Annotated in this window: 42 protein-coding genes; 15 read left to right on the forward strand and 27 right to left on the reverse strand. The window is 39.0% G+C overall.

Going from position 1 to position 47,176, the window contains the following annotated elements; genetic code table 11:
* The first annotated feature begins 554 nt into the window (after positions 1 to 554).
* On the forward strand, positions 555 to 1,931 hold the full coding sequence (locus tag ACM0OW_RS22290; protein ID WP_414552462.1) for a hypothetical protein: 1,377 nt from the start codon (positions 555 to 557) through the stop codon (positions 1,929 to 1,931).
* Between the two features lie 18 nt (positions 1,932 to 1,949).
* Here ACM0OW_RS22290 and ACM0OW_RS22295 read toward each other — a convergent pair whose 3' ends face one another.
* From ACM0OW_RS22295 to ACM0OW_RS22315, 5 genes are all read right to left on the reverse strand, one after another.
* Entirely contained in the window at positions 1,950 to 2,189 is a 240-nt protein-coding gene (locus ACM0OW_RS22295; protein WP_414552464.1) for a type I restriction enzyme endonuclease domain-containing protein, read from the reverse strand.
* Positions 2,179 to 2,601: a type I restriction endonuclease gene (locus tag ACM0OW_RS22300; protein ID WP_414552466.1), complete on the reverse strand. Its 423-nt coding sequence runs from the start codon at positions 2,599 to 2,601 to the stop codon at positions 2,179 to 2,181. The genes ACM0OW_RS22295 and ACM0OW_RS22300 overlap by 11 nt, the downstream gene beginning before the upstream one ends.
* Positions 2,598 to 3,020, reverse strand: coding sequence for a type II toxin-antitoxin system VapC family toxin (locus ACM0OW_RS22305; protein ID WP_414552468.1), 423 nt, complete (start codon positions 3,018 to 3,020; stop codon positions 2,598 to 2,600). The genes ACM0OW_RS22300 and ACM0OW_RS22305 overlap by 4 nt, the downstream gene beginning before the upstream one ends.
* Positions 3,017 to 3,274, reverse strand: a complete 258-nt coding sequence (locus ACM0OW_RS22310; protein ID WP_414552470.1) for a FitA-like ribbon-helix-helix domain-containing protein — start codon at positions 3,272 to 3,274, stop codon at positions 3,017 to 3,019. Before ACM0OW_RS22310 ends, ACM0OW_RS22305 begins: the two co-directional genes overlap by 4 nt.
* 73 nt (positions 3,275 to 3,347) lie before the next feature.
* On the reverse strand, positions 3,348 to 3,818 hold the full coding sequence (locus ACM0OW_RS22315) for a hypothetical protein (protein WP_414552471.1): 471 nt from the start codon (positions 3,816 to 3,818) through the stop codon (positions 3,348 to 3,350).
* Between the two features lie 317 nt (positions 3,819 to 4,135).
* Here ACM0OW_RS22315 and ACM0OW_RS22320 point away from each other — a divergent pair, with 317 nt between their 5' ends.
* The 4 genes from ACM0OW_RS22320 to ACM0OW_RS22335 are packed head-to-tail and all read left to right on the forward strand — an operon-like array spanning position 4,136 to position 10,070.
* Positions 4,136 to 5,245 (forward strand): tyrosine-type recombinase/integrase, encoded by a 1,110-nt coding sequence (locus ACM0OW_RS22320; RefSeq protein WP_414552473.1) that lies wholly within the window; start codon positions 4,136 to 4,138, stop codon positions 5,243 to 5,245.
* Complete coding sequence (locus ACM0OW_RS22325; protein ID WP_414552474.1) at positions 5,245 to 6,711, forward strand: tyrosine-type recombinase/integrase; 1,467 nt, start codon at positions 5,245 to 5,247, stop codon at positions 6,709 to 6,711. Before ACM0OW_RS22320 ends, ACM0OW_RS22325 begins: the two co-directional genes overlap by 1 nt.
* The gene (locus tag ACM0OW_RS22330; RefSeq protein ID WP_414552475.1) at positions 6,704 to 9,154 is read left to right on the forward strand and encodes a tyrosine-type recombinase/integrase; all 2,451 of its coding nucleotides are present in this window, start codon (positions 6,704 to 6,706) and stop codon (positions 9,152 to 9,154) included. The genes ACM0OW_RS22325 and ACM0OW_RS22330 overlap by 8 nt, the downstream gene beginning before the upstream one ends.
* A complete protein-coding gene (locus ACM0OW_RS22335; RefSeq protein ID WP_414552477.1) occupies positions 9,132 to 10,070 on the forward strand; it encodes a DUF6262 family protein in 939 nt (312 codons plus the stop codon). Before ACM0OW_RS22330 ends, ACM0OW_RS22335 begins: the two co-directional genes overlap by 23 nt.
* Here the strand turns inward: ACM0OW_RS22335 and ACM0OW_RS22340 are convergent.
* Both ACM0OW_RS22340 and ACM0OW_RS22345 read right to left on the reverse strand, forming a co-directional pair.
* On the reverse strand, positions 10,059 to 10,328 hold the full coding sequence (locus ACM0OW_RS22340; RefSeq protein WP_271941683.1) for a WGR domain-containing protein: 270 nt from the start codon (positions 10,326 to 10,328) through the stop codon (positions 10,059 to 10,061). The two genes, ACM0OW_RS22335 and ACM0OW_RS22340, sit on opposite strands and share 12 nt — an antisense overlap.
* A gap of 178 nt (positions 10,329 to 10,506) precedes the next feature.
* On the reverse strand, positions 10,507 to 10,749 hold the full coding sequence (locus tag ACM0OW_RS22345; protein WP_414552479.1) for an HNH endonuclease: 243 nt from the start codon (positions 10,747 to 10,749) through the stop codon (positions 10,507 to 10,509).
* A 525-nt stretch (positions 10,750 to 11,274) separates the two neighbouring features.
* Here ACM0OW_RS22345 and ACM0OW_RS22350 point away from each other — a divergent pair.
* Together ACM0OW_RS22350 and ACM0OW_RS22355 are read left to right on the forward strand one after the other, a co-directional pair.
* Positions 11,275 to 11,658, forward strand: a complete 384-nt coding sequence (locus tag ACM0OW_RS22350) for a four helix bundle protein (protein ID WP_414552481.1) — start codon at positions 11,275 to 11,277, stop codon at positions 11,656 to 11,658.
* A 71-nt stretch (positions 11,659 to 11,729) separates the two neighbouring features.
* A complete protein-coding gene (locus tag ACM0OW_RS22355) occupies positions 11,730 to 12,299 on the forward strand; it encodes a tyrosine-type recombinase/integrase (RefSeq protein ID WP_414552483.1) in 570 nt (189 codons plus the stop codon).
* A gap of 294 nt (positions 12,300 to 12,593) precedes the next feature.
* Here the strand turns inward: ACM0OW_RS22355 and ACM0OW_RS22360 are convergent, their stop codons facing one another.
* The 14 genes from ACM0OW_RS22360 to ACM0OW_RS22425 form a co-directional block, all read right to left on the reverse strand.
* A complete protein-coding gene (locus tag ACM0OW_RS22360; protein ID WP_414552485.1) occupies positions 12,594 to 12,971 on the reverse strand; it encodes a hypothetical protein in 378 nt (125 codons plus the stop codon).
* Positions 12,972 to 13,009: 38 nt separating this feature from the next.
* Positions 13,010 to 14,449: a PP2C family serine/threonine-protein phosphatase gene (locus tag ACM0OW_RS22365; protein WP_414552487.1), complete on the reverse strand. Its 1,440-nt coding sequence runs from the start codon at positions 14,447 to 14,449 to the stop codon at positions 13,010 to 13,012.
* Between the two features lie 2 nt (positions 14,450 to 14,451).
* Positions 14,452 to 15,120 carry a vWA domain-containing protein gene (locus tag ACM0OW_RS22370; protein WP_414552489.1) on the reverse strand — a complete coding sequence of 223 codons (669 nt, stop codon included), beginning with the start codon at positions 15,118 to 15,120 and terminating at the stop codon, positions 14,452 to 14,454.
* Positions 15,121 to 15,151: 31 nt separating this feature from the next.
* On the reverse strand, positions 15,152 to 16,126 hold the full coding sequence (locus ACM0OW_RS22375) for a protein kinase domain-containing protein (protein ID WP_414552490.1): 975 nt from the start codon (positions 16,124 to 16,126) through the stop codon (positions 15,152 to 15,154).
* Positions 16,127 to 16,256: 130 nt separating this feature from the next.
* Complete coding sequence (locus tag ACM0OW_RS22380) at positions 16,257 to 16,553, reverse strand: hypothetical protein (RefSeq protein ID WP_414552492.1); 297 nt, start codon at positions 16,551 to 16,553, stop codon at positions 16,257 to 16,259.
* A gap of 140 nt (positions 16,554 to 16,693) precedes the next feature.
* Positions 16,694 to 17,302 (reverse strand): AHH domain-containing protein, encoded by a 609-nt coding sequence (locus ACM0OW_RS22385; RefSeq protein WP_414552493.1) that lies wholly within the window; start codon positions 17,300 to 17,302, stop codon positions 16,694 to 16,696.
* A 4-nt stretch (positions 17,303 to 17,306) separates the two neighbouring features.
* Positions 17,307 to 17,963, reverse strand: a complete 657-nt coding sequence (locus tag ACM0OW_RS22390; RefSeq protein ID WP_414552494.1) for a hypothetical protein — start codon at positions 17,961 to 17,963, stop codon at positions 17,307 to 17,309.
* Between the two features lie 97 nt (positions 17,964 to 18,060).
* Complete coding sequence (locus tag ACM0OW_RS22395) at positions 18,061 to 21,360, reverse strand: SNF2-related protein (protein WP_414552496.1); 3,300 nt, start codon at positions 21,358 to 21,360, stop codon at positions 18,061 to 18,063.
* 31 nt (positions 21,361 to 21,391) lie between these two features.
* Positions 21,392 to 23,299, reverse strand: a complete 1,908-nt coding sequence (locus ACM0OW_RS22400; protein ID WP_414552497.1) for a sigma-70 family RNA polymerase sigma factor — start codon at positions 23,297 to 23,299, stop codon at positions 21,392 to 21,394.
* Between the two features lie 13 nt (positions 23,300 to 23,312).
* The gene (locus ACM0OW_RS22405) at positions 23,313 to 23,678 is read right to left on the reverse strand and encodes a DUF2513 domain-containing protein (protein WP_414552499.1); all 366 of its coding nucleotides are present in this window, start codon (positions 23,676 to 23,678) and stop codon (positions 23,313 to 23,315) included.
* Between the two features lie 2 nt (positions 23,679 to 23,680).
* Positions 23,681 to 24,514, reverse strand: a complete 834-nt coding sequence (locus tag ACM0OW_RS22410; RefSeq protein WP_414552500.1) for a KilA-N domain-containing protein — start codon at positions 24,512 to 24,514, stop codon at positions 23,681 to 23,683.
* A gap of 69 nt (positions 24,515 to 24,583) precedes the next feature.
* The gene (locus tag ACM0OW_RS22415) at positions 24,584 to 25,582 is read right to left on the reverse strand and encodes a DUF3644 domain-containing protein (RefSeq protein ID WP_414552502.1); all 999 of its coding nucleotides are present in this window, start codon (positions 25,580 to 25,582) and stop codon (positions 24,584 to 24,586) included.
* A 1-nt stretch (position 25,583) separates the two neighbouring features.
* Positions 25,584 to 28,343 carry an Eco57I restriction-modification methylase domain-containing protein gene (locus ACM0OW_RS22420; RefSeq protein WP_414552503.1) on the reverse strand — a complete coding sequence of 920 codons (2,760 nt, stop codon included), beginning with the start codon at positions 28,341 to 28,343 and terminating at the stop codon, positions 25,584 to 25,586.
* A gap of 27 nt (positions 28,344 to 28,370) precedes the next feature.
* Complete coding sequence (locus ACM0OW_RS22425) at positions 28,371 to 28,604, reverse strand: helix-turn-helix domain-containing protein (RefSeq protein ID WP_414552504.1); 234 nt, start codon at positions 28,602 to 28,604, stop codon at positions 28,371 to 28,373.
* A gap of 312 nt (positions 28,605 to 28,916) precedes the next feature.
* On the opposite strand from ACM0OW_RS22425, the gene ACM0OW_RS22430 reads away from it, so the two are divergent.
* Both ACM0OW_RS22430 and ACM0OW_RS22435 read left to right on the forward strand, forming a co-directional pair.
* Entirely contained in the window at positions 28,917 to 29,072 is a 156-nt protein-coding gene (locus ACM0OW_RS22430; RefSeq protein WP_414552505.1) for a hypothetical protein, read from the forward strand.
* Positions 29,073 to 29,429: 357 nt separating this feature from the next.
* Complete coding sequence (locus ACM0OW_RS22435) at positions 29,430 to 29,750, forward strand: hypothetical protein (protein ID WP_414552507.1); 321 nt, start codon at positions 29,430 to 29,432, stop codon at positions 29,748 to 29,750.
* Between the two features lie 324 nt (positions 29,751 to 30,074).
* Here ACM0OW_RS22435 and ACM0OW_RS22440 read toward each other — a convergent pair whose 3' ends face one another.
* Positions 30,075 to 30,458, reverse strand: coding sequence for a hypothetical protein (locus ACM0OW_RS22440; RefSeq protein WP_414552508.1), 384 nt, complete (start codon positions 30,456 to 30,458; stop codon positions 30,075 to 30,077).
* Positions 30,459 to 30,707: 249 nt separating this feature from the next.
* On the opposite strand from ACM0OW_RS22440, the gene ACM0OW_RS22445 reads away from it, so the two are divergent.
* Positions 30,708 to 32,306 carry an SDR family NAD(P)-dependent oxidoreductase gene (locus tag ACM0OW_RS22445; protein ID WP_414552509.1) on the forward strand — a complete coding sequence of 533 codons (1,599 nt, stop codon included), beginning with the start codon at positions 30,708 to 30,710 and terminating at the stop codon, positions 32,304 to 32,306.
* 698 nt (positions 32,307 to 33,004) lie between these two features.
* The gene (locus ACM0OW_RS22450) at positions 33,005 to 35,047 is read left to right on the forward strand and encodes a DEAD/DEAH box helicase (RefSeq protein ID WP_414552510.1); all 2,043 of its coding nucleotides are present in this window, start codon (positions 33,005 to 33,007) and stop codon (positions 35,045 to 35,047) included.
* 1,367 nt (positions 35,048 to 36,414) lie between these two features.
* Here the strand turns inward: ACM0OW_RS22450 and ACM0OW_RS22455 are convergent.
* Positions 36,415 to 36,801: a helix-turn-helix domain-containing protein gene (locus ACM0OW_RS22455; RefSeq protein WP_414552511.1), complete on the reverse strand. Its 387-nt coding sequence runs from the start codon at positions 36,799 to 36,801 to the stop codon at positions 36,415 to 36,417.
* 244 nt (positions 36,802 to 37,045) lie between these two features.
* Between ACM0OW_RS22455 and ACM0OW_RS22460 the strand changes: the two genes are divergently transcribed.
* From ACM0OW_RS22460 to ACM0OW_RS22470, 3 genes are all read left to right on the forward strand, one after another.
* Entirely contained in the window at positions 37,046 to 37,876 is an 831-nt protein-coding gene (locus tag ACM0OW_RS22460) for a MarR family transcriptional regulator (RefSeq protein WP_414552512.1), read from the forward strand.
* On the forward strand, positions 37,873 to 38,355 hold the full coding sequence (locus ACM0OW_RS22465; protein ID WP_414552514.1) for a hypothetical protein: 483 nt from the start codon (positions 37,873 to 37,875) through the stop codon (positions 38,353 to 38,355). Before ACM0OW_RS22460 ends, ACM0OW_RS22465 begins: the two co-directional genes overlap by 4 nt.
* A 428-nt stretch (positions 38,356 to 38,783) precedes the next feature.
* A complete protein-coding gene (locus ACM0OW_RS22470) occupies positions 38,784 to 39,368 on the forward strand; it encodes a YdeI/OmpD-associated family protein (protein WP_414552516.1) in 585 nt (194 codons plus the stop codon).
* A 157-nt stretch (positions 39,369 to 39,525) separates the two neighbouring features.
* Here the strand turns inward: ACM0OW_RS22470 and ACM0OW_RS22475 are convergent, their stop codons facing one another.
* From ACM0OW_RS22475 to ACM0OW_RS22485, 3 genes are all read right to left on the reverse strand, one after another.
* On the reverse strand, positions 39,526 to 39,693 hold the full coding sequence (locus tag ACM0OW_RS22475) for a hypothetical protein (RefSeq protein WP_414552518.1): 168 nt from the start codon (positions 39,691 to 39,693) through the stop codon (positions 39,526 to 39,528).
* Between the two features lie 463 nt (positions 39,694 to 40,156).
* Entirely contained in the window at positions 40,157 to 44,545 is a 4,389-nt protein-coding gene (gene mobF, locus ACM0OW_RS22480; protein ID WP_414552520.1) for a MobF family relaxase, read from the reverse strand.
* Positions 44,546 to 45,313: 768 nt separating this feature from the next.
* Entirely contained in the window at positions 45,314 to 45,448 is a 135-nt protein-coding gene (locus ACM0OW_RS22485) for a hypothetical protein (RefSeq protein ID WP_414552522.1), read from the reverse strand.
* 174 nt (positions 45,449 to 45,622) lie between these two features.
* On the opposite strand from ACM0OW_RS22485, the gene ACM0OW_RS22490 reads away from it, so the two are divergent.
* Positions 45,623 to 46,138: a helix-turn-helix domain-containing protein gene (locus tag ACM0OW_RS22490; RefSeq protein ID WP_414552523.1), complete on the forward strand. Its 516-nt coding sequence runs from the start codon at positions 45,623 to 45,625 to the stop codon at positions 46,136 to 46,138.
* A gap of 186 nt (positions 46,139 to 46,324) precedes the next feature.
* On the opposite strand, the gene ACM0OW_RS22495 is transcribed toward ACM0OW_RS22490, so the two are convergent.
* Positions 46,325 to 46,924, reverse strand: a complete 600-nt coding sequence (locus ACM0OW_RS22495) for a transglutaminase-like domain-containing protein (protein ID WP_414552525.1) — start codon at positions 46,922 to 46,924, stop codon at positions 46,325 to 46,327.
* Between the last annotated feature and the right edge of the window lie 252 nt (positions 46,925 to 47,176).

Genomic DNA, 47,176 nt, shown 5'->3' on the forward strand with positions numbered 1-47,176 from the left:
TCTTGGCGAGTTTTACACTGTCGCTATTTGGCGATATTTAAAACAGCTGATTAATCGCCTGTGTATAACATTGGAACAGGAATTTACGTTAAGTTCAAGATGCCTGCTGTCACTGAGTTTTAGTCTTCGCTCTAAAATTTGTCTATTCCTGTGATAAAGATTGTTATCACAAGAAAAATACGCTCAAAGCCTTAATTCACGGTGAGAATGAGGCATTGAAGAAGGTATAAATTTTATCGTTATCACAAGAATTAGCCGTTAGCGTACATTTTGGATCTAATGCTACTCGCACGCGAAAGCCTAAAATAAATTTATGGCTCTTCCGTACCTGTTATGCTAAATACGTATGCAAATAAGCTTGAACCCCTTGTTGGGCAATAATAACAGGCTTTATTATTAACGTTTGAGTCTTGGCGCTAAAATGGAGGATGTAACCGCCTTTAAGCCTTGATTTTTAAGAAAAATTCTAGGGTTTAATGAAAACTTCAGCATAACACCTACCGAAGAACTAAATTATACAATAAAATAATACAAGCATAAAAATTTTTAATCAAATGAATGTAAATAATGAAAATCTTGCCCAAAAGCTAAGTCGGGGGGCTAAAAATTCAAGCCTTTTTCCTAATCTCGAAATTTTAGGAAGTTACTGTGACTTTTCACAAGCTGTAGTCATAGATTACATGGATGAGACAAAATTTGATCAACTGATAAGACTCATAGAAAATTATCATACAAAAACTCAAACTAAAGATTTTTATTATATAGATAACGAATATACATTAGTTGATCAATTTTTCTCGACTTGTATTCACGAATTAACCCACTGGCTAGACCATACATCCACCTTATGGGGTCAAAAACATTTAATTCTGACCTACAATGCTATCAATGCCTGGACAAATCATAAAGAAGATGATTTTTGGAGAATTGTTAAGCACAATTCAGCAAGACGTAGAGCAAGATTATCTACTTACTATACTGAGAACTATAAAGGTATAAAAATTTTTTCAAGTAAAGACCCTTGGCAATACGAGTATAGTTGTGGTGTTGAGTTTGGTGCAGATGGAAAACCTCAAGAAGAGAGACCTATTATTTTTACTAGATTTTCTAGTTCGTCTAATGAACCTCTGATTCGCATTCCTTTTAGTGTTGCTTCTCTAACAGAAACTAATGCGAAAAATGCTGAATTTATAGTTAATGCTCAATCTTTGGCGTTACTAAGTGAAGAATGTCGAGTAATTGAATCTTCATTGTATTCAAACAGGATTAAAGAAAGTTTATATAATCCCCAACTTGCCATTTATTCAGTTGCCTCTCACCATTTAGCTAATAAATTACAAATCTTTGATATACATATAGCCTATAAATTTGCTTCTGCTTTATCTATTCTTTGCTTAAATCTTCCTAGTAAATTATTTGATTCTCTCAAAATTCCCGAAGATTTTAGTTCTTTTTTTGAGCGAACACAAGCATTTAAAAAACTCAGTGACCCTGGATTTGCCTATTTTACTATTACTTGGAACGCACCAAAGTATCAAGAAGGTTTGTCAGTAGAATCCTGGCTTGAAGAAGCAGTAAAATTATCTGGACTTCCTAGTTTAGATGAAATTAATAAATTTGTATTATTAGAAATGAAAGAATTAGAAGAAACAATATTAAATGGTAAATATGTAGATAAGCTTAAAAGCTTACTAGCAATAGGAAGAAGTAATTATACCAAAAGAGGAATTTATGGCAAGGAAGTTTTATCATTTCAAAATTTATTTACAACAGATATAGAACTACCTTTAATTTTACTAGGAGATGAAAACATAATTCCAATTTCTAGAAAAAATGATCCAAGTCAAGCACAGGAAATGAAAACATGGATAAATGAAGCACTTGATTTTGAGAATGCTATTAATACTTTTTTAGAAGCTTGTCGTTATTAGAAACTTTGTAAATTTTGATTAATACGCTGTTGTTTGTGTTGAGACTTCAAATTCAGTAAAAACTTTGGCTTGCTCTAAGACAAGTTCCATAGCTAGTGCCTCCATATCGGGGGGATAACCATATTGTCGGAGCAGCCTTTTGACTGCAACTTTCATTCGGGAACGGACACTTTCTTTGAGATTCCAGTCAATAGAAGCATTTTTACGAATGCGGTCTACTAGCACGATCGCTAATTCTCGCAGTTTATCAACACCCATTACATCCTGTGAGCGTAAATTGATTGACGGCGAGAAATTCGTTATTTTCGGGGTGTTCCCAGTCAATCAGCCAAACTGGTTCGCCTCTGGTTTCGCCGTTTTTTTGATATTCAACGGTGATGCCTTCTGTGAGGTATTTATGGAATATTTCGTTGTTGTTGAATAGGTCACTACTGGCGATATTAAATATTTCCCGTTGTGCCTGATATAGGGCATCATGGGGATTTTTCGGGTTAAGTCGTGATATTGCCTGTGGGAGTCTATCTTTTAAAACCACTTCACCGAAGCTTTCTCGCTCTTGGTTTCTACCTTCTGGTTGGATATCGTAGCCGTTGCAGTAGCTATAACCGAGGGTTTGCAGGAGTTGAAGTTGATATTGTTCGATTTCGTCTTCGGTGAGGGTAGATTTCATACATCCCAAGGGTTGATGATCTTAATTTGGCAGTCTGCGAAGTCCCCAACATTTCGAGTGGCGATTTCTGCGTGATTCGCTAGACAAATAGCAGCAATTTGGGCATCAGCTTGAGAAATAGGCTTGCCAATTTTCTTTCTATGAGCGGCGATTTCCGCAAAACATACAGCCGCTTTTCCCTCAAATACGAGAATCTGTCCAACAAATTCTTCATTAAACATAGCTTGGGCTGCTGCTCTTAAGGCTTGGCTACGTTTACCATCGGGTAAAATGGCGATGCCATAGAGAATTTCGGCTTGGGTTATGCTGGTTATAAATAAGTTTTCTCTTGGCTGTGTGGCAACCCAATTTTTAACCTTTCTTGAACCTTGGGGCTTCATGAGTTCAGATAATACGTTGGTATCGAGAACAATTTTCATGTTTCGGTTGCTTCAAAACTAGGGGCTGTTCTCATGGGTTCTCTGGTGATTTCGGGTAGTTCAAAATCACCAAGGTTTGCAAAGCGTTGTTCTATGGCTGCGGCCAGGTTAATTTTAGGTGATAGTTCTGAGGCTAATACACTTTGAAGTATGGCTTTGATTTCGGCTTCGATGGTGTGTCCGTGTTGAGCGGCGCGTTCTTCCAAAAGTTTGGTTATATCTGGTTCTAGCTGGTGAATGGTGATATTAGACATAGCAATTTGGTAAATGAGTTAATTAATTATAATTTCATTTTTGTATGGTGTCTTCAGTGAAAGTTTTTATAGGTTATTCCTTGACGCGGAGTTGACCACTCATTAGTTTAGGTAATACAGAATCACGGGGTTTAGTTAGGGTTTGAATTTGATAAGTATTATTTTCAGTTTTTGAATTTAATATTTCAACAAGCCGTGCATATTTACATAGTATTTTTGACTCTGGAATCAAAATAGAAATGTTGCCAAGAGCCTGTATAGTTAGAGCCTTTTGAGTGCTTACAATAGTATTTTGTTTGATTTTAGTTTGGTTTGAATCTGATTTAAGCCAGTAGTAGATAACAACACCACTAAACCCATTCTTGAAATTCTTTCCCCATGTGAGATTTCCATCTTTAAAATAGAACTCATCATTTTTTCTAACAAGATAAGGGATACCGATTGTCCCAACAGAAGTAAGTAAGATTTCTCCAACTTTTGGGACTTCAAATTTGGTTTTTATTTCATGAAACCTTTCCTCAGAAATATATAATTCAGTGGTCACATTTTGTCCAGCATGAAGTTCTATAATTTCTTTCGATTTGTGTGTTGATATTCTTGTCTAGGTTATTTACGGACTTGAATCGTGATTCACTCTCAACGAATTACACTGACTCTCAAAATTTTTGACATCAAACCCGGAAATATCAAACAGCGATAATTGCCCGACTGAAATATTCCCCTTACCACCCTGATGGTAGCTTAAATGACAAGGAGATTATATAGACAACAACAACCTATTCTACAACGTAGAAATAACAACAACAACAGCCCTAATTTTTGCGTTAGGGTAGAAACAACTTAATTTCCACAACGTAGAAAATGATCAAGGTAGAATGGGCGACATCCCCTCACACAGAGTCACGATTTAGCTGTGTCTTCGACCCTGAAACTTGCCTACCCATAGAGCCAATCCAAAGGTTTTTGAACTATTGTAGAAAGCGACAATTAGCAACTAACACAGTCAGTACATACGCTTATCGACTGGTAGACTTTTGGCGCTGGCTAGAATCCAAATCTCTCAACTGGTATGACGTTGGGTTAAATGAATTGGCAGACTTTGTGAATTGGTACTTGCTAGGTGGTGAAGTTGAAGAATCTGGTGAAAATGTGAGAGAAATTGTTGCCAAAAGGAGTCCTCGCACTGTCAATCAAGCAGTCACCGCCATCATTGAATTCTATACCTATCACACAATTGAAGGCAGGATTGAGGAAAAACATTTCATTAAACTAACGCATGGTTGCGGAAAGCGAGGAGGCTTTCTTAGAGGAATCGCTAAAAACAATCCACAAAAGAGCAAACGCATCAAAATAAAAGAACCGAAACTCTTCAGTGGTTGTCTACTAGATGAAGAAGTCGCAACCTTAGCCAACGCCTGTACAACTTATCGAGACAGGTTAATTATCATGCTGCTGCGCTCAACAGGAGTGCGGAGGGGAGAACTGTTAGGATTACACCTGGAAGATGTGAAAGACTTAGATGTCAGTGGACGCATTAGGATTGTACGCAGAGAAGACAATCCTAATGGTGCAATGGCTAAAGGAAGAGAACGAGAAATCCCCATTCTTCACCAACGGCCAGCTATTCAAGAGACCTTTCATGCCTACTTATTAGAAGAATATCCGCCTCAAGCCGAAACTTTGGGACGTGAGATGTTATTCGTCAATTTGTCAGGGAAGTGGGTAGGACAAGCGATGTCTTTAGTTCGCTTAAATAAACTATTTGACCAACTCCATAAACGAACAGGAATTAAAGCACATCCGCACTTATTTCGGCATACCTTTGCTACTAGAATGCTGCAAGAGAATTATCTTGACCAATATGTACAACAGCTTTTAGGACATCGTTCAATTGCCACAACCAAGGACATTTACAGTCATGTTCTTGATGAAATGACCTTAGAGCAATACTTAAGACAAGAAGAAAATTAATGGCAGAAGCATTTGCCTCAGAGAGATTACAGGAGCGAATTGCACACTCTGAGTTAGGGAAACAATGGATTAATGACCCTTTAATGAATCAAGATGTTTGGTCACTGTTAGAGCTAGGTTATAGCCAAGAAGAATGCCGAATTAATGGACATTATCATCTCTACTTTCACAAGTTTTCACTGCCTTGGTTAAAACGGCTGACTCAACTAACCATTAAAGCCAGCGTTCGAGAGCGATATTCACTCGGTCGTATTATTCATCGAGTTGGCTGTTTAAACCATTTAGACCGTTTTTTATGTAATTATGGATATACACAACCCCAATTTTTGACAGAAGCACTCCTCCATCAATTTATTAGCGAAATTAATAGCGGTAATCGTCAGAATGCGATTGCTTATGCCCTCAATCTCTGGAAAGAAGAAGGGTGGCTAGAAATTTCCTTTACCCCCATCAAACTTAAACAAAATCCTCCTAAAATCGAGACAATTCCGGAGGAAGTCCTTTACCAAATCTACGAAAAATTTGACTTATTCCCCCCTCCACTTGAAAGACTGTTTCGCTTGCAATTGGTTTTAGGCTGCCGCATTGGAGAAATTCTCACTATGCCACGCCATAGCCTGAAACAGGAAGGCGACAAATGGTTCTTACTACGTTGGGTTGAAAAACGCAAACACTGGCGGTTTGTTCAGATTCATCCTTTAGTAGCTGAATTAGTCCAAGAACAGCAGAGATTCCTCGATGCTCAATTTGGGAAAGATTTTGAATTCGATAAACTATTTTGTACCGTTTATACTCATCATCAAAGTATTCCCTGGGCTGATAGAGAATTAGACACAACACTGTTTTATAAACCCCAAACAATTACCAGATTGAAAATTAGTACCTGGCTAACTAATTTTCGAGAAGTAGCAGACTTAAAAGACAAACATGGCAACAGATTTAAACTAACTAGCCATATGTTTCGCCGCACAAAAGCCAGCATTATGGCTCATTGTGAAGTAGAGGATGAATATATCGCCGCCGTACTAGGTCACGGTTCCTTAGATATGCTACCTCATTATCGTCAGCGTTCGCTTATTAGGTTAGAAAAAGAAGCTAATCTCAAAGGTTATGTGGATATGTATGGTCGAGTTACTTCTTTTAAACCGAGAAAAACTAGGTATGAAAAATTAGCTAATCTCCTCAAAGTTAGTACCCCTTTGGGAGAATGTCATCGTCCAACCATGTTAGGAGATTGTCAACATCGCTATGCCTGTCTAAGTTGTTCTCATCATCGTGTAACATCCGAAGATAAATCACAGTTAGAAGCTGACTTAAACTGCTTACAGCAAGACTTAATTCAGGCTCAAAAAAACGGGCAAGAAAGACGAGTGACTGAGATTACTAACTTATTAGCTTTAATCCAAAATCGTTTGGATGGCTTGTCAGAATTGCAAAATCTTCAAGAACATAAAACTAATGGGTAAACGCAAGCATCCACCGATTTCAATTCACCAGACTCTTAACGGGACTTTACCAGTAAATTGGTCAGAAAAGTATAGTAGTGAGTTCGTTTGTCCTCTTTGTAATCGGGGACAATTGAGCCATTTGGCTTACGACAATAAAACACTTTGTCAAATTCAATTAGGCTGTGAGGTTTGCCACAGATACACTCCCCTCTCCTGCCAACTGAGAAAGTCTGCACCCATCTCAATTCATCAAACGCTTGACGGTACTTTGTCAGTCAATTGGAAGACAGATTATGCTGGCGAGTTTATTTGTCCCAACTGCAACCAGGGAAAAATTAACAATTTTCATCACTCTCAAAAACCAATTTGTAAACTGAGACTAAAATGTGGTTCATGCTATCAGACAACCAACTTAACTTGTGAAGTTCCTCAACACCCAGCTATCTCAATTCACCAGACCCTTGACGGTACTTTGTCAGTCAATTGGAAGACAGATTATGCTGGTGAGTTTATCTGTCCTCAGTGTAATCAGGGACAACTCAACAGATTTTCTTACTCGAAAGGATCTGTTTGCAAACTGAGATTGGGATGTGATTTTTGTCATCAAGTAACATACCTGACTGGTAAATTTAAACATTTACCAATTTCCATTCACCCAACTCTTCAAGGAACTCTATCAGTCAATTGGAAGACAGATTATGCTGGTGAATTTATCTGTCCTCAGTGTAATCAGGGACAAATCAGCAAATTTCATTATGCTAATGGACTTAGTTGTCAACTCAAACTAGGATGTAATTCTTGCTCCCTTAAGACCCCGCTTTGTTGTCAAGTTCCACCTCAGTTTCACGGTTATCGAAAGCATTTAGCTTGCCCTAATCCCCTGTGCCATAAAATTGGACCTGATGGACAGAAAGGGTGGATTTACGAGACCTTTCAGACCAATAGCAGCCAGAGTAATTGTCGCTGTTACTTCTGTCACATAAATTTTTACCCTAACGCCACAAGTTATGGCAGTTGGGTTGGGTGTCAACAACAAGAAACTTTATTGAATTTCTGTTTTGATGATGATGTTTGGGATTTTCGCCATTTTATCAAAAACCCACCCGTGAGAATCCTTAACTTTGAGTCAATTCAACCTGAGTGGTTTCGTGTCCTAGTCAAGCAATATCTATATTCTTTACTCAAATCAGGTAGGTACTCAGCTAGTGCAAAACCGATGAATTCTCTAGTGGCTTTGCGTCAGTTTAGTCAAATTTTGAAGTCAAATAATATCCACCATCTCCCTGAGATTAGCCGGGAAATAATCTTAACCTTTCTCGACCTTAATAAAACTAACTGTAATCGAACGATTCGAGAAAAGCTATATATCCTCAAAGATTTTTTTGATTTTTTAGGATTAGAATCTCAAAGCTTAGTTCGTCATCGAGATATTCCTAAACAGACCAAAAATGATGTGGATTGGTTGGATGAAATCACCCGTCAAAGGATTAAACAACATCTTGATAAAATCCCTGCTCCTGTTACTCGTCACTACTTGGTGCAAGAATATACGGCTGCTCGTCCAGCAGATATCTGTCAGATGGCTTTTGATTGTTTAGTTAAAGAAAATGGTCAATGGTATATCAAGTTTTATCAGCATAAAGTGGAACGATGGCACAGACTACCTGCCCCTCGTGAGATTAGACAAGTCATTGAACAACAACAGCAATGGATTAGGAAAACCTTTGGCTCAGATTACCCCTATCTGTTTTGTCACTTTAGAAGTATTAAACAGAGTTCTTACCCCTCGTTTCCTAGTCTCAAACCATTGCCCAAACCCCCTCAAGTAACAGCAAATGAAAACCCAATGGTTCGCCTCATTCGTCTGTTGATAGAGCGAGAAGACATTCGTAATAGTAATGGTATTAGACCCTACTTTACAGGTAAGATTACCCGCGCTAGTCGCCTGCAAGAAGTGAGGGCTAAACACGGAATGGAAGCAGCTCAACTCTATGCTGACCACCTCAGTAGTCAAACGACATTTCAGCACTATGCGCCTCCCACTAAGGAGCAAGTAGCCGCAGTAGATTTACCTTTTCAGGAGCTGCTACTGAATTCACAAAACCGCTTCCTCCCCTGGCAAACCTTACCTGAAAGCCTTCTCAAAAACCCGAAAGCCTACGAACTCGACCTGGAAATTTCACCTCGTCTGGCGGTTTATGGTCACTGCACCCTTGACCCCACAACAAACTGTATCTACAACCTCTATCCCAAATGTTATGGCTGTGGTAGTTTCCGTCCCAGTACGAGCAAATTACCCCTTTATGAACGGCAATATGCTGGAGAACATCAACGCATGGAGTCAGCTAAACAAGCTGGGGCAGCCCTGGCCTATGAAGAATCCAAGGCTACCCTAGAAGCAATGGATAAATGGTTATCAGATTTGAGGAAAGTTGCTAATGACGAAGCAACCATTACGTGAAAAACAGACTGCTGTCCTTTTGTCAGCCCAACAAAAGCGAAAAGAGCAGAAACGTGAACAAGTGTTTCGTGCTATTGAAGAGATTCAAAAAAGCGGTAAACCCTTGACCTTCCCCAACATTGCTCAAGTCGCTGGCTGTTCCATTTCCTATCTTTATAAATGGACAGAATTAACTGAATACATTCATGATTTACAGTCACAAAAAACACAGCAACTAAACTCATTGGAGGAGAAAGAACCAGGACCTCATAGCCTCAAAACTCTAATCGAAGTATTCAAGCAACGGATTCGAGAACTGGAGGCTGAAAATAGAGAATTAAAGCGACAGAATCAGAACTTGAGGGGTCATGTTGCTGAAATCTTTGAGTTGAAGTCCGAATGTGAAAGGCTGCGAACACAAATTAAGCAGTTGACCACACCTGAATCATCCCCGAAAGTTGTTTCTCTGAACTCGGTTTCTAAGAAGTCTGATAACGCCGAACTCCAGAATCCATCTCCAGAAATTACTCGTTTAATTACCGAAATGGGCATTAAAATCGGCGTTAGATTAAAACAGGAAATAGCCAAACACGAGCCAGAGAAAGTTAAGTTGGCAATATTGGCCTTCCAACAGTACCGAAGCCATAATAGTATCGAGAATCCCGGTGCTTGCTTGCTGGCAATGATTCGTGATGAAGCTGAACCTAATGTTCCTCAAAAGGCGATGACTCCACTTGAGGATGAGTTTGAATGTTGGTATCGTCAGGCTATTGAGAGTGGTTTCTGTCAGGATATTCCGAAAAAATATTTACCCGTACAGCAAGGAGAAATTTTGGTGAGAGTCAGCAATGATGAATTTTTATCAGGTTATGAACTACTCTCCTGGCGAATAGCTAAAGCGAAAATGGAATTGGATAAGGATTCATCAATATCTTGAGTCAGGGTCAACTCTTTTATACCCTCGCTTTTCTCTTCGCTCTTGCAGCTTGTAATAAGTTATTAAAGCAGCTTGATAATCAGGGCAATCTAAATCTTTTGACTTGCCGAATCCTCGATAGATAGCACTGCCCCAAGTTTTGGTGATCATCCACTCTCCAAATAGGTTTTGGCAAAGGGTTAAGGTGTAGAATCGCGTATCTCTTTGCCACTTCGATTGAAGCCATTTGTCAAGTTCGTAGGCAATTTTTACAGTCATCTCAACCACGTTTTTGCTGATCCGGGAGCAAGAATCTATCAACACAATGATTTTAATATTTAGGCTCTGAAGAGTGCGGTACTGAGTCAAAAATATTAGTTACATTTTGTAAATTTTTCTGCTTTGTTAAAAGGGAGTTATCATGGGTTACGTTGTAGAAGAATTTAACAAAAGTCAGTCACATCAAGGTTTCTACGACGTGGATTCTACATAATCCAGCACACAGAGGAACTAAATTTTCAGGCCTGTTGTCTGATGGATCACGATTCCAATGGTGAACTTGTAGATTATATGCGCGTGGTTTAGTAGTCTCAGGTTTCTCACCAGGACGTAGACAAACGCGACCGCATTTATCACAGCACCAATCAGCTTTTTCCTTGATTGATTTAGCTAGTTCTTTCCAGTGCTTTGGATATCCCATGATAACTCTGAAACTGGACACTAATTAATATTTTACTGTTTCCTCTCAAAAAATGCGGTTACAGTTAAATCTGCTCTAGTAATTGACAACATCGTGGTCGCGTAGCTCCAAAGACCCAATATGGCACACCACTTATATATATATAAGTTATATCAACCGTGTCCACACCAACAACCTCAATATGGCACGGAATAATTATGGAATCTTCACCATACCAGACTGGGTGTGGAACATCTCGAAAAGCCAATCAGCTCAAGAGATAATTTTGATATCAGTGCCAAGCCAGAGCCAGAGCGGAGATTATACCTGTACTTGGTCATCGTGCGGAAAGCATAAGCAAGTCTTATCAGCCAACGACAGAATGCGGGTTGTAGCGTGAGTGTTGTCGGGCTGATTCATAAGTCTGGGTTAATCGGGTGTCATCGTTAACGAAATATATACCTTTGAGCCGTTTACATTGTGATTGTGCCATTTGATCATGTAGGATGGGAGATTGGAGATTGCAGATTGCAGATTGGAAGAGTTATGGATAAGGAACAGTTTAAGGAGAGAACCCAATCCTTTGCTCTACGGATAATTAATTTAGTTGAAGCTTTACCAAAAGAGCAAATAACATCACAAGTCATAGGCAAACAATTACTCCGTTCAGGAACGTCAGTAGGAGCCAATTATCGGGCAGCTTGTCGCGCCAAATCAACGGCTGAACTCATCACCAAGCTCAATATTACATTAGAGGAAGCCGATGAATCGCTTTATTGGATGGAACTGATTGTCAAAGCGAAATTAGTGGACTCTAACAAGCTAATGAACTTGATGCAGGAAGCTAATGAAATTGTATCAATGTTGGTGTCCTCTCTCAAAACCTTAAGGTCAAAACCCAAAGATTCTCGAATTTATAACCCCAATTAATCAATCTCTTGCTTCAATATGACTTCTACAATCTCCAAAAACAATCTAAAATCTGCAATCTGCAATCTTCAATGAAAATTAACCGTTTCGGGAAGGCAGAAATCCTCACCCCTGACCAAATAAATCTCCTCTTTAACGAGGGTTTTGTCAAGCCACGCGATCGCGCGCTTTTTGGCGTGTGCCTTTATGCGGCTTGCCGAATCAATGAAGCTTGCACTTTGGCGGTTCTAGATGTGTTTGGCAGCAATGGTGTCAGAGGGGTGTTGGTGTTACGCAGTATTAATACCAAGGGCAAGCGGGATACTAGGGAAATTCAAGTCCATCCCAAGCTTAAGGAGTATTTAGAAGAGTACAACCCCAATCGCCGCAAGGAGTTTTTGTTTCCGGGGCGGCATGGTTTGGGACATATCCACAAGGTGAGTGCTGATAAAATTCTCAGAGATACTTGTCTGCGGCTGGGGATTGAGGGCGTGAGTACCCACAGTTTCAGGAGGACTGCGTTAACCAGGATGAGCGATGCGGGGATACCTTTGCGCCACATACAGGAGATATCTGGACATCGGACTTTGACAGCTTTGGAGCGCTATCTGGGGGTAACTGAGAAGCAGAAGCAGAACGCTATCTCTGCTTTGGATTTTTGAATATTTCTATACTAGATTCTACACGGGAGGAATCATAACCGTGATTTAGCACTCAACGAATCGCACGCTCATTTTACCCCGTAACTGGCTATGACGACTTTTCTACACCACTGTCTACACCCCAGGCTTCTGAATCGGATGACGGTGAAAATCCCTCTCCGCAGGGGTCATCCGCATTGAGCAACTATTAAATGAAGGAATTAATGTGGCCATTGTAATTACAATAATTCGTAGGGGATAACATGAGCGATCGCTTTTGCTACTTTTATGTCAATCTATACGAAATGGGCATTTCTACTTTCCATCTCTCTTTTCTAAACCAATATCACTGTGCGTTAGTTTATACTTTAAGGTTTGTAGTGTTCCATCCGGCTTTGCTCTCTTAATCTCAATCTTTAAATCAGTATTGACTTTAAATTCACCATCTTGAAAGCTGATTGTTCCATCAGCAAGCCAGGCTATTACTTGTGTCAAACCACGTTTCAAACCTAGTTTGTAAGTATTCAAAATTTTTTCATCAATTAAATCTATTGCATTTTGAAAGTCTTCACTTGGATATTTAGTATTGGGTAAGTCTATACCTAAAGACTCTGTTATTGCAGCTTTTGCTTTTCGATAGGTTGCACTTGCAACCTGAACTGATTTATCTTGAAAACCAAACATATAGCTCATAAGTATGCTTAATACAGTTAAAAAATATCAGACTTATTTCATTTTAGAGATGACAAAATCGCAATTCCTTTATCATCACCTGTTGTTCTTAGCCAAACATTTTTATCACTCAAAAATTCATTTAGATTCTTTTGAGTAAAGTCTCCCATTCGCATATTCTGAAAAATTCTGCCCAAAAACCCTGCTATTTGTGAACCATTATTACTAACAAGTTTTTCTCCTGCGCCATCTGTAAATGCAGCTACTCCTGTAACATCTTGAATATCAATAAAACCATAGTGAATATCCTTCTCGTTAAGATACTCTGTCAAGAAAGTAGTTTGGTTAGCAAAATCACCTTTGCCCAAAGGTCCAATTAATTCTAAACTTCCAGCTTTCTCAATGACTATAAAACCATCGCCAACTTTTAGCCAGAATAATTGATTTTTACCAATTATTGCTATTAATAAAGTACACTTAAATAAATCAATCGGCTCTTTTTTTTCCTCTGACAACTCCTTAAGAACTTCAGTGGCAAACTTGATAAAACGATCAGCATATTTTTTTTCAATCTCTATGTCTTCTTGTCTGTCTTGATCCAAATAATCTTGGTTAATATCTTCTATAGATGCTATGAATCGATTTAAGTATCGAACTACGGCACTTGAGCCGAAATGAGACAATCTTGCACTTCCAGCACCGTCTGCGACAAAAATAGCAGGTCTTGGAACCAATACAGCTAATGCTGAATCTTGGCAGGGAATAGGAGGATCAACCCGTAAATGTGAACTTCCAACAACAGCATCAAATATTCTTCTCCATTTCCAAGTTGTCAACTTCTCTTGACTATCTATAAACTCTTCTGAAGTAGGTAATATTTTCGTAATGCTTGCAGATTCAGATGTCTCTAAAGTAGTTTGTTCAGGCTTAATATACTCCAGTGTAATAGTTTTTTCTGTTGGCTCACTGACTCCTTGAGTATTTGAAGGTTCAATGTTTGACTCAAGGGAATTTATAATTTCAACTTGTTCTTGTTCAGGCAAAATAGATACTTCATCCCGTGCTTTAGCTTCTACGGCCTGCTGCGATGAAGATTTGGTTTGAGATGGCGTTTTTTTGGTAGATTTTTGAGATTTTTTTCTATCAGTACCAGAGCTTGTATTACTTTTTATAGATTTAGCATATTTTATGCACTCATCTGATATGGCCTCCTTGCCCTCTTGTTTTTGGATTTTCTTTAAATACTTCATACTTTCTAAAAAGTATGAAGTGTCACCGTTTCCTGTCGTCTCTTTTATTATAAATCGATGAACTCCGGGAAATTTAGTTATAAAGTCATTATGTTCTGATTCTGTAAATAGGATCTTTTCCCCTACCACCATTAACTCATCTCCATTAACTAAATTCTCCTCATCAACATTCTGAATACTCTGAGGAAATAACTTGTTCAACCAACTCTTTAGATTTTGGAAAAATCTGTTTATAAATTCAAATAGCATACTTAAAAGCTTTCCCAGTCATCAGTTGATTGTGTTGCTTGAAAACTCACTCCGGGAGTAGATTTGGTAATTACTTCTCCTACGCTTTGAGAGAGCCATTTAAAAAATTCTTCAAACTTTAGACCTGTAAGTTGTTTGGGTGGGTTATCAGATGGACAAAATTCAGAGAGCTTACTAAGATTGCAACGCTCACCAATACCAACTGCAATTACAAGCATTTTATTTGTCTCAGCTAACTTACGCAGCTTAGTTGCAGCAGCCTGATAATTATCAGTTGGTTCACCATCAGTCATTAGTACTAACCAAGGCTGGTAGTAAGAAACACCAGATTTTTTATATTCTTGTTTGCGTTTTTCTAGAACCTGAATTGCTTTATTTATCGCCTCACCCATAGGCGTATTTCCAGTAGGAGATAGTGTAGGCGCTTCTACTTTCTGAACAGATTGAATTGGGACAATTTCTTGTGCTGTTCCGCCAAAAGTAATGATACCTACATCAACAGCATAAGTTGCGAAGTCATCTTGGAGAACAGTTTCAATAAACTGATTAACTCCTTGGTTTAACTCCTTGATTGGTTCTCCACGCATACTCGCACTAACATCTAGAACTAGCATACATGGACAACGTGAAGTTGGATTGTCAATTAGATCATCATAAAAATTAGTAGGCATTTAAATTTCTCCAGTTTCTATTATCAATAATTCAGGAATTTTGACTCTGTTTTGGATCTTTGGGCTTCATTTCTTTGGTATTGTATCCCTTTTGCATTGCATGAAAGTAGCTTTCCAAAGACTTTTCCCAGTCTGCAATAGATGCACGTTGCAATGGTTGTTTAACACCATCTTTTAGCGTTTGAATAAATAGCCCCTTAACTTCATATGTTAAATGACTCCAAATGTTGTACCAATCTCCTTTTGGAATTGCTCCTTCATATCCTGGTCTTGCACCTCCTTTACCATAAGGAAAACTAGCATTTCTTAAATTTTCCACTGGATTACCACCACCAATATTATCATAAGGATGTCGCCCAATCATGAGACACTGAAACATCAGAATTGCTAGAGAAAAAAGATCGCTTTCAACTGTTCTCGTTATATGTTGAAAATCCTTTTGATGATGTTCTATTGGAGTCATTTCAGGTCTACCAACAGGACAGCGATAAACCTTATTATCCTTTTTTACTTGATAGCTATCAGCATCAATTAAATAAGGCTGAAATGTCTGTGGATTACAAATAATATTTTCTAAATTTATATCACCAATATAAACCTGATTTTTGTGTAAAGCAGCCACAACATCTAATAATCTTAATAGCATTTCTACTATTTTGATTCTGTCTAGATCGGGAAAAAACCTTTCATATAACTTTGCATGGGCGAGTTTTGTCAAAGGTACACCTTGAACCCTCTTCATTGCATATCCAATGGGGTTATGATTTTGATCAAAAACTAAAATTCTAGGCCAGGCAATATGGGGGTGTTCCGCTAGTTCTGTCATACCTTTTTGTAATTCTATTTTTTCTCGAAATTCGCCTCCCCTCTCTTTTAACTTGTCTGGATGAAATATCTTAACAACTTTATTTGGCTCAGATTCAACTAAATAAACATTTCCTTGACCACCTCCGCCAATTTGTTCTCCTAACTGGCGACTATTACCTCTTCCATCATAGACATCCATAACTTGTCTCCTATAGTTCTAATATATACACTAAACTTTCTTGTTTATTGTGCGATCGCTGGTAGATTTCCCTTAAGAATAGCGGAGCGATTATCTCTAACGGGCGCATACTCCACCCACTGTTACATTCCTAAACCTGGAGTAATAGTTTGAACTCTCTGCGAACAGAACCCCAACTTCTAAACCAGTAGGGAATATAGCTAATTAAAAAGCCAAACATTGCACTCAAGGCACAAGCATTTTTAATGATGCTAGGTATATCATGGGATGGTGTTGAATTAGCGATTAGATAACAAATAACTGCTAAACCTAAAGACCATTCTTTTAATATCCAACCTAGTTTTAGTGCGGGGATGAAAGCAAAAAACATCAGTACATAAATTAAGGTCATAAAAAATAATGTTACTGCTTGTTGAATATCCTGCATAATTGTTACCTCTGATTGATGATTGTTGCTGTTAGTAGTTCTGGTTTCCCTCAAGAATTGGGAGGGCGATCGCTTAATTTCCACGGAATGCAAAGCGAATATAAGAACTCTATTATTACAATGCTTTCCAAAAAAAATTATCACGCTCCAAAGTCGTTAAGGCTTCTTCCTGAATCTCTTAAATTAATTACTTCATTTCTTACTTCATCAACAAATGAAGTAAGAATCATTTGAATAGCATCACGATCTCTATCTAAACCTTCCTCTACGACAATATTCCATTCATGAAAAAGCTCTTCACGAATAGTTCGGCAATATTTAGATGTACGATTGTGTGATTCACGATGAAACCAATTTGGTAGTCTTATTATATTTTCTGAACCATCTTTGTTAAAAACACCATATTTCTCTGCTGTTATTACTAATTGACTTTCACTACAAATGTGATGAGGGATGATATGATGATTTTCATACCCTATTCCTGCTCTGGGAACGTCTTTGCTCTGGAATCGTTTTTTTAATCTTTGAATTGTCTCTGAACCTTCTTGATCTGGCATTAATAAGACAAGCTCGATTAAGGAGTTTAGTTCTTTCTGCAACACTATCTCATTTCGCTTTACGTCCCTAAATTCAATTTTTCCATACTCCTGATAATACTTTACTAAGTATTCTCCTGTGGGAATACGATACTTTAGCCTAATAGGTGAGTTTTCACCTATATAAAGTCTTGACCATTGGTTAATGCCCATAAATTTACCTTAATTCAACACCTAGTAATCTCAGAATCAGGAAGAGTAAAACTTCCATTTCATCGTTAGTTAGTGAATCTCTGAGTTTAGACCGTAACCGTGAGCGATCAAATTTTCTCAGCTTGTTAACCACTTGTTTCTCTTGATTGTTTAGACCATTTCGTTGCTCTTCATTTTTAAATAAATCGTCCATTTCATCTAGCAACTCTCCAGGTGTGATGTCAGGAAGTTGTTCTCTAATTTTACCAGGATCTATTTTCCGGCTTCTGGGTCGAGTAGAATTACGCTTTTTAGACTCTGGAACTTTAAATCCTGCTAACGAAAGTGCAATAGTTAGAAGAAATAAGCCCATCACTATCCCCAGTGATATCCAAGTCGCAATTGGATATATCCACCAATACCAACCAGTATATTCAGGAGTGCGCCCACGAATCTTTTCTATGCCTAATCCTATAAATCCAAAAATACATAGTTGTATTGGTGCAGCAATAATATAAGCCCCTATTCCTGATGAATTAATAGTGGGTGTGCTTAAATTCATAAGGAATATTATGATTCCAAGACACAAACCTAAAAAAATCCAGCTTCTTACAATGCTTAGTTTGAATCTAAAACTTTCTCCTAAAGGGAGAGGAGCAATAAAAGACAGTATTTTTTCCATAACGTACCTCCAAAAAAGTAGTGAAAATCTTGCGAGATAACAAAGATTTAGAGTGATGACGTGGTTCTTGCACAGGAGGCGATCGCCAACTCATCCCCTAAGAATCTGGTTTGAACCACTGATAGCAAATTAACTTGATGTCTTTTCGTTCAATGATTTCGATAGGTCTTATGTCTTGTTCATCTGCAATTTCCTCATATTGGTCAGTGTCAACAAAATATTCATCTAACTCAGAAATGAGTAAGCTGATATCTTTATGGGTTTTAAACTTCTCCCAAATTGCTTTAACATCTCGTTCGTAACTCCTAGAATTAACTGTGGTAATAACTTTTAATACTCGTTCCCTGGCTTGCTCATCAACTACTTCACTTTGACTAAAACCGGGAATTTCAGGATTAGTAATAGCATGATGAATACTTTGTAACAGTTTAGTCATCTGCTGTTTAATACCTGTAGCCGTCTGTTGTTTTTGGAACGATGCCAGCAAGTTGTTTACTGCTCTATCTAAAACAGAAAAAATTTGGTTATCAAAAGGAACTGGTAATAGTCCATCAGGATTAGGGAAGTCTGATGCTTGACATTTGAGCCAGTTAAAAATGGTGCGTTTATCGCTAATTAGTCTACTGGGGTCTAAAGAAATAGCTCCTTGGATACGTGGGTAAAAGTGCCAGAAGTGTTTATCATTAACGCGGAAAGCAAAGAATATACCACCGTCGGGAGTATCAGGGTGAGGAACGGGTTTATTCCAGGTGCTATGAATACCAAAGGGTATATCTTCAATAAGTTCTTTACTGGCCTGTTGTAAAAACTCTAGTAAGGGCAATCTCATTTCATCTAGGGATACCAAATCAGATGCTTGTTCTAGTTCTGCTAATATGGCCTCTTTCTCGGCATCTGTATCAGCCATTTTTAGCCTGTACAGTTCCTCTAGAGATTTTTCAGAAATGGTTTCACCCAGTACGCTACCATCTAACCCAACTTCTCGGTCAATAGTGGCAATGCGCTGTTGTAATTTTTTGACTAATCCTAATAAATCTTCTAGTCCCTTTTCAGGGAAGCAGTTATATATAAACAGTTCATCATAGTCTGTTCCCAGTCGGTCAATACGTCCCGCCCTCTGAATCATTCTGACTGGATTCCAATGCAGGTCATAGTTAACTAATACCCCAGCATCTTGCAGGTTTTGACCTTCTGATAGTACATCTGTACAAATAAGAATATCAATTGGATTCTGTTCGAGTAAGGTTAAATCTTCATCCTTTTGGGTATTGGCTTTTGGGGCAAACCGCTTAACTTTCTCTTCTCTTTGTTTACCAGAACTTTCCCCAGTTAATAATTCAATTACAGGCGTTTTACCGTTGACTTGCATTTGTGTCAGCCAAGCCGTATCATTAATTAGTTGTTGGTATAAATAATTAGCTGTATCTTTGAAGTAGCTAAAAACTAAAATCTTTTTATCTATAAATTGAGTTTTGAGCAAATCTTTGAAAGCTACTAACTTGCAATCATAATCTGTATTAGCGGCTGCTGAAGTTTCAATTTGCTCTAACTTGCAAAAAATATTGTTTAAAATTCTGAGGTCAGATTCAATATGTTGTTGTAGTTGGTTTAGGTCATAGTCTCTAGAGTCAATTTCTTCTAGTGATTCAATAATACTACTAGCTGAGTTATTTTCTTCTTCATCTTCACCCGCTAATATCAACTTACGGAAGTTTTTACTGTTAAGCAGTTTTCCTTGTTCAGTCAGAACTGTATAAAAGTAAGTCTGAAAGTTGCGCTGGTTAGTGATGCTACTTTTAAATGCAATCAGTGAACTCTCAAATCGTTTAAAATATAATGCTTTTTGCAAAGCAACTAAGGCATTATTGCGTTTAACTTCGTTTTCATCTTGCTTTTGCTTACGTTTTTTAAATGCCTTGATATTGTAAGCTGGTAAGGTCAATTTGTCAATTTGCTCGGCAATTCCCTTGTACAGTCCTGCAAAGCTATCTTCAAAGTTGTAAGTAAACTGTTCTAACTGACGCTTGGGAAAGTGAATTAATTTACCATTAATGCGAATTTCCTCACCTGCGGCTTGTCGTCTAATCACGTCCTGGCGGCTACGTCTCACCATTGTTTGCAGCAAGAGTTCTGTAATTTCTACGCCACCTTTAGCCAGGGATTTAAAATAAGAATTGAGTTTAGAAATACCCCATTCTCTGTAATAAGTTTCACCGCCACGGGTGATGAGTAAAATTTGGTGGTAAAGGTCAAAGATGCTGTTGTTGATGGGGGTAGCTGTAAGTAACACCACCCGCTTATTGCGTTTACCACTGCTGACTAACTTTAATAAGTTGCGGTAGCGATTGGTGGCACTGTTGCGGAAGTTGTGGGATTCATCCACCACCACAATGTCATAACGGGCGTAATCGTGAACACTAAAGGTTTGACGGCTGATTTCTTCATGAGACAGCACACGCGCCCTAATTCCAAATTCCTCTAGTTTCTTTTCCCAAACTAAATCTCGCAACTGTGCTGGACAAATAACCAGGGCGCGAGGAACCTTACTAGGTCGTCTGTCTTTGATGAGGTAATATTCCAGTAACCGCAAGCCAATAAATGTTTTACCCAAACCCACGGCATCTGCTACGATACAGCCCCTGTGTTTCTCTATCAGTTTGACTGCTCTTTCAAATCCCTCTTGTTGGAAGCTGGCTAGTTCTAAGGTAGTGCGATCGCTATCTCCAATGATGCTGTCATCTTTGAAAAATTCGTATAGTACCTTGAGAAATATCTGATAGGGTGTATATGCCTTACTGCCAAACTTGGAGGCGTTGAGAGCATCAATTAATTTGGCTTTGTAATCAAGATCAACACTAGGGTCATCCCAAAATCCGGCAAACCAGTTATGTCTGAGGTCGTGAGCGATCGCTCTATTTTGATTGACAATGTTTAACTCGGTATTACCTTCTAAGCCGGCTGGGGTGAAGTTGGATGACCCGACGATGCTGTAATTATCGAAGATATAGGCTTTGGCATGAAGAAACTGATTTTTATCTCCATGCGCTCCAAACAGTCTCACCTCAACATCATGCCTTTGCAGATAGGCAATCATGCGCTCTATTTCATTCTGGTATTGAGAATTTAGCGGTTGGTTTTCTAACTCCTCTTGGATGTTTTTCTTGAAGTAACGGATTAAGTCAATGCGATCGCTTTCGGCTGGTCTAATGGTTGGGTCACGTCCCAAAAGTAACCGAAAGCTGGTGAGTTGGTTCATGGCAGCTTCCAGACGTACCCATGCCTCGATGCGGAAGAATCCGGTGGCGATGTCGAGGGTAAGTTGGTTTTCATCCTTGATGATTGTTTTAAGGACGGCTTGTAGAGTGTGGTGGGAGTTGTCTATGTAGTCAGGTAGCATATTGAATAAATGATAATTAGTTACTATAAAATTAATGTTCTTTCATGATTTGATAATACTTTTTTTTGGCTTCTTCAAAGGCTGGAGAATTTTCAGAAACATTCCAAATCGCACAAATTATTTTAGCTTCATCATGAACATAATCTGGTCTAAGGGGTTGATTTTTTTCTTGAGAATCGTTATAATTTAATGAGTTTTTATTTTTTCTTTCCTGCAACAATGATTCTCTATTTATGTGAGTTTCATTAGGAAGAGAATATGATTGAACAGGTTGAATTTCCTCTTGATGAACGCTGTAATTTAATAAATTTTTAATTGGTTTTTCCTGCAACTGTAGTTCTCTATTTATTTGAGTTTCATTAGGAAGAGAATAAGGTTTAGCAGGTTGAACTTCCTCTTGACGTTCATTTTCTTTGAAGAAAGAAATGATTTGTTTTTCACGCTTATGTATTTCTCCACTAAATTGGAATTCATTCTTATAATAATATCTTCTGAGCTTTTGAAGAGCTTTAGATTCAACTTGTCTCACTCGTTCTCGTGATAGATTATATTTATTACCAATTTCTTGTAATGACTTAGCATTTCCATCTTCAATTCCGTGTCGCTGTTTGAGTATATCTGCTTCTTGGGGGTTGAGACAAGCTAATAATTCCTCTACTTTCATTGAGTTCATAAGCTCTGTTTCTGTTGATTCCTGAGATTTAGAAACAATATCTTCTAGCGTCATGTCTTCGGAATCTCCTATCAGAGCATTCCAGGAAGTTGGCTCAACAAAAGTTTGCATGGTAAATAAAATTTCTTTAACAGGTTTTTCTAAATAATTAGCTATATCTTGAGTAGTAGAATTAAATAATCCTTGTTCCAACAATTCGCGTTGTGCTTGCTTGATTTCACGTAGTCTATCCCAAAAATGAACGGGAATCCGAACCAGGCGTGAAGAGTTACATATATCTCTTGTAATTGCTTGTTTAATCCACCAAGTTGCATAAGTTGAAAACCGATTACCTTTTGTTGGGTCAAACTTTTCTGCTGCTCTAATTAAACCTAGGTTGCCTTCTTGAATCAAATCTAATAAATCCAGACCTCTATTTTGATATTTTTTAGCAATTGATACAACTAATCTGAGGTTTGATTCTACTAATTTATTTTGAGCGGCATAACCTACTGATAATTCATCATATAATCTCGAAATGCTAAGATTATTACTGTCTGCCCATTCACTATTTTTAGGTTCTCTGTTTAGCCGTTTACAAAGAACCGTATAGGATTTTTGTAATTTATTTAATCTAACAATTTTACGTGATAGAAGAATTTCTTCTTCAGGTTTTAGTAACTTAATTTTACCAATAGCAACTAGGTAATCTCTGACTGTATCTTTATCTCTGTTCGCTTTTTTCTCTTCTGCTTTAATGCCTAAGCGTTGAGCGTTTAATAAAATCCTCTGTTGAGTTTGATATAAACTTTTAGGTTCTAAGTTATTAGCTGCTATCCTTTGCAGTAAATGTAAGTCATATAAACTAACAGATTTTAAATTAATTAAAACTTGACGAGTACCAATCTCTAATTCCATTTGAGCGTTAAAGCTCCTGACAGGACTTACAAATAACAGTTTTTGGTAACTTACCATACCTACAATTAGGAAGTAACTAGGGCGTTTACATAAACTTTTAGCGATTGATTTTAGGCGAGCGATCGCATTATTTTCATTAGCCCAGTAAGCAGGGTTAAGTTGAAACAGAAATACTTGTAGGTCAGATTCTCCCTGATTAGCAATTAAATAAACTGTGTCAATGATTCCTTGATTGGTCTGAGAAAGTTCTAAATCATTAACATCAACAGGTTCACAGCAAGTATTGTAACCAAGTTTATCAAATAAACCTGATATAGATTCGGGACTCTTAATATTTTCTAAATCTTGCCAGCTAAGAGTTTTAAGCATATATTTGGACCTCTCAAGGTAATCCAATAGATGTTTTGACAATACTGATAAGGAGTTGAGTCAAAACACTAATAGGAACAGCATCCCCTTTTTCTTTAATTCTTTCCATAGCTTTATGCCAAATAGAATCATTTCTAGCAGCATCAGCAAATTCATGACCTTGCCAAGTAAGGTTCCGTATAATAGCAGTAGGACTAGAAGACTGAACATTTGTAGTTGTTATTCCTTCTGCTAGACCTCCTTGGATAATCAGATAAGAGTGATAAGAAATTTGCTCACTTGTATATCCTTCAATTTGAAAATTATGATTAGCAAAACCATGTTGATTGGCTTCTATGTTTAAAATAATTTTTCTTATCAAGTCCATGTCTCTCTTCATAATTAATTTTCTCCTGAACTGTTAAGTTTAAGTCTTCTATTAATTGGTTTAACTTTGTAACCAATGGCTTCTGAAATTAACTTGCATTCTTCGGGATTGAGAAATTCTCTTACATATTTAGGAAATTTTTCAGAAATATAAGTATCCTCTAGCCATTGGTGAAATGTTCCCAGCAATTCATAAGGATAAATATTAGCTGGTTGTTCACCTCTCTTGTCTGGATAATGATGAATATATTGCTCAAAAGTGGAGGTATCATAATTCTTTTCTTCTCTTAACCAACGACACCATGTTTGTCCTACGGATATATCAATAGTTGCTCTATCATGTAAAGGAACATTGTTAGCTTCTAGATTTCTCATTAATTTACCTATTTCTTCAAAAACGCACCAATATCCTTTAGGTAATCCTGTTTTCTGTTCAAATAACTTTAAACGTTCATACCAAGCACGCTGGTAAGGATGCAAAGTTGGAGGTTCTGAAGTAGTGGGAGTTTGACCTGTGAAAAGCCATTGCTCTACCCAGTCAGAAACCATCATTTCAAATTCAGGCGAGAGCCACATGGCAAAAGAAATAGCAAGCTTGGGATGAATCCAAATCTCTTTATTTTTACCTTCTCCTTTTTTTTGCACTAGGTCATAAATCTCAATCCCCGACTTGTTATGTAGTAAGTTTAAAAACTCATGAGTTCTATCTTTTTCAAACCAATCATTTGGATTTCTCTTTTTTTGAGTTTGTAGTTCATAGGCTTTTGTTAATTTAGTTGCGTTAATATAACCATCAGCTTTGCGCTGACTAACGACTAATTCACCTACTTGATGTTCAATAAATTGCATAATTAATTACACTCCTTAAATATTTTTATTTTCTTAGTAGTTAAATTATTGAACTTAAAAGTAGTTATCCTAAGCATATTTATCTCTATTTTCCTCACAATGCTGTTCCACTTCTTTTAACCATGATTCATACCAGTACCAATGACCAGCTACCTCAACACCAAAATTTTTATTTGCATCTTTTGCATTTAAAGATTTCCATAAATCTATATGATGCTGCATTGTGAATTTTGAAAATCCTTTTTTGTTAATTTCCTTAACAATATCTTTGGGTAAAAATTTATTTTTTTCTGTTTCTTTAATAACTGTATAGGTAGCATTAACATCTTTTGCAAGAGGAGAATCTGCTTTGATAAATTCAATAACTTTATCGGCTTGACCTTTGTGGTTAACAAGTTTTGGTATAAATATAACTCTATAAGCATATTTGGGACTATTGTACTCATCCTCTGATAATTTACCGTCAAATCCTTCAATAAATTTCTTGATATTTTGAGGAAGGTCTATTGCTTCTTCTAAAGTGTCAACTTGATTTTCACCTATAGATGAAAATTGTAAGCTAAAGGATAAATGATTTTCTATACCTTTGTCATCACCAAAAAAATTTTTAATATAATAATTATAATTTAGACAACAAGCTTGAAATTTTGCACTTAAATAATTATCTATTTTAGTCGCCATTTGATGTTCAATTTCATGTCTCAGATAAATCAAAAATTTTAGATTATTAGCAGTCTCTTTATCTATAGGACTGTCAGTAAAATCTAGGCATTTCTCAAGCTCCCAATGCTTTTTTGCTCCAGTTTTAGTTCTATGATATTTTTTTCTTCGTTTTCCTGGTGAAAAATATACATAGTCCATTGATTTTTTGCGATAGTAAGCATGAAGTAAATATGTCCATGCAATGCACATATTTACAATAAAAATTTCAGATTTAAAAGTTATTAATGGATTATTGAATATTTGAACAGCTGCTAGAGCAGCTTCACGAGATTTCAATATTAGTGCATCTGATACAGAAGCAATTCTTTTTGTACGTCGTTGCTTACTTTGGTGTTTATTTGGCATCTTATTCCCCTCTAATAATCTTCATCTCTTCAGCAGTCAGCCCATACAAATGAGCTACCCTATCATCTATCTCCGCCTCCCATTCCTCCACACCCTGACCTTTGGCATCAAGGCATTTTTGGACTACGGCTTCTATGGCTTGGCGGTCTGCTTCGGGAGCAGTGGGGATGGGGATTTGTTTGACGTACTGTGTTTTATATCTAAGATAACCACCTCTTACTTGCGAACTAATTTTCTGATAAAAATGTAGTGCAATATTTGAATTAATTACTCCAAGTAAAAATTTATCATCGGTTGGTAAAATAAAACTTGTTGTATCAGGATAAGTGTTTTTAACATCTAATGCAAAGCTGGATTCTAGAGCAATATCAGGAAAAACTATTTTAGGTTTGTCAAAACTTCTAGCATAAATGTATTGAGGCTGTTGAATTTCATACCAAGCGTGGGAGTTAATAGTAGCTCTTTTTTGTAGTTGGTCTTTATACTGAGATAAATAATCTAAGATTGCAGGATAGTGATTAATTTCAATTTTATGATAGGTATAAATCAAATACGTATTAGGATAATTAATATTCCAACGTTTTATATTTCTACCTCTAAGCCACGGTCTAATTATATCTTTAGAGCTATAATCGTTACTTATAAGTGTTTTTTTAGTTTCTTCATCAATTTCAAAAGCTTCATTTAATCCTGATTTAATTCCATAGTATATTCCCTCATTCACATACTCACCCAACGGAGTACCCGCACTTCTCAACTTATCCAACAACCGCAACACAGCCGGAGATTCCAACCGCCAACCATCAGCCCCTAATTCCTTCTGAGGCAAATAAAAACTGTGGCTTTTGTACACCGAATTAAACTCTTCAACAGTTTTCCCAGCTTCCCAATTCAACACACGGGCTTGATGATTATCTGGTTTACTCTTACTCACCAAAATAATGCTAGGGTAGGCGATCGCTTCAAACACTGGAGAATCACCAAAATCAATCAGTACCTCTACTTTTGACTTTTCCCCTAAGAATTTACGCAGCTTCTCACCATAGCCAGCACGGAAGTATTTATTAGAGGTAATGTAGGATAAATGCCCACCAGACTTGAGTAAGTTAAACCCCTGCTCATAGAAGTAAACAAAGAGGTCAGCTACCCCGGTGTAACAGTCATATTCTTTTTGTAGGGCTGGCTTCAGTTCTTTGATAGCCTCCTGTCGGACATAAGGCGGATTACCAATCACCACATCAAACCCGCCCTTGTCCTTGAACACATCATTAAAATGCAGATGGTATTGGAAGAAATTAAGCGATCTCTCCCCACTTTCCACATCAGATGCAAAGCGATCCAACTCCATTAACTTGCTACCAATCTCAGTTCGTTCCTTCTCCTGAGTTTTAGAAACCTTACCCTTAAATGCCTTAATCTTGCGTTCTAAATCCTGCTGTTTACCTTCCCAAAATTGGCGACGGTCATTTACAGCAGTTTTAAACACATTGGCTTCTGCTGCTAAAATCTGCGATCGCAACTCGTGTCTTTCTTCAGTTTGGGCATCAAAATAGCGGCGTTGCAGTTCTAGCAGTGGTTGAATTGCCGTTTGAATTGGTGTAACTGCCAACATCAACTGCTGTTCTTTGGTGGGGTCAGGTATTAACCTTTCACCATGAATAGTAGAAATGAGAGAATCACCGCACATTAACTTATAGTCAAGGTTTGGCAGTGGTTCTACATCCTCAATATCTGGGATATCCACCACCAGGGACAACCACATCCGTAACTTGGCAATTTCTATGGCCTCTGGTTCACCGGGGTCAAATAGAGAATTAGGTAAAGTGATTGTTACAGGTGTTTCTCTACCAGCAGCATCCTTGATGCCCTCGCCATAGTCTCTATCAAACAAACCCCCATTGAGATAGGGTATTTGTCCCTCACCCCAACGATGAACTAAACCATCACGGTTTTGATTAAGTGTTTCAAAAAATAACGGTTCTAAAACCTGGGCATAATAATCTGTTTCATCAGGTTCGGTTTTCAATGACCTGTAGCGAGTAGTCAGAAAACGGTAATCCCCCGCTAAAAATCCCTTCTTCTGAAGGAAATATAAAAACATGATGCGTCCGAGAAGTCTTTGCGAAAACTGATGTAGCCTGTCAGCATCAGCAAAGTACAAATCATCATTGTGCAACTTCACCGCTTGTTGCACATTTTTAAATATCTGCTCGTAGCTTCTATAAAATGACTTCGTTAACTTATCAACATCAAATGCTTCACAGTGGGTTTTATATAATTCCTGTGGTGATTTCGCCCTGACGGCGATCGCTTCCAATCGGTCACGGTCATAATTTGTGGGATTGGTACTGTCAATTAATAACTTACGGATACTGGTTTTTAAATTCAGTTGCGCGTCATAATTCTTACGAGGATTCACCAACATCAACTGGTTAAAATCCTTGGTTGCCAGCAGTAGAAACTCAGTTGCACGTTGACAGATAACATTAGCGATCGCTCTCATGCGACTACTAACGGCATTTACAGAAGTCCACTCATCTGGATGCAACTGAAACAGTAAAATTTGCAGTCCGCCGTTGCCCTGGTCTGCAATCAGGTATGAGTCATAAATAGCATCTGTGCTACGGGCAGGTAGATGTAGGTCTTCTATATTCAAGGGTTGAGCAGCAGCGTCATATCCCAGTTTTTGGAAGAGGGTAGCTATTTTTTCTGGACTGCGGATGTTTAATAAATCATCCAGTTGTAATAAACGCTCTGGCATTCTAATTTTTCCTCAAGCCCCTGATTTTTACTGACCAAAATACTTGTGCTTTAAATCTTGTCCTTGTTCTCCCATCTCCTTAAGCTTCTGCTCAATTAGCTTCATGGCAATCGGTGACGGATTAGATCGGCCATTTTCCCATCGGTTGACCGTAGGATATGTCACACCTAAATGTGCTGCAAACTGTTCCTGTGTCAAATTAGTTAACAGGCGAAGTTCGCGGATGATTTGACCAATCTCCGGCTGTTGTTTACTGGACATCTGCCTAACCCATTATTTTGATGTAGCAAATGATGTATCAACTGCAATCATAAACGCATTTAAACACAATAACAAGGTTTAAAATGATAAATTTTTCATGATTACTATTGAGTAAAATAAATACATCTTCAAGATGATTTACAGTAAATTCCACAGTAACTATCATGGCTATTTAATCCCCACAAACCTTTATTAGGGCAGAGTGCATAGCAACTGTAATCTATGGCAGTACAAAAATATGTAGAACCACATATTGAAACATGAAAAAACTACTGGTGTCTGACTAAGCTTAAGTATTTAAACCATCAGTAAATGACTACATCATTATACAGACTGCTAGAAGATGCCTATTCTAATGCTCATTTAACCCCGGTTATGGGGCTAAATGGGAATGGCACTAAAAAAACGGCAAATCTATTATTTACAAGGCTTTGGGGTGTGGGGAATGAAGAAGATGTTGAACCCTAGAACGTACTAAAATTCAATTTTCTTAAACACTACACCCAATACCCTATCCCAAACACCCTACCCTGACGAGATTTCCGATTATCTTCGTGCCATTCGGCTAAATGGTATAACCGAAGCATTTTTTTTCTTTGTAATAAAACTCATTTACTCAAACTAATTTAAAGTTTAAACTTTTGCAACTATGTATGTAAGTATTTTTGATTAAGTAATATTGATCCATAGAATTGATCCATAGAGGGTAAAAACTTTAATTTTCTTTTATTAATACTTTAATTAAGTCTTTTGCAAACCAAGAAAATAATAATTATTTTCTTGGTTTGCAATCGGTTTTCATTAAAAGTTTGAGGTTAATAAAAAATGGGAAAAACAGAATCTAACTTATTTGTTGATCTCACTTTATCTGAGCAAGAATCATTGCAAGGTGCTTCATGGCAGCAAAAAGCTCTGGAGACGGCCGTACAAGTGGGTGGTTCAGCTATCCCAGCGGCTATCGGGTCTACTTGGAATTGGTTGAGCGAAGATGGCAATGGGTTTATATACGGAGATAGAAAAGGCTCATCAAGCGACTTGCGGCGTGCAGGTAAAAATATGCCAGACGATTTACCACACGGATGGAATTGGGGTGTACTAGATAACAACGAATGGGTTTTAGGTGGATATAACGGGCAAAAACCGTAACTATATCTGTTCTCAACCCTACTTAGAGAACTCATATAAACCATTTAAGAGTTCTAATTTAAAATCTCCATCTTCCGAGATGGAGATTTTACAACTTTATTCTTGTCGATTGGATTTTTTATTCACCATCTATTATTGTCAACTGTTAAGGGTCGCTAAAAGTTGACAAAAAAATAGCCAACTGGCACATATAGATAAATTTATCTCATATCTGCACTGGGCATAGAATTTTATCTATTGTCTAACTCAACCGTTCAATAAAAAAATTGGGAGACTTATTTACAACGTGTCCTATTTTGCGCGTACCCCGGTTGAACCCCGAATTTACTCAATCGGTTGGGGTTGTGGTTGTTCCTGACAGTTTTCTAGTTTCAAAAGTCGCGGATTCAGGTAATTAAAAATATGCACGCCACGGTAAGTTACATCGCAAATTTTTCTATTATACTTTTCCGCCTGCCTCAGCATTTTACCGCTATTGAATTGTAATTGTGCAAGGCTAGGCTTGATTATGAGTGCGTAAGGCTGTAAATTGCCACCATTAATATCAGGATGCAGCAATTTGACAATATTTGCCCCTTTATATAGCGAAGAGTTTTTTTCCAACGAAATATAAGCTCGCTTTTGAGCAACGGGAGAAATAGCATCCATTGCCGGTTTGTAGGCAACAACAACAATTACACCCAAGACCAGACATATTGTTTTTAGCATTTAGCAAAGTTTCCAATTATTCCGAATTAACCCAATCGGTTGGGGGATTTTCACATCATGTCTCAGTTTACACGTCGTTAGAATATAACTCTATGTGCAGGCAACTGGCACATATAGATAAATAATTGTCATACCTCTGTGTGATCATTAGCGTTACGGCGTAATACTCAACAACAAGCTTTATTCGTTAAGATATGGGTTCTACTTAAGAGCAATTGGTTAAAAATAAATATTGAGAGAGCGGAAATTATGCAAGTATGTCTAGTTACAGGTGGTAACTCTGGTGTAGGTTTAATGACAGCTATAGGTTTAGCCAAATTAGGCAATCATGTATTTATTGCCTGTCGTTCGGCAAATAAAGCCGCAAAAGCTATAAACTACATTCGTCAAACTACCGGAAACCAAAATGTGACATTTTTACCTCTTGATTTAGCTTCTTTAGATTCAGTCCGTAGGTGTGTAAAACTATTTAATGACTACAATTTACCATTACATATATTAATAAATAATGCAGGTATATTCAACAGCAGAGGCACAACCAAAGAAGGTTTTGAACTGATTTGGGGAACGAACTATTTAGGTCATTTTTTGCTCACTTATTTATTACTAGAAAAATTGCAGAACTCTGCCCCTAGCCGCATTATTATGTTAGCGTCAGATTTGGCATTATCTCCAAGTAGTATTGAATGGAATTTATTAGTTAAACAAACACCATTAAATTTCCTAAAATTATATGCCGTTTCTAAACTATCTTTATTGCTTTTAACAAGAGAGCTTTCTCAGCAATTAAATAATTTTCAAGTCACTGTTAACGCAATACATCCAGGCTTTGTGCAATCAAATATTACTATATGGCATCGTTTCAGTAAATACTTGGGGTTAGGTATTTCCTCGGAAGCCGGAGCATATAGTACCCTGGTTTGTGCTACTTCCCCAGATTATCAAAATATTAGTGGAAAATTTTTAGATAGTCACGCTCAAGAAATTCTATTACCTGAAATAGCCCAAAATCAAGAATTATCAAAGCAACTATGGCAACGTAGTTTATTATGGGCTGGTTGCAACCAGCAGCAGAATACCGAGAAAATAAATTATGATGGTACTGATGAAATTTGGGGGCCAAACTCTCTGGCTTTGAGTAGCAATGAAATAGCTGATATTACCCAATATATTTTTGATGATATTCTTTTAAAATTACCAACCAAGATATTATTAAAACAGGTAATTAAGTCATTTATTAAATTTGATATTGGCTCGTTGTTAATTATATTAATCCAAGTTTTTACTAAACGTTTTTACATGGAAAGACATTTAGATTCACCTGTAATTTGGCAATTATGTCAAGATAAAAATTTATTAGAAAGGCTGAATGCTTTTTTAGGGGATAATTTAGTGTTATGGCGGTCAGAATTATGGGTAAATTACCCCGCCCAGCAATTAATTCCTTTTTGGCATCGAGATTCTTATTCTAAACTCCTGAAAGGAGATGGTAAAACTATTAATGTCTATATAGCTTTGACAGAAGTTAATGAAAATAACGGATTTGAATATATACCTAATATTTACTTAGAAAATTGCCAAATAAAAGGAACCGACCCTTTTAGTGGTAATCACTTTTTTGAAATCACTGATGAAGTTGAAAAAAAAGCTATTCCTGTGGTGTTGCATCCTGGTGAATTTGTAATATTTACTGATAAACTATTGCATCGTTCCGTACGGAATAATAGCGGTAAAGCCCGACTTTCTTTAACGCTAAGGTTAACTCAGCCAGGGGTTAAAATTTTACCAGGTTATACTTCTAATTGCCAGAAGCCTGTAATTTTGCCATCACAAAATAGCTGCTCGTAAAACTTAATTGCTGTTTGGCATTGTGTGGGATTTCTGAGACTAGAGGTAATCCATCCCTCAGACAACGAAGCTGATTGTCTCAGTAGCCCTGCTGATATCTCCATTTAAACTGCCACAGACACATTTTGGTTGCCAAATTGCCATTAAGGGCGATTTGAAGAAGGCAGAGGGCAGAAGGATCTAGTCAGAAGGAGATTCAAATCCCTCCTGACTTGGAGCCACTGAACTCTTGTTCAGTGGGGGTCTTAAACCCTTGTTCCCTCCGGTCACGGGCAGAGGACAGGAATCAGAATTCCCGAATGCCTTCTGCCCTCTGCCTTTCCCGATAAGAATAATTTGTCGGACAGTAATTCTAGTATTAACAACCCATAAATCAATTAGCTCGAAAATAAAATTGCGTCAGCCATGACCTTTTTTGAATTGTTTTGACCACACAAAATCGCATTTTTTGTCAATGCCTATTTATAACTCACATACTTAATGAGCGAAATTATTTTAGATAACTGTTGACAATTCCTTCTCACTTCCTTCGGTAATTGTCACCTATTTATAGGATTGGTTTTGGGGAATTATTTGGCGTAAATATGATATGTAAACATCCCTATATTTTTTCAAAATACCATCAACATATTGTCCAACTTATTATATAATCTATTTATCATTGTGCAAGTTTAACATCTACCTATTTTTCTAATCTTATGCCCGAAGTAGTCTTTACATATCAACTTAGAGATTATCAGCGCCAATGGATCAAGGGTATTTGGAATTCTTGGAAGAAAGGAAATAGAAGGGTACTTGCTCAGTTACCCACTGGCGCTGGTAAGACTGTCTGCTTTGCTCATATCTGTCACAAATTTTTTCAACAGCAACAACAGGTTTTAGTTATTGCTCACCGCATAGAACTCATTACTCAAGCTGCGGAAAAATTAGAACAGATTGTGGGCGAATCCGTAGGCATCATCAAAGGAGGATATCCTCATCATCCAGAACGAAGAATTCAAATTGCCAGTATTCAAACCTTAGCCAGACGCGAGCTATCTGAACTACCATTAAATATCGGGCTTTTACTTTTTGACGAGGCACACCATGCCAGCGCTTCATCATATAGACGGCTAATTGAACATTATCAAAATGCACAGATATTGGGTGTAACTGCTACTCCCCAAAGAATTGATGGTCAAGGTTTTCAAGAATTATTTGACGATTTAGTGGTGGGAATTCCGACAGCCGCTTTAATCCAACAGGGTTATTTAAGCAATTTTCGCTTATTTACCACCAACCAGACTATTTCTACTATTGGGGTACAAAAGTCTCGCGGGGATTTTAGAGCTAAGGAATTAGCTGTTGCTGTCACTAGCCAAATCGGAGTTGATGAAATCTTTCAAAACTACTTAAAATATGCCAAAAATTTACGGACAGTCATTTTCGCCTGTAGCCTAGAACATAGTCGCACGCTGGCGGCGGAATTTTGCCGTCATGGGATTAAAGCTGAACATTTAGATGGTTTAACTAAACCGGAATTAAGGGTGCAAATCCTGGAACGGTTCCGTAACGGGGCTACCCAAGTCATTACTAATTACGAAATCTTAACTGAGGGTTATGATTGTCCCAATATTGAGTGCGTTTACTGTGTGCGTCCGACTGAAAGCTCAACTTTATGGCTTCAGATGACAGGACGGGTTTTGAGAACTCACAGTTTTAAACCAACGGCGGTGATTATTGACGTAACTGACAATTGGAAAAAGCACGGACTCCCAGATGAGCCGCGTCAATGGAGTTTAGAAGCAAAAACCCTGAGTGTCTTAAGTTCTTTGGGTTTAATTCAATGCTCCCATTGCACTCATGTTTTTCAGCCTCTTTCTCATGAATTAGCAATTGTGGGTGGAGAAATCGGTGAGGATGGTTTACTGATTCAACATCACGAAGCTATTTGCCCTCACTGCGGTAATACGGTTGATTTTACTACTAAAGAAACTACAGACCAAAATCTGCTCAGAAGTCACCCCATTCGGCTCAGACATAGCCTCAATCTGGATTTGAAAGAAATTGACCTGTCTGTGTCGGGGGCTAGACTAGAAATGGTGTACGATATGCTGTACGAGCAGAGGTTAAAAAATGCTCCTCCTGCCAAGGTGTACAAAGCTATCTTCATGACTTTTATCGAAAGGATATCAGATTTTACTTTGGGAGATTGGCGAGAGATAGTTAAAATGGTTGAACCACTGGAACTGGTGATTACTAAAAAAGCTTGGGAGCTATACACTGAAGCACTTGATAGGCATAAAAATCGGTTACTCGCTCTGGCTTTTATTGAGCAGCGTCAGTTAAAGAGTCAAGGTAATTCACCGATGAGTGTGACTACAGAGAAGCCAGGGACTAAGGTGGACGACAATAAAGTTTCTTTTACTGGACAAGAACTGAAGTCACTCCCACGCGCACAAGTTTTTGGTAATCCCTATTTTCAGGAAAAATATGCGGATAAATGGCAACGCTCTTTAGCTAACTGTTCGGTGAGAACTGCTGAGTTTTTAAGCCAGAATGCTGGTTTGTTTCATGTAGAAACTACACTGAAATTTGTGAATATTTCTCTGGAGGTGGGGAATAGTTCTCACCAGAAATTGAAGCTCAAAGAAATTTATAATTCTAAAGAAATTCGCTCGGCTTTCAGTCAGGGCTTTGGTAAACAGGCTAAGGTGATGCTGAGGTTAGCTCCAACTAAAACTGAAAACAAGTCGGCTTGATGAAATAATTGCTTTTACTTGCAAGAGTTTGTGCGAGAACGCACTCTGATAATAGTTTGTTGATTGGTATCGAGAATTGAGGTTGACAATACAGTCTCTATTATGCACCTGTTGGGGACTGGGTGTTGCGTCTTGCCAATTTTTCCATACTTGCTTCTATACCCTCGGTAGTTCAATTGTTGACATCATTGATGCCGTTGTCCAAAGATGTCAGCAGATTATAACAGAATGGTTAAACGAATTGGGGCTGGAATTGAAACCAAGTAAAACCCGAATATCCCATACACTTAATATGTATGAACGTAACGTTGGGTTTGACTTTTTGGGTTTCACTGTTCGACGTTTATAGTAATTGCCCCAGCTTCTGAGAATAGGATTGAGGTGGTAGATAGCGGTTCACTTCCAAACCTCTTACCCGTAGGAAATCTACAACGCTTTTTAGCCAGTTGGATATTTTTTTTCACGAATGGTGATCAAATCGTTACTTTTCTGCTCAGAAATTTACTTGCCAAAAGTGTGCCAATTCAGATCCAATTCAGATCCAACTCAGATCCAACTCAGATCCAACTTAGATCCAACTCAGATCCAATTGCGATCCAATTTAGATCCAATTCTCTAGCCTACGTAGCTTATGTAATATTTATATTCGCAATAAACGCTAATTATTGATAAAAAATGTGCCAATTCAGATCCAATTGCGATCCAATCCAGATCCAATTCAGATCCATTGCCGATTCGTCCAGCGCTTAATTTGAGAAGGCGAAACCAGTTTTTGTGGGTAGCAAGCTATGTTGCTATCCGGATATTTTTTATGGGGATAAAAAAAGTACCCCCCAAGTGCGGCAACAAACTTGCCCTCTGTTCACGGTTCCCCTATCTCAGTATGTCAACCAGCGTGACCGAAAACTATTTCATTCTAAGGGCATGGTCGAGTTGAAAAACGTCAGGTAAGTATTTGTCAAACTCTCGATTGTATTCCTCCTTGGCCACTTCTCTACAAGCTGGTTTACTCAGCATAGCTAAGACTGGTTGTCCTTCAAAATTACGATCAGTCTCTCAATTTTCTTGTAATTACAGGGGTGATGAAGCCGCTCTTGCGTCTACGCCCCATTTCCCCCAGAACTGAAAACTCGTTAATAGCTTTATGTGTGGTGTTGATTGCTTTTCGACTTTTGAAAATCAGCTAGTGCCTTGAAAAATGTTTCGGGGTCAAATTCTGAAGTATTTTGTACAATGGCAACCTCCGAATTAAGGCTGACAAGCGAGCCTGTAACCACAGCTAATCCTGACTTTGAAAGACCGAGAACCTTTGTCCTAGAATCTGCTGGAAGCTCCTGCAATTGTTCTTTCTATTTATTACTAACGGTTTATACTGCGAGCGCACTATCTAATCCTGGGTTATGACTGCCCGAAATCGGCTGATTTTGCATCATTCTTTTCCACTTGCGACCGATTGCCAGTAAAGCTGCTTCCACTTCTTCCTCATCAGCAGCTTCAATTATTTCTACAATGTTGGTTTTTTTATCAGCCTGTAGTGGCTGGTTAGCTAGTAACTGGCAGAAATAGAGGCGAGAGCCTGGGGCTAACTCGTCCATAGCTTCCAGTAAAGCTGCAAATACCTCTGGGCTAATCCATTTATTCCCAGAGCGAAACTGGGATAAGTGATTTTGACTTATACCAGCTAAAGCGGCTAATTCTTTCCCCTGGATGCCGTATTTATCCATCGCCTGCTTAAATAGCTGGTAAATTTGCATAAACTTTTGTTCCTAAAATGTATCTACTAAATACAATAATCTAGTATAAGATATCTACTAGATAAATCAGATTTATCCAATGGGGTGATTTGATTATATCCACATGAAATAGCCCCGGCAAATTAATTGTCGGGACTCAAACCTACAAAGATAATATGACAATTCACAATCTTTCACAAACGTCGAAAGGCGGAATTTTAGGCTGTTTTCGTGTCGCAGTTGTAACCAGAAAGGAGTTATAGCTGTGAAGCAAATATCTGGAAAATTTTACCCCTTGCAACGTGATGAGTGGCTAAAAGCTTGTAAGGAACTCACACCAAGAGAGCTTCAAGTACTTTATTACCTTCGTACTACTGACCCTTACAGTAATAGTTTCCAAATTAGTGCTGCTCAAATTGCTAGGGATTTGTCAACAAATGATAAAAAGGTGCATCGCCAGACTATAAGCCGTGCGCTTAAATCCCTTGATGCTAAAGGATTTATCGATATTGAGCTTATAGAAATACAGGTTAATATCACCCCTAAAGGATACTGGTGTAATGAGTGCATCAGTACGGTGTCTGGCCACACCACCCTGGATCATCACACACCAGGGGCGATCGCCACACACCACCCTGGATCACCACACACCACTCTGGATCATCACACACCAGGGGTGATCGCCACACACCAAGCACAGTCTGAAACCCTTGCACAGCAGGAATCACACAACTCTAAGATTAATAAGACTTATTTAGACTTCATAGACTCTCTCTCAGAACAGGAAAGAGAGGAATTTTTAAAATTTGGGGAACAGAAGGCCGCACAATTACCCCATCCCCCCCAACTCCCCCGGCGGTGGATAGAAACAAACTGGCAGGAATTATCAGCACAGTGGTACAAGTCCAAAGGCCAAAGTTCCCCGGCGCAAAATTCAAAATGGGAAACTGACCCCCGCCGCCAGGAGTGGCTAGATAAAATTCGCTCCCTTGGGTTCGCGGCGTTTATTTGTGAAAACGGCAGTTTAGATAAGCAGCGCAAGGAATTTTATCAGTGGGCTAATTCTCACAATTTAATTTGGGGGGATGAAATATGAAATTACCTGAACTTCCCCCAGAACCAATCCGCGATGAAGACCAGCCTGGATATCAAAAAGAAATTTGGCAACCGTCCTGGCGCTGCTTCTGCTGCGAGGACACGGGAATTGTCAGATCCAGACTGGCAGCTATGGTAATTCATGGTTACAACTCCAACCGCGATCGCTTGCCGATTTGTCAGGCTCCAGGCTGTAACGCTGGTGTGAACTGGCTACACCTAGAGGGAAACATAGACATGAGGCTGACGGCGGCAATTTGTCAGGAATTAGACCGTATCAGCCGCGAGGACTGGCGACAGTCCACACAGCAAAAGTTTGTCAACATCCAAGCTTTATCTAAAAAGTTGGCGATGCCAAGAAGTTGCGAACGCACAGAGCAAGATAACCGCGAAGTGCAGCAGCGAAAGGCTGAAATTGAAGCGACTAGCTCTGACCAATGGGCGGCTATGAGAAATGCATATTTGGAGGTGGATAAGTAGTGACGCTCTCCCGCTACATTGCTTGCAATTAGCGGGAACATCTAACCTCGCGATTAAAGTTTCCTGTCTCACAGAACTGGCAACCCAGTATCCTCCACAGGCAGCAACGATGCTTCCTCATCGTTGTTTTGAACAATTAGAAGTCTAAAATGCTCAATCCTTTATCCGTAAACTGTTTCTAAACTCTGTAACTGTTGCCTGGAAAGCGATTGGCTTGGCCAGTGCCGTAGGCAATCGCTCGGTTCTTTCCTAATAGAAATTCCACAAGATGAGAAAATCACAAAATTTTGACAATAAATACCTCAATCAGTTGATATTGCGTCGCTTGAAAACCTTTTATTAATAGGAAAACTCGGAGAGTGACAGAAGAGGGTTAAAAAAAGAAATAATCTTAAGAGACACAGCGTTCCCCCTTACAATCTTCGGTAATGCCAAAATTTGATGACCAATTGGAAACTATTTATGCGAGTGATCGCATCTGTTGGCGTAAGTGGTTGTCAACCAATCATCTTACTTCGCCTGGTATATGGTTGATTTACTACAAAGTTAAAAGTGGTAAACCAAGCGTTAAGTACAGCGAAGCAGTCAAAGAAGCTTTATGCTTTGGTTGGATTGACAGTAAAGTTAAATCATTGGATGAAGACCGTTATCAGCAAATCTTCACACCTCGAAAACCCAAAAGTGTATGGTCCAAATTAAATAAGCAATATATTGAAGAGCTAATTGAACAAGGCTTGATGACTCAGGTAGGTCTAGAAAAAATTCAAGTGGCTAAACAAGATGGCTCATGGAACTCCTTGGATGCCATTGAAGCGTTGACAATTCCGATAGATTTAAAGCAAGCCTTAGAAGCAAATCCTTCAGCCAATCTTAATTTTGAGGCATTTAGTAATTCATTGAAAAAAAACATTCTATTTTGGATTGACAGTGCAAAACGTCCAGAGACTAGGTTGAACAGAATTGAGCAAACCATAATGGAAGCAGCACATAACAGAAATCCATTGAGCCGATGAGTTAATTACACGAATTTAGGAAAATATATTTATTGCAAAATTATACTAACAAAAACTCATCCACGAGTTTTCAAGAGTTTCAGCGTCAAATCATCTCTGGTTTTAGCTAAAATTACACCCTCTGCAAATGAAAACTTGTAGAAAAAAGTTCATGTCCCTAATTCTCCCAATAATTACCCACAGTAACCAAAGTCTCCCCTAATTCTCCCAATAATTCCCAACGCTTTTTCAATCTTTCCCAAAATGTCCCAAAGTAGAAAATATTCAGCAGGTTTATTGACTCAATTCTCATCAAACTCAAAACTCCCAATATTTCCCAAATCATCCCAATTATTCCCAACAAATCCCAAATCTTCCCCAATGTTTTCCAATAAATCCCAAAGGGGAAACCCCTCTGGACACCCCAAAAAACTACCGCACACTACGCCAAAATGGCGCGAAAGTTTTTGAGCCAAAACTGATTTGAAAGAATAGTTGCGCTTACTCAAACTTGTAGTGTTAACTCATTTTAGTGTGATAGCTTTGCTATCACGCACCATGTTAGGAATAAATTTTTGGAACTACAAACACTGTTGCTGTATTATCACTGGTTTGTAAATCAGTTTTGTAGAGAAGATAATTATGCATCAAAACCGGCGAATGCCCTTAGCAATAATGAAAACCTGCCTGCTCGAATAGAAATTACTCGGCGCAGTTTCAAAGCTTTAGGATTGCTCTCTTAACGGGACAAGCTTAGGCGTTGGTTACTGCACCCATCCTTGAATCATTCCGGGCGGGGTCGATAAACATCAGCGCCTCAACCCTCGCCCCTGCTTTTGGGATTGCTCATAATCCTCTAATCGTGCAATTATTTCCTCTGACTTTAATAACTGACGAGTAATCTTCATCTTTAAAACCTCATCTGGAAAAGAATCTTGTTGTGTCCTAGATGAAGATTGCTGATGAAAATAATCATCAACATAGTCAACAAGTTCAATCAATTCATCATTATCCAGTTGATGGATTAAATCTTGAATTTTTTGTTCTAATTCCAGATGGCGATTAAACCTAGTTGCTAACAACTGCTTTCGTTCTTCTGAACTCAACTTTTTAGGTGGTGCGGGTGGCGAATGTCGTTTTTTATTGTTGTTATCCCGCCATTCCTTCAGGGTTAATGCTTCATAATATACCTGCTCGTATGCCAAAGCCCCCTGAGCCACTATTAAATCATCAACACCTTTATCTGGGCCTGGTAATGTCACCACATTCACCTTAGCCCCCTGTTCCTCCAGCAGTCCACCAGTGCGCGAGATAGCAATATCTATATTTCGTTGAGTTTCCGGTCGCGTTTCATAGTCAAAGCAGAAAGTCATCTCTCGTCCTGGCGTGGCGAAAACAGCTAACTCATCCATCAACCTCGCTTTCACCCGTTCGCCAAACTCATCCTTACTGCGATAACCAGCATATATCCCTGGCAGTCCAATTGTTACATGACCTTGGCTTAACAAACTAGCAGCTTTCTTCGCTCCCTCAGTGATAGTCACTGGTAAGTTATGTTTCCATACACAATACCAAAATCCACTGGCGCGCTCTTTTTCAGTAGGCCGTACCCCTGCTTTTTCATAAATACGCTCGGCAATATCATCAGGCACATCTAACAGGAAGATACTTAATTCAGTTTTAGGTGGATGCTCATATTTAATAAACTTCGCGGGGGAATGACTGGAAAAATGGCGGCGGGCTTCGTGGTTAGTCGTGTTGGCATCACAAATAGTCGTGGGGTTAATAAGCCCGCCGCCATTTTTTTGTCCCAATGCGTCACGGGGTTTATCCGCTTTTTCTCGTGGTTCATTGGGTTTATAGCATCCCCACAATTTTCTCTCAGGTTTATCCCCTGGTTGAAGGTCAGCAAAGGATAAAGGATTAACACCAGCATCACACCACCAGCCACCAGATTCAATATGAGCATACTTACTCATAATTCCTAATGATAGCCTGCCTGTATTGGTGCGTGGCAATTTATGACTGTACATGAGGTATTCCCAAGCCTCATGCTCCCATTCCCTAGTTTGATGCAAACTGGTGAAATTACGGTGGGCAATTTCCGGGTGAATGGCGCTGTCCCTGATTAATTCTTGCCAGTGCTGTTCGTCAAGCCGTTCCGGGGCTGACACAGAGTTGTCAGGAGTCCAAAATGCTACCTTTGGCTGTGGAGTTTTGGGAACTGGTTTGTTAATAACTGGTTTGGGAGTAGGAACAATCCTTTCAGGTACTTGTGGGGGTTGAGTTTTAACAACAGTAGGCTGTGGAGTTTTGGGAACTGGTTTGTTAATAACTGGTTTGGGAGTAGGAACAGTCCTTTCAGGTACTTGTGAGGGTTGAGTTTTAACAACAATAGGCACAGGGGCAGGAATGCAGGTGGCTTCTGACTCTCGCTGAACAAGGTGCATCGGTGAAGAATTAGGCACAGGGGTAGGTGTGAAGACGGCTCCTGACTCTCGCTGAAAGGAAGTTTGACAATCAGTTTTCTCCTCTGCTCCTTCGCTTCCCTGCTCCCTGACCTCAAAGTTCTTTTGCTTCGTACTGGGCTTTTTAGCTACAGTCGTTGCAGCTACAACCTGTTCCTTCTCTAGCTTTGACTGGTGCTGCTTTGCCAATTCCTGTTGTCGTAGTAGCGCCAGGGCATTTTCCTTCGCTCTACTCAACTGCGCCTGAGCTAGTAAATAATCCTTATCTTCCGTGTACAGCTTTAATTCATGCCTGGCACGGCTGACTGCTACATAAAAGCTCTCTTGTCCAATGGTGTTGTCAGCTGCAATCAGCACTTTGTCAGCTGTTTTACCCTGACTGCTATAAGTAGTGCTGACGAGCGCGTAATCTAAATTATGTCCTTGATAGAAACTCAGCGATTCAGTTTTACCACTATCTAGATATTGAATGACAGCGCTGCGCTTTCTGATTTGGGTAACTACAAATTCCTGCCCGTTTTTATGCCCTTTGTCCCGATTATTCTTTGTCCATCGTAAGCGATCGCCCACAGCAATTTCAATCCTCTGTCTTTGGTAAACTGCTTGCTCAAATCCTGTATTTACCTGAAATTGTTGACCATCGTCGGCTTTCAAGGTCAAGCGGTCGTTATCTTTACCCACCACTTCGTACAGTTTGCCCTTCTCTAATCCCCGGCGCTTGTAATCACGGGTGGGCATGACTACATCCCCCAGTTCAAAGTTATGGGTGTAGCGCATTTGTACTCTTGTCAGGTCTTTGGCTTTGAGTTGGGTGATATTAATTCCAGTCCCTAAACTGCCTTCCACTTTGAGCTTTTCTCGAATGGCTTGGGTAATAGCCAGTCTTTCAAAATTGGTTCCCGCCAGTACCAGGGTTCTCGCTCGTTGTTCTGGTGTGGCTGTCACATAGTCACGGGCAATTGTCTCAATTTTTAGTTCAGATGAAACGCTATGAATACTGCCGTTTTCATCTAAGCGCTCAAATCCTTCTTGAATCCTACCTTCAGCAATTAAATCTACTGCTAGTTTTAGCTCTGGGGCGCGTTGTCTTAAGGATTCGTTTAAGTAGCTAGTTTTGATTCCTGCCTGTTGCAGTGATTTAAAGGGGTTGCCTGCTTCTACTGCTGATAGTTGTTTGGTGTCTCCTACTAACAGCACCCTGGCTTGCTCCTGGGTAGCTCGTTCTAACAGAGATATTGCATCTTTGGCACTGAGTAATCCTGCTTCATCTACAATCCAAATTTGCTGTGAGTCAATCTCCTGGGGTGGTTCAGAAATTAGGAGTCTAGCAACTGTTTCGGCTTGAATATCCAATTCAAGACTTAGAACTTTCGCTGCCATTGCACTGGGGGCAAAGCCTTTGATGGTGTACCCTGTATCGGCGGCGATTTTCTTTAATTCCTTGAGGGCGAAAGTTTTACCAGCACCGGCTACCCCCTGCCAAGCAATGAATTGGTCTTTTGTGGTGGCGGCGGTTTCTACTGCACGGCGTTGTCCTAAATTTAAGGTGGTTTGCTCTAGATGGCTGACAATTACTTCTGGGTGAGCCAGTGGGCTAACCTTGGACTGCCCATCTTGCATGAGTTTTATGGTTGCCAGTTCGCGGTTGACTGCTGCTAGGGTTGTATAGTCACGGGTTTGTGGGGATAGGCTGAGTAATTCGGGATTGGCTTTAATTAATGGTTCTATCTGTTTTACTTCTGTGGCTAGTCCTTGGTTGAGGATGAATTTTTCTAATTCTTCTTGGGTAAAGGCGACATTTCTTTCAGAGCAATGGGCGATGGCATCTTCTAGGTTGTCATAGCTTACTAGTCTGGGCTGTAGTTCTGGCTGTGGGTTTCCTGGTTGGACAAATTTTATCCCCAGGGCTTTAGCTTCTTCTCTCCACTTGGCTTTGAGTTCTTCTGGGTGAATTTTCTGTTTGCGGTTCCTGGTGGCAGTCCATGCTTGTTCTCTCTCTGACCGAGTTGCATTTTCACCTACTGCTTCTAATATTTGCTGTCTGCGTTTGGAGAATTCTTTCAGGTCTTCTGGCTTCCATCCTTTAATTTCAAATTGTCCGTGATTTCTGGCTTCTACTTGGTACCCCAGTTTTTGGATTTCTACTGCTAGGTAGTTCTGGTACACCATGCCGAGAAATTTTTTGTTTTTGAAGATTTCGTCGTTGAGCAGACTGTACCATTGCCCGTTATCTAGCCGCGTCATGTTCATGACTAGGGCATGAGTGTGCAAATGTGGGTCTAGTTCTCTGGTTTCAATATGGTCAAACTGGGCAACTACTAAGTTTCCTGTTCTGGTGGTTTCTCTGCCGATTTCTGTTGTAACTCTGGTGTAGCTGTAGCGTTGTTCTATTAGTTCTAAGGTTTTTTGTACTGCTAATATATGTGCTTGAATTAATTGCTCGTCTCCACCTACTAATGCTTGTAGGCTGACGCTTTTTGGTGCTGAAAAAGTGAAGTCAGTGGCGGCTCGGCGAAGTGATGAATCCAATCTTCTGGCACATAGTTTCTGGTTCCCATCTGGTGATAGTCCATTAACGATGTTTGTGAAGGTTTCTTGGTTATCAACTGCTCCTGATAGTCCTAATTTTTTAGCACCCAGACCAGACCAGCGTGATTCGCCCTCTTGGTAATACCCTTCCAGGAAGTAATGCACTGCTTGTTGTGGTTCTGAGTTCTTGCCTGTTAACACTGACTACTCCAGTGATGACTATTTTTCTAGAAGTACATCTCCATCATTTGACGCGCTTCTGTCTGTACAAGCCTAAAAGTTACTTTCTGTAGTGTTGCATAATTCAAATTTTCATATTACTTTACACAGGTTTTTTTTGCTTTTTTTTATTTTAATTTTAACTGTTTTTTCTGTCAAACTTTTTTGGCGTACTGTGCGAGGTCAGACAATTTTTCTAATGCCACAAAGTAGCCACAGAAATAGCATAATTTTTTCACAAATTCACCATAAAAGTATCACAAAAACTCTTCTCGGAACTGCTGAGAACTACTTTTAATTCCCACAAATTCATCACACATTTCTCTGATTTTGTCTGAGAATTATCACAGAAATCACACAAAAAATACCCCAATGTACTGGTGTGTTTAATTACCGAAAATTACTCATGATGCCATAGCTTGATTTACTCCATTTCCTCTATTCTTGAAACTGACGGATAATTGTTAGTCCGTCTCCTACCCGACCTGTGACACTAGAGATTTAACCATGTTGGGGTAAAGACAAAACGTGTCTTTACCCCAACATAATGTTCATAAACTGAGGCGATTGGCTTTAATGAGCCACTTTGAACCTCGCCAAATAGCGACAGTGTAAAACTCGCCAAGAGGATAGAGATAGTGTTAGCCGTTGAAACACTGGCGAGATTTGGCGGTATCTGTCGGTCAATATCATTAGGGATAATTTTTGGGACAGAACTTATGGAAAACCTACATTTCAATCCAAAAAAATTCAAATTTTGCTCAGTATATTTAAAGCGATCGCTCTAAATCTCCCTTGATATTCTAAGCCTTTGAGGGAATGAAACAGCCCTGCGCCCAAACCGGGCTTGGTCAATCGCGCTATACGCCATACCAACTTTTCCATACCACTGTCTACATGGGAAGAACTGAGCAAAGATTAGCAGATTAACCTACCGATGAGAGTTAGTGATCGTTTATTCCTCTGGTAAATTTGAACAGTCAATTTTCCACCTCTTCTAATCTCGCCAAAACTCGCCATATGGCATGATATAATTTGGCGATACTTGGCGGTAATCTCATGAACAAACAAGAAGCAGCAGATTTTCTTGGTGTCAGTGTCCGAGCGCTAGAGCGCTATGTACAGCAGGGGCGAATCAGCGTTAAGTATGAGAAAGGAAAGACTCGCCCGACTGCTCATTTTGAGCAAACAGAACTGGAAGCATTTAAGGAAGAACTCAACCAACCAACCGTAAAACCTGCCTTTGAATCTCGCCAAATAGCGACAGAGCCACAGCTAGAAACAGCAAAACTGGTAAAAACCTCTGGCGAGATGACGGAATTTGGCGAGATTGGTGTAATTGATAAGCTCTCATCAATCATTGAAGGGCTGCTGAGTACGAATGACAATCAGCCCAAAGTACCAGTAGCAGATAAGTTACTGTTGTCGATGGCAGAGGCACAGGCGTTAACTGGATTGTCTAGAGAATTTCTCAAGGATGCCATTGCATCTTCTCAACTAAAAGCCAAAGTGATTGGTAAAGGTTGGCGGATAAAACGCAGTGACTTGGATGAGTACATTAATCAGCTGTTTTAAATATCGCCAAATAGCGACAGTGTAAAACTCGCCAAGAGGATAGAGGTAGTATCAGCCTTTGAAACAGTGGCGAGTTTTGGCGAGATGAAAAATGATACCAATTACACGAATTGGCACACAGGTGTAATGCGATCGCCCCTACGATATTGTGTTTTCCAATGCTGCCTTGCACGTACTCAATATTTATCACACCAACCCATAACTTTTTGCTGAATCCAACGAAATGTCTGGAAGGTTGCGAAGCATCTCATCCCATGTACTCTGTGCTTGCAACGCTTCTACGATAATTCGGAGCGGTTCGGCAAAGATCGCTGGAAAATCTGCCTCTTCAGGAAACTGAATTTTATACGCTAACTGCTCTTGAGGTGGAGTGAACTGAGCGTTGACTCCTTCTTTGTTGCCTCTTGCATCAACCCTATACCAACCAACTTCAGGCAAATGGATTGCATTGAAACCGTGCAAACTGTACGGCGCACCTTTATCATCAATACTCAACCTCTGATAACAAAATCCTGTGGGAATCTGGTTTGCTCGTAAAAGTGCTGCCAGCAGATGACTCTTAGCGTAGCAATAACCTGTTTTGTGTTGAAGCACATCTGAAGCTCGGCAAGTCAAAGGATTCATTTGATAGTCAAAACTGTGACAGATTTCGTCTCGCACCCACTCAAAACACGCTTTTGCGATCGCCATTGGGGTTGGACATCCCAGTGAGATTTGTTTGGCGCGTTCCATAATTTTGGGATGCTGCCAGTCGATGACTTCACTAACCTTCAAATACTCTTCCATATCAATCGATACGAATACTGTAACTTCAACTCTAAACACCTTACCAGTAATTTCAAAGCACTCCACTCGTTAGTGCAGTATGCTATTTATACCACATGGCATAAGTGCGAATTCCGTAGTCAACAAAAGTACTAAAACGTGGAATTGGTATCAAATTTCATCTCGCCAAAACTCGCCCCAGGTTCAAAGCCTGATATTACCTCTATCCTCTTGGCGAGTTTTACACTGTCGCTATTTGGCGATATTTAAAAC

This window comes from Anabaena sp. CCY 0017 (assembly GCF_963920885.1).
In the GTDB taxonomy this organism is placed as follows: Bacteria; Cyanobacteriota; Cyanobacteriia; order Cyanobacteriales; family Nostocaceae; genus Nodularia.

Coding starts and splice junctions, on each gene's coding strand:
- ACM0OW_RS22290 (WP_414552462.1), top strand. CDS start 555: ATGAATGTAAATAATGAAAATCTTGCCCAAAAGCTAAGTCGGGGGGCT.
- ACM0OW_RS22295 (WP_414552464.1), bottom strand. CDS start 2,189: ATGGGTGTTGATAAACTGCGAGAATTAGCGATCGTGCTAGTAGACCGC.
- ACM0OW_RS22300 (WP_414552466.1), bottom strand. CDS start 2,601: ATGAAATCTACCCTCACCGAAGACGAAATCGAACAATATCAACTTCAA.
- ACM0OW_RS22305 (WP_414552468.1), bottom strand. CDS start 3,020: ATGAAAATTGTTCTCGATACCAACGTATTATCTGAACTCATGAAGCCC.
- ACM0OW_RS22310 (WP_414552470.1), bottom strand. CDS start 3,274: ATGTCTAATATCACCATTCACCAGCTAGAACCAGATATAACCAAACTT.
- ACM0OW_RS22320 (WP_414552473.1), top strand. CDS start 4,136: ATGATCAAGGTAGAATGGGCGACATCCCCTCACACAGAGTCACGATTT.
- ACM0OW_RS22325 (WP_414552474.1), top strand. CDS start 5,245: ATGGCAGAAGCATTTGCCTCAGAGAGATTACAGGAGCGAATTGCACAC.
- ACM0OW_RS22330 (WP_414552475.1), top strand. CDS start 6,704: ATGGGTAAACGCAAGCATCCACCGATTTCAATTCACCAGACTCTTAAC.
- ACM0OW_RS22335 (WP_414552477.1), top strand. CDS start 9,132: ATGACGAAGCAACCATTACGTGAAAAACAGACTGCTGTCCTTTTGTCA.
- ACM0OW_RS22340 (WP_271941683.1), bottom strand. CDS start 10,328: ATGACTGTAAAAATTGCCTACGAACTTGACAAATGGCTTCAATCGAAG.
- ACM0OW_RS22345 (WP_414552479.1), bottom strand. CDS start 10,749: ATGGGATATCCAAAGCACTGGAAAGAACTAGCTAAATCAATCAAGGAA.
- ACM0OW_RS22350 (WP_414552481.1), top strand. CDS start 11,275: ATGGATAAGGAACAGTTTAAGGAGAGAACCCAATCCTTTGCTCTACGG.
- ACM0OW_RS22355 (WP_414552483.1), top strand. CDS start 11,730: ATGAAAATTAACCGTTTCGGGAAGGCAGAAATCCTCACCCCTGACCAA.
- ACM0OW_RS22360 (WP_414552485.1), bottom strand. CDS start 12,971: ATGAGCTATATGTTTGGTTTTCAAGATAAATCAGTTCAGGTTGCAAGT.
- ACM0OW_RS22365 (WP_414552487.1), bottom strand. CDS start 14,449: ATGCTATTTGAATTTATAAACAGATTTTTCCAAAATCTAAAGAGTTGG.
- ACM0OW_RS22370 (WP_414552489.1), bottom strand. CDS start 15,120: ATGCCTACTAATTTTTATGATGATCTAATTGACAATCCAACTTCACGT.
- ACM0OW_RS22375 (WP_414552490.1), bottom strand. CDS start 16,126: ATGGATGTCTATGATGGAAGAGGTAATAGTCGCCAGTTAGGAGAACAA.
- ACM0OW_RS22380 (WP_414552492.1), bottom strand. CDS start 16,553: ATGCAGGATATTCAACAAGCAGTAACATTATTTTTTATGACCTTAATT.
- ACM0OW_RS22385 (WP_414552493.1), bottom strand. CDS start 17,302: ATGGGCATTAACCAATGGTCAAGACTTTATATAGGTGAAAACTCACCT.
- ACM0OW_RS22390 (WP_414552494.1), bottom strand. CDS start 17,963: ATGGAAAAAATACTGTCTTTTATTGCTCCTCTCCCTTTAGGAGAAAGT.
- ACM0OW_RS22395 (WP_414552496.1), bottom strand. CDS start 21,360: ATGCTACCTGACTACATAGACAACTCCCACCACACTCTACAAGCCGTC.
- ACM0OW_RS22400 (WP_414552497.1), bottom strand. CDS start 23,299: ATGCTTAAAACTCTTAGCTGGCAAGATTTAGAAAATATTAAGAGTCCC.
- ACM0OW_RS22405 (WP_414552499.1), bottom strand. CDS start 23,678: ATGAAGAGAGACATGGACTTGATAAGAAAAATTATTTTAAACATAGAA.
- ACM0OW_RS22410 (WP_414552500.1), bottom strand. CDS start 24,514: ATGCAATTTATTGAACATCAAGTAGGTGAATTAGTCGTTAGTCAGCGC.
- ACM0OW_RS22415 (WP_414552502.1), bottom strand. CDS start 25,582: ATGCCAAATAAACACCAAAGTAAGCAACGACGTACAAAAAGAATTGCT.
- ACM0OW_RS22420 (WP_414552503.1), bottom strand. CDS start 28,343: ATGCCAGAGCGTTTATTACAACTGGATGATTTATTAAACATCCGCAGT.
- ACM0OW_RS22425 (WP_414552504.1), bottom strand. CDS start 28,604: ATGTCCAGTAAACAACAGCCGGAGATTGGTCAAATCATCCGCGAACTT.
- ACM0OW_RS22430 (WP_414552505.1), top strand. CDS start 28,917: ATGACTACATCATTATACAGACTGCTAGAAGATGCCTATTCTAATGCT.
- ACM0OW_RS22435 (WP_414552507.1), top strand. CDS start 29,430: ATGGGAAAAACAGAATCTAACTTATTTGTTGATCTCACTTTATCTGAG.
- ACM0OW_RS22440 (WP_414552508.1), bottom strand. CDS start 30,458: ATGCTAAAAACAATATGTCTGGTCTTGGGTGTAATTGTTGTTGTTGCC.
- ACM0OW_RS22445 (WP_414552509.1), top strand. CDS start 30,708: ATGCAAGTATGTCTAGTTACAGGTGGTAACTCTGGTGTAGGTTTAATG.
- ACM0OW_RS22450 (WP_414552510.1), top strand. CDS start 33,005: ATGCCCGAAGTAGTCTTTACATATCAACTTAGAGATTATCAGCGCCAA.
- ACM0OW_RS22455 (WP_414552511.1), bottom strand. CDS start 36,801: ATGCAAATTTACCAGCTATTTAAGCAGGCGATGGATAAATACGGCATC.
- ACM0OW_RS22465 (WP_414552514.1), top strand. CDS start 37,873: ATGAAATTACCTGAACTTCCCCCAGAACCAATCCGCGATGAAGACCAG.
- ACM0OW_RS22470 (WP_414552516.1), top strand. CDS start 38,784: ATGCCAAAATTTGATGACCAATTGGAAACTATTTATGCGAGTGATCGC.
- ACM0OW_RS22475 (WP_414552518.1), bottom strand. CDS start 39,693: ATGATTTGGGAAATATTGGGAGTTTTGAGTTTGATGAGAATTGAGTCA.
- ACM0OW_RS22485 (WP_414552522.1), bottom strand. CDS start 45,448: ATGGAAAAGTTGGTATGGCGTATAGCGCGATTGACCAAGCCCGGTTTG.
- ACM0OW_RS22490 (WP_414552523.1), top strand. CDS start 45,623: ATGAACAAACAAGAAGCAGCAGATTTTCTTGGTGTCAGTGTCCGAGCG.
- ACM0OW_RS22495 (WP_414552525.1), bottom strand. CDS start 46,924: ATGGAAGAGTATTTGAAGGTTAGTGAAGTCATCGACTGGCAGCATCCC.